Raw genomic sequence first — 55,023 nt, forward strand, 5'->3', positions numbered from 1 at the left:
GAGAAAACATCATTCGTACACCTTCCACATAACAATAGCGGAAAGTTTTATGTTCCGGCTTATTCACTTACAAAACAGGGAGATGTGCAATAATGAAATGGTTTAAGCACGATTCAGACGCAATGACAGATAGCAAAATCAGAAAGTTAATCTTGAAGCATGGGGCGGTAGGTTACGCCGTTTATTTTCACTGTTTGGAGCTGATAGCAAGTAGCGTAAGCGAAACAAACATCAATTTTGAATTGGAGCATGACGCGGAAATCATAGCTGATGATTTGAAAATCAACGGAAGTGGAACGGAAAGCGGAGCGCAGATTGTTGAGAACATCATGCGCACCATTATTGACCTTAAACTTTTCGAGGAATCAGACGGTCACATCTTTTGCTTGAAGCTCTTGAAAAGGCTTGATACTTCCATGACTTCAAATAAGTATTTCCGTACTTTGATTGCGGAAGCAAAAAGCGCAAGAACACCACAGGCACAAATTCCGGCTCTTGAAGCGACACAAACAGAAGAGCCGAAACAGGAAGAAATACCTTACGAAGTCCAGACACCGGGCGAAGAACAATTTTCTTATGCGCAGAAAGAATACGCAAAGAAAATCTTTGACTTATGGAACGGTGCAGGGCTTCCTTGTCCTAAATCCGGCTACATTACTTTTATGCTCTCTGATTTCAGAATGGCAGTCGCAGAGTTGCAGAAAGAAAAGCTACACAGCAGTTCAGTAATTGCCGCCGTTGAGAACTACATCAAGGTTATGGAGCTGAAAAAAGCAAATAAAACTTGGTGGAATGTTAAATACAGTTTTGATAATTTTGCGAAGTTCAAGAATATAAAAAGATTTTTGCCGGACTATTTCGACATCACGGAATATCAAGACATGAAGAAAAAGAACGGTTCAGCGGTCGCACAGTCGGGAGCAGATTCTAGCGGCGAGGGGGTAGATTTCTAATGAGTGAAGAAGAAAAGAAAAACAAAGACCCTATAAAAACCGTGCCGGAAGTTATGAAGAATGTTTTTGCGGGTATTACCGTTGCCTCTGATGAAGATATTGCGAAGCGTGAAGAAGAAATTCGCAAGTATGAAGAAGAGCAGCGAAAGGCAAACCGTGAGCGAAATTTCTTGAACAGCGGAATAGCAGAGAAATTCGAGAATGTAGAACTTTCTGACATTCTGGAGGCTGGAATTGCGGAAATGAAAGACAAAGACGGAAACATAATCACAGATATAAATGTCTTTGAAAAGTTCATTTCTGATATTGCGGAAGGAAAGCCTAGAGGCTTGTGGCTTTGTGGAAAATACGGAACAGGAAAAAGCGTTTTTGCAATCGCTCTTATGCACGAGCTTTGCCGCCGTGGTGTTTCCTGCTCATATTTCAAAACACATGAAGTTATGCAGCGGCTTGACGATGTGAAATGGCATTTAAGCCATGAAACAAGAGCGGGAATTGTGAAAGAGCTTTGCAGCTCTGATTTCCGTATCTTTGACGAAATCGGGCGTTATCCAGATTCAAAGTGGGAGCAGTTTATATTGTTTGATGTAACGAATAAATGTTACGAAAGCTATAAATCAATGCTCTTTATCTCAAATCTGACAAGAAACGAATTAGGCGAGTTTTTGGGCGGGGCTGCTACTGACAGATTCAAGGGTTTAGGAATGACTATTGAATTCAGCGGCAAATCGTTCAGAGGTTCGGAAAATGAATTGTATACAAAGTAGGAGAATGAATATATGACAGACTTAAATCATGTTGTTTTGATTGGACGGCTTACCCAAGATTTGGGAAACGATGAAAGAAGTTTCGGATATTTGCCTAACGGACAGGCAAGGGCAAATGTAAGTATTGCTGTAAATCGCAGCAAGAAACAGGGTGATGAATGGATTAACGAAGTTTTTTATTTTGAAGTTGCAATTTTCGGAAAGACCGCTGAAAACTTGAAGCCGTATCTTTTGAAGGGTAAACAAATCGGTGTAGACGGACACCTTAAACAAGACCGCTGGAAAGACCAGCAGGGCAATAACAGAAGCAAAATCAGCATTGTTGCGGAAAATGTTCAGCTTTTGGGCGGCAAGAGTGAAGATACAACACAGAACGCGGGCGGAAACTATCAGCAGCAGTTTTTCACGCCGAAAGCAAACACACAGTATCAGACACCACCTGCACCACCAAGCGATGATGAATTCCCGGAAGATATACCTTTTTAGGAGTGAGGGCTGAAATTATGGAGATTCAGACAGACAGAAAAACATACAAGACTTTCAAGACGCTTCCGTGCTGCTATAACTGTAAACACTCTTATTTCAGAATGGGAATTGCGCTTTATTGCAATAACCGCTCGGAGTGGATTAAAGAAGCGAGCGTAGAGCCGATAGGAACTTGTGACAGTTTCGAGGAAAAGAATGTTTGACAAGAAAATTAAAGAGCATTGCGGAAACTGTGTTTCTTTTCTGACTGATGAAGATGATAAAGGCAATGTCACGGAATTTCACCATGACAGGAATAAAGATTGTGGATTTTGCGCCATGCGTGATTTGTTCTACACGGTGCAAAATGATTCAAAACCTTGCGATAGCTGGGTGCATGACGGAGAAAAAGAGGAATGAACAAAAACGAATTCGTAAAAGAGATAAAGAAACTTGATAAATCCTGCTTTTATCTTGTGACTGTAGATGAAAGTTATGATTTTCAGACAATGGCAAATATCGCAGATATACTTGATAAACAGGGCGTAAAATCTGTTGTCATGCCTAAAAACATCAACTTCAAAGAATTGCCTGCAGAAAGCAAAGATGAACTTCTTGAATACATAAAGCGTGAAATCGGAATCAAAGACGGCAAGGCGGTTCAGCATGAATAGCGGATTTGGAAGAAGTTATTTCGCACTCCCTAAGAAAAATAAATACGGTAACAGAAAAACAACGATTGAAGGAATTACCTTTGATTCTGCCAAAGAAGCGAATCGTTACCGTGAGCTGAAAATGCTTGAAATTTCGGGGCTGATTTCTGACTTGAAGATTCAGCAGCGTTTTGAGATTGTACCGAAAGCGGGCGGGAATAAAAGAGCAAGGTTTTATGTCGCTGATTTCACATATCTGGAAGGTGGAAAGAAAATCATTGAAGATGTAAAAAGCCCTATTACCCGCAGTAATGCAGTTTATACGCTTAAAAAAGCGTTGGTGCTTTGGCAATATCCAGATTGGATTTTCCGGGAATCGTGATATGTGCAGAAGTTGTATTGATTGCAAAAGGCTTTATGTCTGCAAACCGTTTTATTCAAAAAGGCTAAAAAAAGAAGTTCAAAACTATGTTTGCAAGACAAAAAGAAGAATGATAAGCAAAAAGTTTTTTGAAATGTTTCCGTTGCGATACGGTTGTTTCGAGAAAAAATAGTCATATTTTAGGTGGGAAGTATGAAAAATTTGCAAACTTTAACATAATAGGTTATAAAATAAAAAAAAAGAAAAACCCAACGAAGAAAACATAACGGTGATTCTGACCTAGCCGTATGGGGTGGATTATGTCATATTCGTTGGATAAACTTGTAAAATCTCTTGAAAACCGCATACAGGAAATTGACAGCGGTTATATAAAACTCGGATTTGAGAGCGGAAAACTTGTAGCCGCTGCACAATATAACAATCCCACAGAAGAAGAAAGAAAATACCCTGTTGTCAAAGAGGGCTTTTCACTTGCGGAAGAACTGAAAGAAGCAAGCGTAAGCACTTTTTACGGCACTTTGGGCTTTGTCTTTTCTGGAAAGAAAATCACAAATTGCTATAAATCTCAATCATGGAAAGGCTCAACTTTGGAGCTTTTTATCGGGGGCTGATTATGCAGTTATGCCCAAAATGCAGAAAAGAAATCCGTTATATTCCTGTCAACTACGATGAAGTTATCGTGTGTGATAATGAATTAACAACAGTCTACACAGAGCGTGGGCGGCGTGTGGAAGGGTATCAACCGCATAAATGCAAGGAGCTGAACAATGCCAAGAGCGAAGAAAACAACAACGGCTGAAAAAGAACAGAAAGAAAAGAAGCCTCGCAAACCGACAAAGAAAACAATTCCGGCAGAAGGTGAGCCGACAAACTTAGACATTGATTTGAACTCTTTTGATTGGGGCGAAGATTGCAAGCTGAACGACAGACAGAAATATTTTGTTATCTGGTTTACATATCCGGGAAGAACATATCACAACGCTATGCAATCTGCAATAAAAGCAGGATATACCAAAAAGACGGCTAATGTTTTGTCGCCCGCCATACGAAGAAACCCGGAAATTTCCGCGCTCATTAAAAAGTTTGATGATATGTATGTCAGAGAATCGCTTGATGATTTCTACCACCGGGCAATAACTGACAAGATTGCAAGAGCGACTTTTGATGTAAACGATTTTCACGAAGTCAAGAAATACACGGACAAGGACGGCAACGAAAGGGAGTATTTGAGCATTAAAGACCCTTCGACACTTACGCCGGAGCAGAGAAAGTGTATTGACGGTGTAAAGTTCAACAATAACGGAACGCCAAGCTATGAATTTGCAAATAGAACTCACGAAATGGAAGTTTTGATGAAGCTGCATGAAATGGCAAGCGGCGAGAAGAAAAACACAGAGAACGAAATGGAATTGACCATAGAGCAGATAAAAGACAAAGTGACCGCAAAAGTGAAAGTCATTCAGAAAAAGGACGAAGAAGAAGCGCTTGCGGGTAAATACATTGATGAGCCGGACAATTTGATAGAGGAAATGTAAATGTTTACACCCGATGAAAGATTGCGGTTTTGCTACACCTTTATGAAGTTCAATGAGCGTGATATTGATTTGGACTTCTGGCAAAACCGCTATATCCGAAGTATGTCAAGATTCTCTATTCTGGTAAAATCACGCCGTACAGGTTTTTCTTTTGTGACTTCCATGAAGGGAGTTGTCAAAGCGATAGACCCGGACAGAGTAGCATATACAAAGCAGTTTGTTTCTTACAACGAATCGGACGCGGTAGAAAAAATAAACTACGCCGCGCAATTCTATGAATCTCTTCCGGGAAATGTACGGAAAGTATGCAAGACAAACAACAAGACAGAACTTGATTTTCTTGACAAAAACGGAAAGACAATAAGCCGTCTTATCTCTATTCCTTGTCGCCCTCCTCGCGGAAAGGGAGGCGATATTGCCCTTGATGAATATGCGATTTATTTACCGAAAATGTCAGACGCAGTTTATACGGCTGCATTACCTGTAATTTCTCGTGGTGGTTGTATTGAAATGGGAAGCTCACCACTCGGAAAAATCGGCAAGTTTTATGAAATCTATTCTGACAAAGAAACATATAAGAGTTACGAACGCTATAACATTCCGTGGTGGTTCTCTTCCGGCTTGTGTGTTGATGTTCCAATGGCAGTAAAGATTGCGCCGGAAATGACAACAGAAGAGCGTGTTTTCACTTTTGGTACTGACATCATCAAAGAGATTTACAACTCTATGGAGCTGGAAAAGTTTCAGCAGGAATATGAATGTCGGTTCATTGATGAAGCTGCAAGTTATATCCCGCTTGAATTGATTTATGAAAACACTCCCGGACGCGATAACGAAGAAAAACTTATTGAAATGAGTAAAGATGAATCAATCACCGATGAAGAGTATTGGGAATACAACAGGGGTGTTGATTTTCAAGCGTACACTTCGGAAGATGAAGCGATTCTGCAATACAACAAAGAAATGCACGGTTCACCTTTATTTCTGGGCTTCGATGTTGCAAAACATCGGGATGCTATGTCTATTTATTTAATCGGTATGAAGGGCGACAAGAAAAGGAGTTTTGCCCGGATTGAAAGAAAAGGCATGAGTTATGAGCAACAGGGAGATATTGCCGAAAAGCTCTTTAGAGAATTACCGATTTACCGTGGCGCAATCGACCGAACAGGTAGCGGCGATGGCGTTTATGAGCGGCTCTACAAGAAATTCGGGGATAAAATAGACGGTGTATATTTCACTCCACAAATGAAAGAACAGCTTGCAATCGAAGCAAAAAGGGGATTGGAACAACACGAATTCGCACTTGAAAACAACAAAGATTTTCACTCACAGATTCACAGTATTAAGCGCATGGACGCTGTAGGAAAGTATTTCAGATATGACGCAGAGCGAAACGAGAAAGGTCATGCAGATAGTTTCTGGGCATGGGCTTTAGCGAACTTTGCGAGCATGGACGCTAAAAAAATATCGTTCTACAAACAATATGCTAGTCAAAAAAGCAATACTGTGGTACAATCGGTAGTAGATTCTACGATAAATCGCACAGAAAACGAAGTAAAACCCATCGAAAAACGCGCCGAAACTCTGACCCATAGGCGCGGAAAATCGCTTGATAGCGTTATGCGGGGTTTTACAAATGCTTGGAATAAATAAACCTACTCCCATAAACATTAAGAAAGAAGTTGCAAGGCGAGCCGAATTTGACAAAATGGGGCTGGGGCAGGGCGAAGGTTCTTTCTTCAATGACAACGGCAGACTACACGGCGCAAGTTCTTCATTCTTTGACCCATTCACAGTATCAGACACTTCAATCGCAGGTTTACGATGTGTAAGCCGGGCAATGAACGGCTCTGTAAGTGCAAGCGTTTTACGCAGAATTGCAGATAAAGCATGGGTTATAAACATCTGTATCAACAACATTCAGAAAAAAGTTAAACCGTTTTTGAAACCTTCTACAGACCGCAATATTCGCGGTTTCGTTATCCTCAAAAAAGGCGAGGAACTCGGAAAAGCCGCCGGACAGAAAAGCGCAAAGCGAAAAGAAATCGAAGATTTCATAGTTCATACAGGAAACTACAAAGATACCGACCGTGACACTCTTACAGTGTTTTCAGAAAAGATTATCCGCGATTGGCTGACGATTGCACAGGCAAGTACAGAAGTGCAGTACAATGTGGCAGGACAGCCGATAGCATTTTTTGCCGTGGATTCTGGCACTATTGAGCGTGTATTGCCGAATTCGGAACACCCGGAATTCAAGTATGCGCAGGTAATACACGGTATGGCGCGGGTAGCATACACTGACAAGGAAATGATTGTCCAGATTGCAAATCCGCAGACTGATATTTACCGCTCATTCTATGGGCACTCACCAATCGAACAGGCAATAGACCTTATTGCAAGCGAAATCAACACAATCACATATAACGCCGGAGCATTTACAGAAAACAAATTGCCGCGAGGTATGCTTCTTGTTGACGGTGATTTGGACTATGAATCAACGGAAGAAATGGTTGATTATGTTTCCGAAATTATGAACGGAAGCCCGGCTAATCAGTGGCGAGTGCCTATCATTCCTTCTGGAGGCGGAAAAGAGGGCGGAAACAATTCTATCAAGTGGGTACAGCTTGGCGGAAATAACCGCGATATGGAATTCTCAAATTGGCTTGACTTCCTTGTTTCAAATGTCGTAGCCCTTTTTGGTTGCAGCATGGAAGAATTGGGGCTTCATTCGCAGAAGTCACAGGCAATGTTTGAGCGTGAAGGAAAGACACGAATTGAGCAGGCAAAATCTACAATTCTTGGCGATACTCTCTCATTCTTGCAAGATTACATCAACCGTATTCTTGATATTGCATACCCGGATTATGAGCTTGAATTCGTAGGGTACGAAAAAGACGACCCTAAAGCAATCGTTGACATTGATAAATCAGAAGTCGAAGCATACAAGACTTTGAACGAAAAGCGCGAAGAAAAGGGTATGAAAAAACTTGACGCTGAATGGGCTAACATTCCGCTTAATCCGCAAGCCGTGCAGCTTTTTCAGAGCGCACAGGCACAACAGCAGCAGGGCGGAGATATGGGCGGCTCTGATGATGATTCATGGGGCGATTATCAAGGCGCAATTATGGGTGACGATGCCGAAGCTGGCGACTTTGGAAGTGAAGGAAATACAGAAGAGCCTGCAGAAGAAAACGGCGGGGAAGAAATGCAGAAGTCCCTTCTTGAAAGAACAAGGGAACTTGTGAGAATCCGAATATGAACAAAACCGTAGTATTGGAATTCACAAACATTACACCTCAAAATTGCCGCTACAAGTTTGAAAAAGCGATTCACGCAGTTTCTAAACAACTCGGAATTCCTGTTTCTGTCGAAAAGCAGAATACAGAACATACAGGAGAGGCTTTTGCTTTTGCTTCGCAGGAGCAATTAACCTATAAGTGGTATGACTATTTCAATAACGCAATCAAAGAAGTTTATTATTTTGTCGCTGATTATTTTGATTTACCGATTCAGAATGTACTTCAAAAAGCCGGGGAACTTATTCACAGAGGGCAGATTCTTTACTCACCCGAAACAGGGAAGCCGATTAAAAAGGCTGATTGGGATAGGTTTGTAAAGGCTCTTGAAAAGATTCTCAATCAGAAATTCAACGGCAGCGGAGAAAAGATTGTACTTGAAAGCAAGGCGTTAGGAAAACTTCTTGACCGTATGCTTAAATACAATAAGTTGCCGGAAGTAAAAGACATCAGCCTTTCAGACATAAGATATTCAAACAAAACTTTTGACTACATTGCCGAAAGCACAAAGACCGCTGAAAAAGTTTTCGGGGCAATGGATAATACCCGGATAGAGCTTATTCAGCAGAGCGCGGCAGAAAGAATATCGGGAATGACTGACGAACTCAAAACCGAAGTAAAGCAGACCCTTATTGACGGCATAAAGTCACGCAAGGGAAAGCAGCAGATTTCACAAGACCTGTTTAATAGACTTTCCGGCACAAACAGAGATTTCCGAAAAATTGCCGACACAGAGATTCAGAACAACATAAACAATTCATTCATTGAAGAAGAAGTATCTAACGCCGGGGCGGGGGAAAAAGTCTACTTTCAGCGCATAGAGATTGTAGACGGCGCAACCTGTCCTTTCTGCAAGAAGATGAACGGAGTAATTGCCGTATGGAGCGAAATACCACTTTCAAACGACAAGGTAGACGGCGACCCATACGCAACAGTAGCACTTTGGGAAGGTAAGGATTGGAACGGACAAAAGAACTATGTCGCAAACGGAGCTTTTCACCCTTATTGCCGGGGAATCTGGACTAGGTGGAATTCACGCATTAACGCATATTCCGCAATGCTTAAAAAGCGAAGTGAGGATTACAACAAGGCAATAGACAAAGCCCGCGAAGAATGGAAAGCGAAGGGAATCGAAAACCCGAACGACAAAACACCGGGATATATCGACCGTATTAACGAATTGTATAACGGCACTGTTCAGAAATCACTTACATGGAGCGGTCACGAATTGCAGGACAGATACAATTTTGCGGGGCTGAAAATCTCGGTAGAGAACAAGAAGGGAAGCACCAGAAGCGGAACTGACAAAGACGGTCACGAGTGGCACACATTCATGCACTATGACTATGGCTATATACGAGGTACAGAAGGAACGGACGGCGACCATGTAGATTGCTATATAGGCGATAACGAGGACGCAAAGAATGTTTACATCATTCATCAGAACGACCCTGTAACAAACAAGTACGATGAAGATAAATGTATGCTCGGTTTTGATTCTCTTGAATCTGCAAAAGCTGCATACCTCAAACAGTATGACAGACCGGGATTTTTAGGAAGCATTACTACAATGAGCATTGACGAATTCAAAGATTATGTACTTGCAAAAGAAAATCACGGAGAGCGAATTCAACCTTGATTTTTTAGGTTGATTTAGGAAAAAACACCGAATTTGAGCAAATTTGCACAAACATTAAGGAGATATAAAATGCTGATAATCAACAAAGAAAAGTTTGCAGAGATTCTTAAATCTGCTCTTGGTTCACAGAAAGGCGACCACGATTACATCTACCGTGTACCGATTGCAGAGAAACATAGTGGAAAATCTGTCAGAAGGTATAAATATTTATACGCTTGGGAACAGATTAAAAAGCCTTTTGAAAAGCTGGCAGAGTTTTTCGGAATCAACGAAAAACAGGTTGATGAAATGTATGCGAAAGAAAACATACAGAAAGATTTTAATGCCGACAAAAAGACTTTTGCGCAGCACCTTGTTGAATACTTCTCACATCGCAAACAGTGGGACGACCGATTTGCACCGAAAGAGAATCAGCAGAAATTCAATAAGCCTGTAAAAATGGCGACATTCAAAGAAAACGCCGATGTACTCTCAAAGGACATGGAAACACCCGCACCAGAGAATGACGAGCCGTCATTATTCAGCGACAAGGAACTTAAAAAACTTGGGGCAAAAAATAAAGGCGAGTGGAAAGCAAACCCTTATTTAATGCGCCGTATCTGGGGAATGTTTACAGGAAAGACAGTTCAGCAGCAGGAAAAACAGGCACAGACCGCCGAAAAGAAGGTTGCTGACGAAGCTGCAAAGAAAGAAGAGCAGAAGAAACTCATTGCGGAATTTGCCGAAAAGCATAACCTAGACCCAAAGAAAGTTGAAGCCGGAATGAAACAGGCTTTCAAAGAAATTGACAACATCGGGAAGAAAACCGAAAAGAAGCCGACAAAAGCGCAGCTTCTTAAAGATGTTATCAAACCGCAGTTGTTTGATTTGGGAATTATCCCACATTCACAGATTGAAGCAACAAACACAGAACAGATTGACAATGTGCAGGCACTTCTTGAAACAATCGCAACAATGCCGAAGATGTACGAGGGCGACCATACGGCAAGGCTGCATTACTTTGTCGGCGGTATGGATTACTACATTACAGAGCTTGGCGACGATGGCGTAGGCTATGGTTATGTAGACAACAACGGCGACACAATGACAAGCGAATGGGGATATGTAGACCTTAAAGAACTTGCTTCTGCAGGCGACATGAATGGCTTGAATATTGACTATTTCTTCACTCCAAAACTTGTAGGCGACCTTATCAAAGAGAGCGGACACCGCGAACTTGCCGAAGAGTACGAAGATACTTACGGCGAAGAAGAAGCCGAAATGAAAGAAAAGGCAGAGGACAAAAAGCCTGCTGCACCTAAAAAAGTAGATTGGTTTCAAGCGTTTGCTGGCTCTTGGAACAAATTCTATCCTAACGGAACAGGCGGAAAACCTTATTCTAATATCTCAAAGATTGATTCAAAAGGCAGAAAAATTACAGAATCATGGAGAGCGAATTCAAAGACCGATTTGAGCGGTATTCTTGATAACGCTAATGATTTTGTTTTTGATTGTGAACACCTCGGAGAAAAATCAAGACAGAACTTTGTTGAAAGACTTGCTGAATTGGGATTCCATGCACAGAAAGAATATACGGACGAAAAAGGCGAAACAAAGTATATGCTGATGATTCGTGACGGCTCAAAAGCCGGGCTTGTTGAAATGATTCCGAATTCTGATTACAAGAAAAAAGAATACACCGTTATTACTCACGATGAAGCCGGAAACGAAACCGACAAACAGGTGTTCAGCGACATTGACAGTGCACAGGCTTTCATGGATAAGCAGAGAAAAGCACTTGAAGCCGGGGAAAGTGAAGCGGAGAAACACGAAAACCGAAGTAATGCAATGCTCGGAAATCAGAACGCAAAGAAATTCGGTATGCCGGAAGATGTTTACGAAATCATGCGAAACATGGTAAGTGAGCAGGTAAACGGACAGGGAATAAAAAATCGTCAAATACTGTTTGAAAAACTGTATAAAAAAGACGATTATTTTAGAAAGAAACTTGATATGTACGGTGGTACAAGCAATGAAGAAATCACAGGCTATAAACGGTCTGATATTTTCAATGCTTTGTATGATGATGTAACAGGAGGCGAACATGGAGAAGATAACTCTGGAATTGGACGAAATGGACTTTCCGCAGGTACTAGCGACTTACGGAGCGGAACAGGCGAAGGAAATGGCGATAGCAATGTGTCTGAAACAGAATCAGCCATTGACGGAAACGAATTTGTACAGCAACCTCGCGAATCTGGAATCGGACTTGGAGAGCGAAGCTCTGACAATGGACGAAACGGAGCAGGAAGCGGACGAGTAACAAAAGCGACAGCTAAACAAATCCGCGCAAAATGCCTTGAACTTCTCGCAACAAAGAAAGATTCTGAAATGACCGCAGAAGATAAGGCACTTCTTTCACAGTATGAAGGTGGCGGCGGATTGAACGAGGGCGGACAGTCTACAAAAGCCGTACTCACCGAATTCTACACTCCTAGAGATGTAATCTCTAAGGTATGGGAACTTGTAGACAAATACAATCCGAATCAGAAGAAAAAAGTCTTAGAGCCGTCAAGTGGTATCGGACGCTTTGCAGAAGGAAGAAACGAAGATTTCACACTTTGCGAACTTGACGAAACAAGCGCACGAATTGCCGGAATTCTTCACCCGGATTCAGAAGTAAAACAGGGAGCATTTCAAAAGCTCTTCATGCAGAATAACGCCGTAACAGGCTACAAAGGCGAACTGTACGATGTCGCAATCGGAAACCCGCCGTATGGAGCTTATAACGACCTTTACAAAGGCATGGGAGAAGGAAAACACCACACACGCTATGAAGAATACTTTATTGACCGCTCTCTTGATACTCTCAAAGACGGTGGTATTCTTGCTTTTGTCGTTCCTTCTTCATTCTTGCGGGGCAAAAACGGCAAGGGAAAAGAAGCGATTGCAAAGAAAGGAAAGCTACTTGAAGCGTGGCGACTTCCAAAAGGTACATTTAGCAGTACAGATGTTGGAACAGATATTATTGTCATTCAGAAGGGCAAGGGCGATATTGCCGACTATTGCGACAATAAATATTTTGCCGATAATGAATCTCATGTAATCGGACACGAAACCGAAGGAAAAGACCGTTTCGGAAAGCCGACAAAGATTGTAAATCTTCCAGAAGGAAAGACAGTTGCAGAAGCAATTTCCATGATTGATACAAAAGCCGTTGAAGTCAAAGAGATTGCAAAGAATGTCGAAGTAAAGACCGTACAGGCTGATTTGTCAAAACGATTTACAGTTATTGGCAAGTTGCAGGTAGGCGCGGAACTTACACGCCCGGACGGAGCAAAAGGAAAAATCACATACATTACTGACGGCGGAATGATTGGTTACGAATTCGACAGTAAGACCAATCCGGGCGGAAGAACAAGCCTTGAAGATTTTGCCGTATTGGACGACAAGGAAACCGCCGAAGAAATCAGCCGCAAGCGTAGCGAAGCCATGAAGGGCAACGACAACGCAAAAAAGGCTTTCCACAAGCAGATTGTAAAGAAAGCTACAAAAGGCGATGTATTCACACCTTCTATCGGTAAGAATATGACAGCGCAGGAATTCAACGCTAAATACTCAAAGGATATTCCAGAAGCCGACATGAAATTCTGGAAAGTAACCGATTGGGAAGGTAAGGTTGATGTAACAAAACTTACTGATGAAGAGCGCGAGGAACTTGGCAAAAACAAGAATTTTGTGACCGATGAAAACGGAAATATTGTAAATGTTGCAAACTATGCAAGCGGAAACATTGTTGAAAAACTCGCAAAACTTGAAGCCGAAAAAGACCGCATAAGCAAAGAATCTTACGAAGAAAAGAAAGCTATTCTTGAAGCCGTATTGCCTGCAAGAAAAAACATCATGCAGTTTACAATCTCGCCAAAAGAAAACTTTGCTTTGCAGTTCAAAGACGATGACGGTATTTCTCTTAAAGACAAATTCCTTGCATATTGCGGATTTAATGAAAACGGAAGAATCGGCTGGAATTCTCATTGTCCTATTCCAAAGTCAGAGCTTGCGGACGGAATGACAATGCAGGATATTTGGGATTATGTAAATCAGATTCCTGTAAGAACTGAAAGAACAAGAAACCCAGAGGACGCAGAAACCGCCAAAATGTTTGCGGAGCAGAAAAAGAACGCAAGACGCGAAACAACAGAAAGACTTTTCAATAAGTGGTTGCGCGAACTCCCGGAAAGACAGCAGAACGCCATTGAAGATGAATGGAACGCAAGATTTAACTCACGCGTAAACCCAGATTATAAAAAGATTCCGCTTTTCGTTGACGGCATGAACACCCACAAGGGAAAGAAGAAATTCGACATGACCGAACAGCAGATTAAAGGCGTTTCAATGCTCTGCAATAAGGGGAATGGTATTCTTGCTTATGATGTCGGTGTAGGAAAGACCGTAACAGGTATTGTTGCGACTGTAAATCAGATTCAGACAGGAAAAGCAAAACGCCCGATTATCTGTGTACCAAAATCTGTTTACAAGAAATGGATTAAGGAAATTAAGCAGCATTTCCCTAATCAGACAATAAACGAACTCGGAAATTTCAGCGAAAAGGACTTAGGCAGATTCAAAGATTCTGACGGTAAAGTAAACTTGCCGGAAGGTGCATTGAATGTCTGTACTTACGAAGCATTACAGAAAGTCACTTTCAAAGAGGAAACTCTTAACGGTGATTTGCGTGATGATATGCTTGATTCACAGTCGGTATATGACTATGACGAATACGGAAATCTTGTAGAAGATACCCGAAGTGAGCGCGAAAAGGCACAGGCAGAAGAAAAGTTGATGAAAATGCTCGGCATTGCAGCAGAAGCAAAGCCGGGAGCTGTTTATTGGGAAGATTTGGGAATTGACCATATCACAGTAGACGAGCTGCACAACTTCAAAAATGTTTTCTCAATTCCACGCACTTTTGGTAAATCTGTACGAAGTACGAACGAAAAGAAAACCGATTATTGGGGAAGAAAGATTAAGGCAGACGACGACCCCGGACAGCTCTCAAACGAATACAGCGGTATGCAGGGAGCGACATCTGGACGCGCTATGAAACTCTTTGCAATTTCACAGTTGATTCAGAGAGAAACAAACGGAAGGGGATTCTTCGGACTTTCAGCAACGCCTTTCAATAACTCGCCTGTAGAGATTTACAACATTCTTTCTATGGTGGCAAGAAACCGCCTTAAAGATTTGGAAATCTACAACTTGCAGGACTTTATGAAGCAGTTTGCAGAAATGAAGCCGGATTGGAAGGTACAGGCAAACGGTGATGTAGTATCTGCACAGGTTATGAAGAACTTCAAAAACCTTAACGCATTGCAGAATCTTATTACTGAATTCATCGACAAGGTAGACGGTGAAGAAGCCGGAGTAGTAAGACCATACAAGAGAGTACACAAGCCGGAGCTTGATTTGACACCATTGCAGAAAGCAATCATTAAGGCTGAAACTGACCGCATGGACGGCAAATTCTCAAAGCCGGGTGACGATAATAAAAACTCTGCTGACGCTCTTATTGCAATGAACAATATGCGAATGGCTACACTCTCACCAGCATTGATTGACCCGAAATTCTGGGCTGATTATGAGGATTACGAGGGCTGGCACAAACCGCAGATGAAGGACATTGTAAAAGAATCGCCTAAGCTGCAATTTGTTTGTGATACGGCAAGCACACAGTACAAGGAAAGACCGACAGAAGGACAGGTAATCTATATGCCTCGTGGTACAAATCAGTATCAGTATGTAAAAGATTATCTTGTTTCCAAAGGTGTTCCGGCTGACGCTATCGCCTTTATGGATTCAAGCACAAGCCTTGCAGACAAAGAGCGCATTAAGGACGACTTCAACGATGTGGACGGCAAGATTAAAATTATTATCGGTTCGGAAACAATCAAAGAAGGTGTTTCGCTCAATGGAAACTCTACAACGCTTTATAACACAATGCTTGGCTGGAATCCTACCGAAACAATACAGGTAGAAGGTCGTATCTGGCGACAGAATAACAAACAGGGAATTACTCATATCGTTTATCCGCTTATGAATGATTCCATTGACGCTATGATGTACCAGAAGTATGACGAAAAATCGAGCCGCCTTAACGCATTGTGGAGCTATAAGGGCGATTCTCTCAATGTTGAGGACATCAACCCGGAAGAGCTGAAATTCGAGCTTATTAAAGACCCGAAAAAGCGTGCAAGTATGAAAATCTTGCAGGAGCAGGCAGACTTGAAGAAGCAGCAGAAAATGACGGATGCGCTTTATGATACCATTGCCGAACAGATGAGCCAAAGAAAGAATCTGATAGGCAATACAGAGTATCAGACAAAGCAGATTCCAGAGTATGAAAAATCTGTTGCGAATTATACTAACCTCGTGGAAGAAACAGAAAAGAAACTGAAAGCCGCAAAGAAAGCGAAAGAAGATACTTGGAGAATCGAGCGGGATTTGGAGAACTACAAATATTCTGTAAATTCTTACAAGTCACAGCTTCGATTGGCAAACAAAGCCATTAAAGAAAACGGCGAATTGATTGCAGCCATTGAAAACTCTTGGAGAAAACAGGGAGTAGATAACCCGGAAAACATCGAGGAAAAACTTTCTGAAATCTCTGCAAGACGGCACGAAATTTCAAACAAGCTGGGAGAAATCGAAGGTAAGTTTGATTTCTATGTGGCAGAAGCAAAGAAGCAGATTGAGGACGCACAGAGAAAACAGAAGCATTATTCTGTAGCTGACCGTGTAGATTACTATGCAAAGGAAATCGGAAACGACTTGAAGCCTTTTGAGGAAATCAAAGACCAGATTAAGGCAGACATGGAAAAGAAGCGTAACGGTGGAATTGCAAAAGCGATTATCTATAACGGTCGCCTGCTGATTCAAAGAGCATAATTGCAAAAACGGCTGTTATGCCTTATAATGCAATTAAAATATTTATTCTTGGTAGTTATGCAGAAGCAAACGCCGATTATTCCTTGATTCAATTCTTGGGATAGTCGGCGTTTTTTTTGTTCCGGGGGATTATATGACAAAACTTGTTTTTAATGCTGAAACACTTGCAAAGTCGATTAACAGTGAGAACGGAAACGAGATTGTTTTCGAGGAATACTTTGACATTCAGAAGTCAGAAGGGGAGAATCAGAAAGACCCGAAATTCGAGTATTTCAAAAAAAAGATTCTTGACCATTTGGCAGAATTGGAGAAGAAAGAAAATCACTCCATTGCAAAGGCAATCGACATTGACGAGTGGATTCAGAAAGCAAATTTCCCGGTCGGAACTGTAAGAACTTGGAACGGTCAGAAGTTCAAGAAAATCACGCCTAAAAAGTGGGCGCGTGTTTATGAAACTGAAAGCAAGGGCGCAAAACTTGCCGTTGCTGCATTGAGAAGAAAAGCCGCCGCCTGCAGAAACTCGGAAGAACTTTTACAGCTCTGTTTGGAGAACATGGAGCGATTCAGAGATAACAACGGACACCCATTGCCATTCATGCAGGAGTTTTCAGAGTATGTTTCGGGGCTGAATGACGCTCACGAAGGAAAGAAGGGTAAAACCGTTACAGAAGCAAAAGCAAAAAGTGACAGTACCGCAAATATGCAGACAGGCGAAAAAACACAGGAAGCATTTTCAAAACTTGTGGAAGAAGCCACAAAGGAATGTGAAAAGCACGAATTAAACCGGGCTGAAATGCTCAAAAAGCCTATTTCTACAATCCAGAAACACGCCAATTCAAAAGTTGTAGATTTTGAGGGCGGTATTGATGATTTTATCGACTATATGAGAAAAGGACAGCCGAATATCTCAATGCAGGAAGTGGGAAAGGAATTTGCAAAACTCATAAATCACAATATCGCAAGAAAGATTTTTGAAGATTACGACAAAGGCTATTACACAGTCGGAGCAGACGGAATACTTAAAGAAGCAAGCAAGACAAAACCGAAGGAAGAGCCAAAAAAGACAGAGCCTAAACAGGATAACGAGCCGCCGAAAACCGACAATGAGCCAAATAAAAAAGGCATTGAATCTATCCGGGAGAAATATCAATCTTCTTTATCCGTTGAAGGTGACGAAGATGAAATCTATGTCGGTAAGGAAGCAATACAAGGAAAGTGGAAACTTGTAGAAGCTGACGCACCTAGCGCAAGCCATGATGAAATTACTTTCCACAAGACAGAGGGATTCCCGACCGCAAAAGACGGTAGCACGGTAAATGATAGAGATTATGAGCATGACACAGCAGCACAGGAAACTGTAATCGACATTGCTTCTGATTTTGACGGCAGGGCTTTAGGCTTTGATTCTCCAATCGTTGTTACACAGGACGGCGTTGTTACATCTGGAAATAACCGCACAATGTCTAGCAAGATTGCCGCAAGAAAAGGAACTGATACAAAGTACATTGAAGCATTGAAAAAACGCGCTAAGAAGTTCGGCTTCTCTGCTGATGATGTGGCAAAGTTCAAGCACCCTCGTGTAGTTTTTGAAACAGAGCATACAGGCGACTACACGACAAGCGAATTCGCAAAATACAACGAATCGGGTAAAAAGGCTATGAATCCTGTTGAAAAAGCCGTAAAAGTTTCAAAGATGATTCAGCCACAGACCATTGAAGATGTAGCAAGTATTATCGGCGAATTTGACACTATGGGCGATTTGTACGCTGATAAAAAAGCAAGTCAGAGTATTTTTAATACGCTCATTCAGTCAAACATCATTCAGAAAACAGACCTTCCGCAGTATTACAGTGACAACACGGTAACAGCATCCGGCAAGGAATTTTTGGAAACTGTATTGATTGGTAGCGTTATAAACGAAACAAACATCAGAAACTTAAACACAGAGGGCGGACGCTCAATCAGACAGAAACTTGTAAGGGCAATTACTCCATTGATTGAAAACAAGGGAATGAAAGGTTACTCAATCAATAAAGAGCTGAACGAAGCTGTAGGTATTGCTATTGAGGTGGCACACCATAAAGACCAATTCCCGAATGTGGAAGCATTTTCTAAGCAGCAGGATATGTTTAGAAAACTTGACCCGGTATCACTTGAACTTGCAAAGAAACTTGAAGGAACGCAGAAAGGTTTTGCGGAATTCATGCTTGATATGAACGGCGGATTAAGACCAGCCGCAAACGGTGAGGTTGATATTTTCTTGGGCGAATGTGAGAGCAAAGAAGATATTGTAACCCGTGTATTGAACATCAAAAAGACTGTAGAAAAGGCATTAAACCGATTCTTTAGGATTTTTGGAACAACAATGTAATTAAGGCAAGGAAGGAGATATAGCAATATGAATCTTGTTGTAAACATGGCGAAATTGAAACAGGCGGGATTTGGTGACATTATTGAAAAGGCACAGAAAAAGAACTTTTCCGTATGGCACACAAAGAACGGAGATATACCGATGAAAAAAGTCGGTGAAAAATGGGTGCCTGCTAATATCGGACAGGGCAATTCTGCAAGTGATACAGAAATCCAAAAGCGTAAGCGCGTAGCAGAGATTAAGGCAATGACAAAACGCGGTGACATGATTCGCTTTGAAAGAGAGAAGAAACTTATTGACGGTATGGTTGTCGCAAAAGGTGACGATGGTGTAACAGCAAAGAAAGAAGCGTTTGCTTATCAAGTGCCTTATGAAAATATCAAACAGAATTTGACAAAAGAGGGAACAATAAGCCCGGAAAACTTCAACGCTGCTGATTATCGCAACAAATATCAAGATTCAAAAATTGCCGAATTGGAAAAAGCAAGTAAGGGCGCAGGTGTAAAATACTTCCTTGACAAATACCTTCCGGGTGCAGAAGGAAAGGAAATGTCAAAGAAAGCTGATGAAACCGAATTAAGGGTAAAAAATCAGATTGCAACAGACGGACAGACAATCGACAATTTCAGAATTTCCGGCGAAGGTGTAGACGCTGTTTATTCAGACGAAAGAGCCGCTTTGCATGAGAAAATAATGGACTATTATTTCTCACCAGATAAGATTGCAAAAGCAAAACCGAAGCCCGGACAGAAGCCAATGCTCGTAATGCTCGGTGGAAGAGCGGGCGCGGGTAAATCGTGGTTCACAAATACAGAAGAAGGTGGCTTATACAATCCCGAAGAGTTTATTGTTTTGGACGCAGACGCAATCAAGAGCGGAGTATATGACAAGAACGGTAAAGAATTGTGTCCGCCGCTTCCAGAATACGAAGGTTGGAACGCTGGAACAGTTCACGAAGAATCATCTGACTTAAACAAAAAGCTCATTGATATGGCTATGAAAATGGGGCTGAATGTCATTATTGACGGTACTATGAACAGCCCTAAGAAATCCGTAAAACAGATACAGGATTTCAAGAAAGCCGGGTATTTCACAAGCTGTGATTATATGTTTACGCCAATGCAGGAATCAATGAAAAGAGCCTGCAGCAGATTCAAAACACGCAAAAACGATTATTCTGGGCGTTTTGTTCCGCTCGGTATTATGACCGATATGACACAAAACGAGGACGCTTTTGAAGCTGTAAAAGGCTTGGTAGACAGGTATTCTTTCCGGGATAACTTCAATCAGACAAACGGAATGGCAACATTGATTTGTCAGAAAGGAGATTATTAACACCAAAATTTACTACAAATTATTGCAATAATGCCGATAGTGTAGTATATTATAAGTGGAGGTAGAGGCTATGGAAAAGAAAAACGCAAAAGAATTCATGGAAAAGAACTTCCATAATCCCGAATGGTGGGCTTCTGGCGACTATGCTGACGACCCAAACAAAAAACCTTCTAAGCAGCATACAGACCAATTAGAGCGAATTAAAAACCGCGCTAAAGAAGCTGGGGTAAAACTTTCATAAATGAGATTTTTCGAGCCGTGCAGATAATGTACGGCTTTTATTATCTAGGGGGCTTTTATGAAGATTCATAACGCTATCATCTTTGCTTCAATCAAACATCAGAATCAGAAACGCAAGGGAACGAATCTACCGTACATTGTTCACCCTATGGAAGTAATGCAGATTCTTACGGAAAACGGCTGTAATGAGAATGTAATTGTTGCCGGAATTCTGCATGATACACTTGAAGATACTGATACTACACCACAGGAAATTGAAAAGGAATTCGGAAAAGATATTCTTGCAATAGTCCAGACTGAAAGTGAGGATAAATCAAAGACTTGGAAGGAACGAAAACAGCACACTATTGATTGTCTTAAAACAGATTCACTTGAAACAAAACTTGTTTGTTGTGCTGATAAACTCTCAAATATTCGCAGTATGTATGTTGACTTTCAGAATTGTGGGGCTGAACTCTGGAAGCGTTTTAATGCAAGTAAAGAGGATATAGGGTGGTATTATCATTCCATTGCAGACAATCTTTCGGGGCTTGAAGGTTATAAAATGTATGATGAATTGAAAAAATATGTAGCTATACTGTTTTAATACTATAAAAAGTATTCAATTCTTGACAGCGTATTATTTTGCTGATAAAATAAACATAATTCTTGAAGGGTGAAATCGGGCTTCATGCCCGGCGTAACGAAAGTTACCTAGCCCTTCAAAGAGTTATTAAAATTACAATATTGTGTCGCCTGTAGTGGGCGTGAATAAAAACGATATTCCTTAGAAAAGGCAGTCGGAACACTAAAAAGGTATTAGTGTTTTTGGCTGCTTTTTTTTATTTTGCCTTGCGGTCAGAAGCACTAGGAGCAGGGCAAAAGTGGACTTTTACACTGAAAATGACATTGAAAAATCTCTCTCCAATGTTTATGTTCCCATTATCATTAAGTCTTTCGGTGAAGAGGACGAGGACGGAAACTATATCTTTGAAACCGAAGCCTCTAATGAAAATCTTGACTTGCAGAATCAGATTATCCAGCAGAAAGCACTTACAGACAGTAAAGAATATTTCCTTTCAAACGGCGTAATTTCAGACGACCACCAGCACAAAAGATATGACGCAAGCGGCAATGTAATCAGCGATAAAACAAAGATTATCGGCGAGCCTATTTCAGTAAGAACGGAAGGAACAAGAACATTCGTAAAAGGCAAGCTCTATAGCTATGTAGAAGCTGCAAAGCCTTTTATCGACCTTCTTAAAGCTCATTCAAGCCGTGTAAAGGCAAGTGTGGGCGGTATTAAGCCTATTGTACGCAAAAACAAGGACGGCACAGAAACAGTAACGGCTTTTATGTGGAATGACTTAGCCCTTACTTGTTCGCCTGTAAATTACACGGTAGGTAGTGCCGCTTTTGCTAAATCAATGTCAAATGTCGATTTCTGTAAAGCTCTTTCAGCAGGTTACGGAACAGACGCAGCAACAATGACAGGCGGAAGATGTTTGCAGAAAGAAGATTTAGAAGGTGGAGTAGCAAACAATACGCCGGATAACATCTTGCCTAATGAGATTTCAAAAACAGAAGAAAACGACATTGACGCAATCAATGAGCTTATGGCGGCAATCGCTACAGGCGAAATCAAAACACCACAGAAAATGACTTCTTTCTTGACTGAAAGAGGATATTCAGAGGAAAAAGCGCGGGCTTCTGTCCGCGAAATAATATCACAAGGGGGTCATGTAATTATGGCTAAATCTGTTTTGGAACAGACAAAGAATCTCCTTAAATCGCTTGCGGGTGGCTCTCCTAGCAATGCAGACGATGGCGAGGAGAAGAACAAGAAGCCGGGTGAAAATGTATCACCAGAGAATAACGGTGGCGCAGGTTCAGACAATGGCGGTGAAGGTGGTAATGGTAACAGTGAGGGTGGTGCAGAGCCTAACAACATCACTAAATCATTGCCGGAAGGTTGTGTAGACGCAACAGGCGCGCTTGCTGCAATTCTTGCAGAAGTAAAAAAGAGCAATGACGCAGTTGCAGCACTCACAAAGCGCATGGATGGCTATGAAGCACAGCAGGAAGATGTTTCAAAGTCTATTCTCGAAGTTGCCGGAAGCGTTGCACAGATTGCAAACACTCCACTTCCTACAAAGACAGCTACTTCTATCCAGAAGTCAGATGTCGGAAATGGTGCTTCTGCAAACGGAAACGACAATCCTTTGCGTCCTACCGTAGAAGATTATCAGATTGTAAAAAGCGCACTCAATGCCGCTTTCAAGGACAGAGCAAACACAGGTTTGACACTTGAAAAGTCTGAACATCTTTCTTCTGCTTTCAACAAGGCGGTTCATGGCGGAAAAATCAGCCGTGAAGATTTCAACGAAATTTCGGGCTATGTACGCAAGTACAAAGCATAAACAGGGGGAATACGAATGATTTTTGACGAAGGTGTAAATGTCGAAGGGCTTTTCGATAACGCTAATCAAGCGACTCTTCAGAAAGCACTCGAAGCCGGATATGGTACAGACGCGTCACAGTTTACAGACGGACGCGCATTGCAGCCGGAAGATTTGGAATCAACACTTGTAAATGTGCTTGATGTTTTGCAGGACGATTGTAAGGTATTCAATTCAATCTACCGTCAGCCGTCAAAGTCTACTGTACATCAGTACAACAGACGCACAGGCGTTGGCGATGATGAATTCAACTTCATCGGCGAAGGTGAGGAAATCCGCGAAGGTGACCAAGACATCGAGCGTAAAATCCTCGAACAGAAGTACATCGGTACTATCGGACGCATTACAAAGCAGGCTGAACTCGTTGAAAGCATGGAAGATATGTACAACGCAGAAAAAGTCGCTTGTACAATGCGTGTCGTAAAATCTGCCGAGCGTGCTTTCTTCCATGGAAACAGTGCAGTTGTTCCTAAACAGTTTGACGGTTTCCAGAAAATTATCGAGGATTCGGCTTACGACACAACAAAAGAAGCCCGCCTCCGCTCTACAGTTGCAGACCTTCGCGGTTACGAAATCGGTGAAGAAGTTGCTTCTGGCGATGAAGCTATTCTCACAGGCGAAGATTTGTTTGATGAAGTAGCTGATACTGTTTATGAAAAGGGTGGTGACTTGAAAAAAGCATTGTTCCCTCCTGTTATCGCAAGACAGTTCCGCTCTCTCTTCAATGACAAGCTCCGCTACACACCAGAGGACGAACATACAGGTCTTAAACGCCTGCCGGATATTGTCGCTTCTTGTGGCTCTTCTATCCGCATACAGGGCAAAGACGCTGGTACAGATAAGATGTTCCATGTAAAGGGTAAAGTTGTTGCTAAGGGTGATTCAACAAAACGCCCTAACGCTCCTTCTACAGTAACACTTACTGTAAACGCTTCTCCTACTCGTGCAGAATCACAGTTCGGCACAAATGATGCAGGTGATTACATCTATGCAGTTCATGCCGTAAACTCATACGGTATTTCAGCCGCAAAAGCCGCAGCCGCAGCCGTTACAGTTGCAGCAGGTAAGAGTGTTACAATCACTATTACCCCGGATTCAAACGGCGCAAGAGCTACAGGATTCATCATCACTCGCTCTAAAGCTGACGGTTCTGAACTTATGGAAATGTGTTCAATCGGTGCAGCAGTTGAAGGAAACACAACATACGAAGATGTTAACTCAGAACTTCCGGGTACAGCTTCTATTATCCTTCTTTCTGAAATCACTCGTGACGCTAAGGCAAACATCGCCTTTACACAGCTCATGGGTCTTTCAACATTCCCGCTTCCTACAAACGATTCTCTCGCAAAACGCTTTGCAGTTGCACTCTTCGGTGCGCTTAAAGTTGGTGCGCCGGAATTCTGTGCTGAAATCAAGAATATTGGTTACAGAGGAGGCTTGTACTAATGGCTAAAGGTAGAACAGTTAAAACGCTGGCTAATGCTGCTTCTACCGCCGTTGATACAAAAAAAATCTTGTCTGATTTGTCAGCTATGGCAGATACAGACAAGGTTACTGTTGTATCAGAAAAACGCGCGGGGAAAACAATCATTGGTATTGGCGCAAATCCCGTAGTTTTTGACGCTGACGGAAAAGCAGAAGTAACAGCTCTTGAAGCAAAGTATTTCTTGACAATTCCGGGCTTCAACCTCGACGGTGCAGCAGAAGCAAACGCTGACGCTGAAAAGAGCGAAAGCAAAGACGGTTCTGATTCTTCATCAGAAACAACAACAGACACCGAGAAATCGGACGGCGGCAAGGCAGACGCAAACACAGCAGAAGCAAACGCTGACGCTGAAAAGAGCGAAAGCAAGAAAGCCGCAAAAGGCAATAAATAAATGATAACCGCAGAAGCGACAAGTACAAGAATTATCCTCACGCTGGCAAACAGCAACGCTGAATCTTTCAGACTTGAAAGGTCATTCTATAAGGAAAACGCTTGGTACACTTGGACTTCTGACGGTTGGATTTTAAATACTGAATCACCTGTTGTTCTTCCTATTTCAGCAGGTGATTTCATTGATTCTTCTAATCTTGAAGATGGTTTATACGAATATCGTTTTGTAGATTCATCTGTAGAAGTTCCTACAGGCGATATGTACGAATACTCAAAATGGGTGAAATTCGGCGAGAATGTAGATTGTATTGGTTACACATTCAACAATTACAATGCGCCGGAAGGTTCTTGGGGTGTTCCTGTAACTCCCGATGATATTAGATACACCTATCTTTGGGGAACTGATTTTAAGGCTACAAACGGACAGCAATTTAAGGACGAGCAGACACAGTATTTTATTGACGCTGCAATAACAGAATTGGAGCGTGAATTGAATATCTGTATCAGAAGAAAAGTTATCCGATGTAACCCGGATAAGAGAGGACTTGTAAGGACAACAAGAACAAGAAAAGGCGATTATGATTTGGAAGAGCCGCCTTATAAATTCAGACAGGAAGAAATTGTAAGCCGTGGACGAATTACAACACGGCAAAGACCTATTATTAAGGTTACAAAATGCGAATTACTCAACGCCGCTGAAAATCCTATGGATTTGTTGCCTACTTCATATCTTGAAAAAGACAAGGGCGTTATTAACTTTATGCAAAGACCGTGGCGCAGAAGCGACACTTTCAATAATGTTTCAAAAGTGCTTTATCCATACGGCGAGCAGACTTTAAGAAATTACTATTTCTATGCCGTTGACTATGAAGCCGGATTTGAAACAAGTGACGATATTCCAGACGATTTAAGACAGATTATCGGCAAGGCTTGTGCTATTTCACTTCTTAATATCATCGGTGACGGCTTGATGTCGGGATTCTCTTCAAGTTCATTGAGCATGGACGGTATTTCAGAATCGTTCAGCTCTACACAGTCGGCTACAAGTGCCTATTTCGGTGCGCGTATTGCTGTGTACCAGAAAGAAGTGCAGGAATATATCAAGAATAATAAATACAAGTTCAGACACTTTCCTATCAGAAGTATTTAATAAATTGGGGGTATCAGCATGAAGCCGTGGGAACTCTACAATTACCAGAAGGATATAGACTACAAGACAAATACTTTTGATTACGATTGGCGCGTAAAAGTTGAGCATGAGGATAAGGCAATCTATGTCTTTTCGCAGTTCTCAACTTCAATCATTGATTGGATTGTAAACTTCCTTTTCTTCTTCATTCCGCAGGTTAGACAGTGGTATATGTATTTTGCCTGTTTAGGCTGGCAGACTACTTTCAATTCTTGCAAGGGCTTGATGATGAATGAGGTTTTAATGGCAATGAACACCTTCCCGGATTATAAGGTGGTTTGTTGCGGTCATTCATACGGCGGTGCAGGCTCTGTATTGGTAGGAATAGAAATCTTCTTTCAGTCGGGAAGAAAGCCGGATTTAATTACTTGGGGTGCGCCTAAGCCGTTGGTTTTCTTCTTTACAAAGCTGATTTGCAGATTGTTTTTCGGTACTGTTTGGCAGTTCGCGCATTGGTGCGACATTGTGACTTATATGCCGCCATTGCTCGGATATTGGAACATTAAGGTTATCAGAATCGGCGATTTCAGCTTTAAGAAACTGTTTAATCCTCGTGAATACCATACTTGCTATGGTGACGAATCTTTATATAAGGATATTAAAGGTTATGATTTTTGAGCAGGTGCAGAACATTCTTAACGGTGGTGTTCAGACATTACAGAAATCAGATTTCTCAAACTATGCACTTTCGGAGCAGGTGAAATGTGTGCTTAATAAGTCATACATTCCACAGGAAAATACCGTTGAAAAATCGTTACTATCTGCTGAAAGCATACAGAAAGCAAAGCCTGCAGGCAGAAATTGGGGGCAGTTGATACCTGTAAGAAAAATGAACGCAGCCGGGCGAATGGTTACATATTGGGAAAGCCCGGAAGATAGAAACGAAGGGAAAATGAAGGGTGCGCAGAATCTTTTTGACATTGACGAATTGGACGCGCCTGCTTCTGACAATGATTATTACGGTCAGTGGGATAAAGACGCGGAAGAATATCAGATTAAGCCATTGATTATGAAATTCTCTGAATACAATCCGGCTCTTGCAAAGCGTATGGAAGAGAAATACAAGGGGTATCAGTGGGATAGAGAAACAAGAGATTTGGATATAAAACTCGACTATGAAACTCTGGACTACATGAGAAGGGCAAAGAACGAGCCGGACTATGCTAAAGAGTGGCAGGAAGAGTACAACGAAAAGACAGACAGAACTTGCAAAATGCTGAATAACCGTAAATTGGCAATGGCAAGATTGAAGGTCGGTAGCAAGGTTTCTTATAACGGAAAGCCGGGAAAGATTACAGGATTTTCAAAGCGCGGCTATCCGAATGTAGACTTCAACGGAGTTGTAAGGACTTGTTTTGTTGAAGAAATTGCGGATATTGAAGCGTTGGAGAAGAAACTTAACGCAAAGGCTGCATAAATAAGCGTATACAGAAATATTTCTGAATACATAAATCAATTTAGGGGGTGTTTTTATGGCACTTGGTAAATTAAAGAAAGGTTGTCCTTATGGTAAGGAGATTGCAAAAGAGATTGAAGCAGGCGGAAACGAGCAGCTTAACGCAAGAGTTACAGAGCTTGAAGAAACTGTAGAATCTCTTACAACAGCCCTTGCCGCCGTTCTTGCAGCAGACAAGACAACAGACAACGGAAAGACTTTGCAGATTGATTCTAACGGCGTTGTTGCGCTTGTTACTGTGTAAGTTTTCTTTTTACCCGGTCTTACTTTGCGTAATTCCGGGGCATTTATTTTGAGGTTTTAGTATGGGTCAAGGACTTGGAGAAAATAGCCCTGTAGTTTTAAGTTTAGGGCGTGCAAACTATGAAGCTCTCATTAAGCGTCACGGTCAGTGGGTACGGTGGCGGACGGCTGCAATGTGTCCTTGTGTCGAAAAGAATACGCAACAGCCCGACCCACATTGCGAGAAGTGCGGCGGACGCGGTTATATTTACGGCAATCAGAAAGAGCAGGTTTTACAGACAACGGCAACGGTAGACCTTAACGGAATTCTTACCGTTTCAGAAGATTATACAAATGATTCTCTTGTAAAGGTTTACGACCAGAGCGGAAAGGTTTACAGCAACGCCAGAAAATACGGACAGTTTATTGATTTGAACACTGATAGATTTGTAAGGGGTTCATACTACAATGTAGTTCTGAATCGTGAGCTTGCAAAGACTATTGAAAATACAATTCTTGAAGATTGCGGCGGAAACTATTATAAAGTTCCGGGAATTGAATCTAAACGGCTGAATATTGAGGGCATTTATTACACCGCGCCAGCAGATATTTTGAGCATTGAAAGTGTTACTGATGAAGAAGGTGAGGAATTCGAGGTTGAGCAATACCGATTAAACCTTGCATATATTCCGCCAAAGATTGTTGAAGATGAAGAAACCGGGGAAGAAACGGAAGTTTACCCGACAGGAAATTTGACGGCAAAAAATATCAAGTATATTGAGCCGTTCACTTTTGCCGTGCTGAATCAGAATCTTAATAAGGTTGACATTGCACAAATGGAAGCTGCTCACGGTGACGCAGTTGTGACATTCCCTTATTCCTGTGATGTTTCGGAAAATGATGTTTTGACGGTTTTAGCAGGAACAATCACACAGAAATCTATGATTGTGCGAACAAAAAAAGACTATGACACAATCCCGGCTTTTTTCATTGAAAGTATTGTGAAGATAATCGGAAAGGAAAGTGAATTTGAAAACGGCGTTGATTATGTTCTTGTCGGTACGAATTCTATTAAGTGGATTTCTGACAATAAGCCGGATAGTGGCGAAGGATATTCAATCATCTATAAGGTTTATCCAACTTATACGGTTGTAAAGAATATCCCACAATTAAGAAGCTCTGAAAATCAGCGATTCCCGAAGAAAGCAATCGTACAGCTTATGAGCAGTTATAGCGAAACAAGGGGAGTGAACAGGCAATGACCGAAGGTATTAAAATACAGATAAACGGAGAAGCTGGACTTCAAAAGTTGTTTCATCTTGCTGCCACAGGTGATAGCGAGGCATTAAAGGGATTGCCATTTACTCAATCTGAATTAGCTGATTGTGCCTTGACGATACAAAATACATGGAAGAATTGGGCTATGGGTAATTCTATATCAACCTATGCAACAATGCTAATCCCACCATGTCCTAAGCCAGACCCGAAACTTGCCGATAGCATAAAACAGCAGAAAACAGGAGTTTTTGAATATACGATTTTCAGCGACCATCCTTTAATGGCGCAGTACCAGAATGGTGAAGATTATACTATAGATATGAAAGCTCCCAATAGTCCGTGGTTAAACGGAAAGAAAAGCCGACTGAATAAAAAAGACGGTTCGCCTTATTTGATTGTTCCGTTCTCTTGGGGAACAGGTACAGGACATTTTAGAAATGTCGTTCCGGCTGGAATACTAAAAGCATTAAGAAGCCGGGCTTTATCTTCACGCTTGCCGACAATGCACACAGAGCCAAACGCAAGGGGCGAGGACATCTTGCGACATGAATATAATTGGGGCGGCAGAGTTTCGGAAGATGAAGCGCAGCACACCGACAAGAACGGCAATTTGACAGGATATGACGCTGGAATGGTGCGCATGGAAGATAGCGCATACAAAAACGGCAATCACGGTACATATTTTACTTTCCGTGTCATAAGCGCAAAAGCTGACGCTGACAAATGGATTCAGCATAGGCATAGAGAGGGTATAGATTTTAAGGGAGAGTTGAAAAAGCAATACGAATATATCTTCAATCAGAGAATAGCAGAAGCTATGAGGGCTGATTGGGAGCGATTTCAAGGCAGTTGATTAAATTGACAACAGGGGCTTTTTGCTTTAATATAGAATAAATTACAGTGCCATAATTGGTATGTTACATCTGTATTCCTTATGAAAGGCAGCAGGGGTAGAAACACGGAATTCCGCGTTTTTATCTGTGCTGCCTTTTTTGTTGCACGAAAAAAAAGGAATAGCGGACATGGCACGATACTATCTTAATCGCGGTATCATTCTTGAACAAGTTATAGTTTCCCTTATACATGACTATCTGGAAGCCATAGACGCAGATAATCTTTATCAGAATTTCCACATCGAAGCAACAAACAGACACCCTTTTGCAAGTCTTTATCTGCATAACACAAAGACTGTAGCAGACAGTTTCCCTTCAATAACAGTTACAACGGCAACGGACGACAAAACACCCGCTCTGGAAGAATTGAAAGCATGGGTAACGCCTGTTGCTTTTACTGATGAAGATATTGACGATTGGGCAAGCAACACATACGACAGCGATTTCAAAGATTCAAACGGACATATCGTAAAAGCAGGTAAGAAGATTCCGGGATTATGTGCAGTCACATCAAAAGATGTTATCAAGGAATTAAAGAAGGTCACAAAGAAGCAGGGCGAAGTTTACGGAAATAAGATTGAGATACGAAGGACAGACAGAATTTCCGTTGAAATCTGGGCTGACAATGAGCAGGTAAAAAATGAGGTTTACGAAGTCTTACGGCTTTTTATTGCCGGGGATTTAAGGCAGATTCTTTCCGAAAGATATAACTTTTTCGACCCGCTTATTGACGATGGAAGCGTACACGGTCAGCGAAGCAATAACTACAACATGGATTTTGACATTGCACTTTCCGGGGCAATGATTACTTTTGATGTGAATTATCTTATCGCGCAAGTCGTACTCGACACCGACAAGGCAAAGATAAGTCAAGATATAGAAGCGGAGGCACATAACTATGTCAAACACAACTAAGGCAGATAACGCCACCAGCACGACAATAACTCTGAAAAAAGAGAAAAAAATGGGTGTTGTGCGTTTTCTGCAAAAGAATCCGCAGAAAAGCGGAATTGAGGCAATACTGAAATGCGAATACGCGTCAGTATCGAAAACAGAAACAGAGTGGAAAGCGATTGTTGACCAGCTCTTGAGTACAAAAGTAAGGTAGGAGGCAAAAAATGGGTGTAAGTCCAGCAGTATTTGAATCGGCGGGCAAAAAGACAGAACATCTTATTCCAGGCGTTTATACTCGTAGAAATACGGTTGCTGCAACTACCGGGCTTGGTGATGACAAGCTCGTAGTAATGGGTGTTTCAAGTGCGGGTAAACCGCGAACACTTCTTAAATTCGCTACTCCGGCAGATGCAAAAAATGCTCTTCTCGGTGGTGAATTGCTCAACGGTGTTCTTCACGCGTTCAACGGCTCGAATGACTTTGTTCCGCAGTATGTTTACGGTTATATCGTAAACAGCAACACACAGGCAACACTTGTAATGAAAAACGGCGATAATCCAATTATCAATGTTAAGTCAAGTATTTACGGTGTTCCTGCTAATCAGCTTAAACTCTGGCTGAAAAGCGGCACAACAGGAAAGAAGCTGATGTATTCTTTCAAAGGAAACGAAGGAAGCATTGATAACATCGAACGCCCTTCTTTCTCAATCATCTATAACGGTGACGGTACATCTCCGAAGTGTACAATCACATCTACAGGAATCAAACTTGAAGCATTGGAAGAGGGCGAGGCTGTTGATGTTTTTGAATTCGCTTGGACTGATATTGAAACCGTTTCTGAACTCGTTTCAAGAATCAACGACACAGACATTTACACTGCAACTCTTCTTGATTTGACAGAAGGTGCTGCAACAAAAGAGCTTGATGTTTGCTCTGCAACAGCTCTTTCTACAACCGCAACAAAGTTCTACAGCAATGTACAGGCTTTGATTGAGGCTCTGGAAAAAGTTCAGTACATCGGAAGCGGAAACGCTGAACTTGCAGAAAATGCAAGCCGTATCTTGCCGGACAATAATGACGGCTATGTATATTTCAGCGGTGCAGCAGCAGGCACTTCTACTGTAGGCGATTGGTCAGACGCTCTTGACGCTCTTGCAAAAGAGAAGATTCAGTCTATTACCACACCGTCAACAGACAAGAAAATCCATGTTCTTATTTCTAATCACTGTGCTTCTTGCAATACAGTTGCGCAGAAGAAAGAAAGAATGTTCCTTGTTGGTATGGCTTATGGCTCAACTCTGGAACAGGGAATTGCGGAAGCTGCTGAATTGAATTCAGAATACGGCTCACTTGTCATTAACGGCATGAAAGCAAGTAACCCGCTGACAGGTGAAAGCGAATACATGAGCGGTGCATTGCTCGCTTGTAAAGCCGCAGGTATGGAAAACTCAATGGGTAGCGGTAATCCGCTGACAAATAAGGTAATCAAAGTAACCGAATTCACAGGTTCAGACGATTACGAAACAATGATTGCAAACGGTATTATGCCGTTCGGCAAGAATGATGATGATAACCTTGTTTGTATTCGTGCCATGACTACATATCAGAGTGACAACCTTGCTCTGAACGAGCGTTCTTGTGTTCGTGAAGCTCTGTTCATGGATAGAGATTTCCGCGCTGCATATTCACGCAAAATCGGTACAAATGACGCGCCGGACGAGAGCGACATTAAGGGAATCCTTATTGCTCGCGCCGAAGAGTGGTACAAGTCGGGTCTGATTACAAAGAACGACAAACAGGAAGATGTTTTCAACATCAGAGTTCGCTTTGACGCTGATAAAACTTATGTTGAGTATGACAGATTCTTGCGTACTCCGAATAACTTCATCTTCGGAACAAGCAACAATCTGCTCTACAAGAGCGAGGAGTAACAAATGGCAAATATTACGCAGAACGGAAACCTTATCACAAAAGGTACAGACTGTTATGTATATGTTGACTTTCAAGACGATTCCGGGGCTGGGGCAGAGAAAATCGGTCTTTCTTCTGAATACAGCGCAACAAAGGACATGGAAGTTCAGAAAGCCAATGTATTGGGTGAAATCGTTCCTGTATCGGTTGATATTGTCGGTATCAATGCCACAATTCACCTTTCTGGACTTATCCCGGCAAAGAATGTTTCAAGCGAATATTACACAGACGGAAAGAGCGTCAAAAACTTCAACCCGGATGCGAAGAAAATCATTTCCGGCGAAAACGGCGCAAAGATTCCTTATATCTGCTTGAAAGACAAGAAGAGCGGCTCAATTATCGGTTACGGTACATGGGGTGTTCCTTCTCGTTATTCAGAAAATACACAGGGTAAAAACTATGTGCAGGTTTCTGTAGACATTCAGCTTGTGGACTACAAGAACGGTGCGGACTACGAGCAGGTATTGTAACGAATAAAAGGCAGGGCGTTGAAATATATGCCCTGTCTTAAAACCTTTTTTTTGGGAGTAACTAAATGGCTAAAGCAGACGAAAAAGAATTTGAAATCTCTGACGAAATCGTAGAGAAAGAAGAAGAGAGTACAGAACAGCAGAAAGATGATATTTTCTATGCTATCATCTTGGGAAAACAGATAACAAAGACTATCCACACTTCACGCGGCGACTTTGTTGTGAAATTCCCGAAAGAAAAAGACAGAACGGCTATTGATTTGTTGGAAGCAAGCAGAAGGGGCGGTGTACCTGTAGAAAGTTTCACTCCGGCTGCAAACAGCAGATTGAATGAGATTGCGACACTTGATATTGTCGTGATTGACGGTGCAGATTGGTATAAGGCTGCAAAACAGAGAAACAAAAACTTTTCATGGGGGGATATGCCAGATACGGAATTCGTTGATTCGCTTTTCGTTGAGGCATGGACATTTTTTCAGAAAGTGCAGTCAATGTTTTCAGACAATAAAGAATCAGAAAATACAGAAAAGGCTCACAAAAAAGACATTTCTGAAACTGTGGGCGGCGGTTTATTTTCGGGTTCTGCCACAACAGGTAAACGCGATTGACGAGGATTATCTGGAACTTGTATATAACTTTGCGAATACCTACACAGAAGAGGGAATTCGTGAATGGTACAGGGATATAAACAAGGAAGATTCAAACACAGAGGATTCAACGGATAATCTGCTTGATTTGGGTTATACTTGGAAAGAAATTCTTGAAATGCAGGGTACGGATAATCAAGAAAACGAATAAATCAAACGGTCGGTTTTGCGCTGACCGTTTTTTTATCTTCTATTATAATAGGCAAGTTCGCAAAGCGATTCTATTTTTTTGTAGGCTTCTTTATATTTATCGCCTGTAAAATACTTCTCTGTATCGTGAGCCATAAAGTAATCAGCAAGTTCTTCCATCTGGGCTGAATTGATTGCTTTCCATTCTTCAAAATCAGATGAAGAAAGAATTTCGTCACACCATAATTTTACATCAGCCTGCAGGCAGTTATAACCTGTAATTTCCTTACATTTTTTACAGTCCATATCCATAGAGCAACTATAACCGTTTGCTTTGAATATTTTTGCGAGGTCAATTTTTGTCATTTTGTTTTTCTCCTGCAATCAGTTCTAGCTTTTTTATCTGGTGTTTGTAGTACATTATTCTAAGAGGTCTTAGAAACATATCCCAAGCAAAACCGCGATTCCTTAAAAAACGGATTATCATATTTAGTAATTTAATTTCATCTTTCGCTTCTTCTGGTGTAAAATCTCTCATAGTTTATTCTCCTTTTTTATACATCATAATCATTTTACCTTTGTAAAAGATTTTACACTCTGTATGCTTATCCTTAAAACAGTCCAAAGCATAATGGAACATTTCTTTCTTGTTATTAAAACAAACTTCAAGCATTTCTAACGCTCCACTTTTACATTTTAACGCAATATCATAATGTCTCATATTTCCCTCCTTTATTCTCATTGCGCTTATTCTCCAATAATTCCCTAAAGGCGGCTGCCATACACCTTGCTTTTTCAAGCCCCTCTCTCGGTTTATGACCGTCATAAGTCATAGTTTTATAAATCTCACAGACCTCTTTTATTTCTTCTTCTTTTTCTTTACTCATGATTCAAACTCCCACTTCTCGAGTTTTATCTTATCTTTACATTCGTTTTCACGAAGTCTACAACAAAGGTCAGCTCCACCCGCCCAATAGTGATGTTTGCAATTCTCGCAACACTTCATTTTCTCTATCTGTGCTTCAAGTTCGGCAATACGCTTTTCTCTTGGCTCGGCACTGTCTATATAAACTTGTGATATCAATTCAGCGATATTTTTATTTGTGTTATAGAATTTTCTGAAATGTTCTTTGCCTTTTGTTTCAGCGTATTCTTCTGCTTCTTGTTTTAATATCTCTTTTGTCATTTATTTTACCTTTTCCAAAATCAATTTGATAATATCACTTTCGCTTATTTCACCTACGACAGGGAAGTGTTCAGAATCTTTAATTACTTCTTTTCTGTTGTAGTGGGCTAAACGAATGTGAAAACTTCCGCCGATATTTTCTACTTCAATACATTTTGAATGAAGATAAAAGAAGTATCTTTCATAGGACGGAACATAGCCGTTACGGTATATTTTCATATTCTCTACCCTAAATATGCATCTTCGCAATCTTCCATGCAATCAACTAAGTCACTTAAAAACGGATATTCTTTTATCCTGTTTTCTTTTGCCATTTGTATGAAAGCCGGAAGCTCAATAAACAGGGCGTTTTTTAATCCGACACAGCGGATATAAAAGTGAAGTGATTTAAAAAAGCGTCTTAACATAGTTCGTTTTCTCCATTTGCGAATTTCTATTCTTGCGCTTAATGGCGTTCCAAGTGTTGAAGCTTCAAATTCGGCTCTTTGCAATATTGGAATAGCTGCATTAAGCAACTTGTCTAATCTTGTGTTATCTGGAAGGTTTAACAAACGACATAGTTTATTGTATTTATCACTCGTCATGTTTACTCACCTCGCTTTTTAATTCTTCTTCATCAAGTTCAATGAACATCTTCCAAGTTTTTACTATTCCTCTTACTCCACCAACAACAAAACTTATCGGCATAGTAATAAAATAAACAGGAAAGGCAATACATTTAGCAAGAATGATTTTTGTTTTTGTTGTCATTTTATACCTCGCTTAGAAAGCTCTTCTGAAAATGGAATCATCAGCGGGCTTCCATTCTTTGTAATTTACCCATTTTCTTTGTATTATCGGGAATCTATCGGCTACTATAATTTCAACATCTATAAAACAATATAAACGATTATGAATAAGATTCTTGATTTTTCCGCTATGGTGCATAAAGTCACGAGCAAACCTGTTCCAAATATCTAAATCTTCTTTATCTTTGATTGATAATGATACGCCATCGACATAGTTCAGAGTTCCGTTTGCAAGAAAAATATAATCCACAAACTCTTTGACATTACCATAAACAATTACATTTTCTATATTCGGATAATGTTCTTTATAATACTTTGCCAGAGCATCCACATTGCAGAATTCAAAAGGTTCTCCACCTGTAAGGAACAGTGTTTCACAGTTCTTTAATTCATCTTCCGTAACAAGTGGAATATCATCTAAAGAATAACATTTATTGCAGCAATTAGGGCAATGTCTTGAACAGAGATTTGTTACCATAAGGTGTATTTTCTTTGATGTTTCTTCTGTCTTTTCGTTTAAGATACTCATTATTCCTCTCTTTTTCAGTTGTTAAGTAATCCTTTACAACTGACTTTTATTTGAATTAAGAAAATCCACGGTATTCTTTAGAATATCTTTCACTTCGTCAGAATAGCCGAATCTGCTTTGATTGATTTCGATTGACCTGTAGATATTGCCGTCTGCATGGCGTTCTGAACTTGCTTTCCAATCACAGAGCATTTCCAGAAGGTCAAGCAATGTCATGTCTTTTATGCCGTTTGCGAAATGTTCCGGGTGGTGTCTGTTATTCTTGTAGTGAATATCAAGAGCAGGTTTTAGCCCGGCAAGAAAACTTTTGTATTCCTCGCTTCCATAGGTACAATGCTTCAATTTTGGTGTGTATTCATCAAACATCGCTTTTTCGGTTTTGTCATGGATTTTGTCAAAATCATGCAGCTTTGCTTTTCTTGCAAGTTCTTTCTTGCAGATAGCAAGATAATAGGCAACGCGCTTAATATGTTTTCTTGTGTCGTTTTTGCTGTCGTATTTTTTCATTATTTTTGTTCCTTATCAAAGAGTTTTACAAAACACTCCGTACAGATATGTTTATGAATATGGCTACTGTTTCCTCTCAATCTGTCTGGAATGTTTTCTACAATGTGAGAAAGGTGTTTACTTGTGACGGTAAACTCGCTTTCTTCTTTTCCGCATAAATCACATTGTTTCATTTCTTATCACCTTTCCCTTCGGCTCTCGCAAGGTTCTTCTGAAAGCACTTTTGCAGGGCTTCTTCAATGTCGATAGTTGGCTCGTTTGCGCAGATAATCAGAATACAGGCGATAACATCAGCAAGTTCTGATTCAAAGTGTTCCTGTAATTCGATTATGTTTCTTTCATACTCGCGGTTATCATTGATTGCTGAATCAAGTGTATTGTAGGCTTCTGTTGCTTCTACAACTTCACTAGCACAATGTTTGAGCATTGCCATTGTATCAGTATCAACATTTGCACCATTCGTTTTCCGAACATAAGCGACATTCCGCATTTTGTAGGCTAAATCGTTCAAATCAATCATCTTCCATTTTCTCCTTTTTTACATTCAGAATAAAAAGCACGACAAGCAGAATAATAACAATTCCCAAAGGAATTAAACTTGGCAAGAATACTACAAGCCAACTCCACTTTATGACCTTGCAAAGTTTCAGCACAATAAAAATAAGCTGCAATACTTCCAAAAAGGTTAGACCACCTTTTGCCTTATTATTTTCCATACTTACAACACTCCTTGCTTTTCGCAAAATTCTGTTATCTGGTCACTTGTGCATTTTAGAAGCGGCTTCCATGCAATGACTTTCTTCTGTGTGTTTGAGTTTCTGAAATCTTCTTTTTGCAGATACATTGAATGGTCAAAAAAGAAGAATCCGTTTTGATACTGTCCTCTGTGATAGTTGTAGCCGCCGCATATATTGTCATTCCAGAGAATACCCATTACATCATAGAAAAGACCGTCAGACGGCGGTAAAGCGTCTTTTACGCTTCTATAGCCTTGTGTTTTTTTTGCACAGTCAGCACCCAGATAAAAAGCCTCATCGCAAGCCTTGTTATATCCGTCATTTGCGCCTTGCCAATAAGCACCTTCAACTTCCCTTAGCACAAAGTCTGCAATCTGGCTGTTTTCGAATTTTGGATAAGTCCGAGTTATTGAATATTGCTTTGATTCCTTTTCAAACATTTTCACGCTCCTTTTACAATGTGCTTTATATATATTTCAATAGGAATACGGATTGGTGTTGAGCAAAAATCTATTGCAACAGCAAGAATACAGGTCTTAAAGAAGCCCAACTTCGGCACAAAATCAAATACCAACGGCAATAAAAGATTGAATCCTATGTAAATAAATATGCCCGAAAACAGCCATACCAGAAATTCAGTAACAGCAAGCTCTAAAATCATCAGTCCAATCTTTTTCATTTCTTAATCCTCTCAAAGTAAAATTTCTTATCCCACTTATTTACGGTTATCATTCCGTAACGCTCGGCGATACGGAAAAGAAACTGTTTCTGCAGGCGGCTTATGACACCTGCAAGAAGCCAATTTTTGAAGTCGTACAGAAGAAGCGTACTCTTGTATTTGTTGCACATTCTGCAGGCAGGGTTTGCGTTTTCGATTGAATCAGCTCCGCCACGCTTTAATGCTACAATGTGGTCAATCTGCATTTCTTCGATTCTGATTTTGCAGCCACAATAGGCACAATGTCCTTTGTACTTCTGGTATATCCGTTTACGCTCTTCTTTAGTCCACTTTCTACGCTTCATCTATAACCTCTTTTACATCTGTAAGGTGTATGGCATACACGGGCTTGTTAATATGCAAGTCGGTGTCCTTGCCGTCAACTACCTCAATTTTCTTAATGATTGCATTTAACCTAGTTTTTGGATTATATCCAAGTTGTAGCTTGCAAATCATTGGAAATGGAAAAACATCTTTTGTCGCTTCATAATCGTATGAGATAATGTCGAATGTTAGACTTCCTCCTTCGTGCCAAAATCTCTTAGTCCAGTACGGCTTTACTTCCCGATATTCAATCGTCTTTTCGCCGGACTTGATTTTTTCATACCATTGGTTTTTAAGTGGAAATATCAGCATAAATACCTCACTCAACATCAAACAAGGTCGGCTGCTTTGAGGCTTCGCGGTTCTTTCTTTCTTCAAGCAGTCTGTCTACTCTGGATTCAAGAATCTTTGACTTTTCGAGAGCTTCTTTTGAGCGTGTTTTGAAATACTCTTTTTGTGCGGCTCTCATGTCGTGTACCAAATCGGCGAATTCGCCTGTAGTCATTTCTGCTCCTAAAAAAAAGAAGCCCGCGCAGTCCTCGACAACTACACGGGCAGTAAACGCCTTAAAAAAGCGTTCAATCATGTCGAGGGGAGATTCAACGCTCTTTTCTTGTTTATAAATCGAATTTACACCGATAATTATTATTTGTCAATACTAAAAACAGTAAAAGATACTATAAATTGACAGAATAACGGAATGAATGTATTATAGAAAATAAGATTGTGGTGAGGTGGAAAAGTGCTGAACGGCTTGATAAACGGCAAAAAAGAAAGTTACTCGCGTTATATTGCACAAGCCCCACAGCCGATTGTAGAAATTGTAGAATTTAATCCTTCACTTGGAAATGAAATCCCTGTTATAGATTTTTCGGCAATAAGAAAATCACCTATTGGAAAAGCTATATTAGCTGACAATGATGAGCAGAATGTTTTACAAGGGTATTCTTTCAAGTTTTCTACAAGTGATACAGAAGGAAGTTTCACACTAACCTTGCATCCGGGCAATGCCGATAAGCCGTATTTTGACAAAATAAAACCGTTGCAGATTGTAAAAATCTACGAAAGAGATAATACAGGCAGAACACCCGACTTTGTAGGTGTAATCAACAGAAAGAAATTTGTTGCCCAGCCGGGAAGCGGTTTAAGAATCAGCATAACAGGAAAATCCGTAGCAAGTTTTATCAGCAGATTCAAGATTAGTCTTGACCTTAATGCTATGGCGATTACAGAACAGCTTGAATCTCAACAGGCATTATCTACAGCACTTACGGCAAGTCTTGCAGAAGGGAAAATATTAAAAGTTTCAGAGGTTCTAAAGAAAATCTGGGAATACTCTAAAGACTGTGCTTCTAAATGCATTAAACTCTCAAATCCAGCAATAGAAAAATATGTAGAGAAATATCTAGGAAGCAATTTCTTTTCTTTTGATGAAGAAATGGAGCTTTCCTATCCGCTTTCAAGTGTTTTTAACGGTCAGAATACAATTATGTTCTGGGATATTGTAAGCGGTATTATTCCGTTTCCTGTTTATGAACGCTTTGCTTTTGTCGACGAAAAAGGAAAGACAAAAATAAAAATCCGCGAAGTGCCTTTTGATTGTTCTGGTGACGGTTTGGGATTCTCTTCATGGGATAAACTCGAAAAGAACAAGACAGAATTAGACCCCGCAATCGTTAAAGGCTTTGATTTTGATGTTTCTGATGATGAAGTTTATACGGCTTTTTTCTCTTATGTTATTGGCTCTCCAATAGAGCAGGATAAGGCTTTAAGGCTTGCTGCACAAACAGGCGGATTCGGTAATGAAAAAGTAGAGATTTACAATAAAAAAGCTGCTATCTACGGTTATAGCCCTTTAACCGTCAATTTTAATGGGTATGGCACAAAGGAAAAAACAGCATCAGACCCGGAAAAAAGTTCTGCATACGACAAACTTAATAAACGCCTTATGAATTGGTACGGACATCTTGAAGAGATGTTAAAAGGCACTATCACAATCGCAACTATTGTAAACAAAGAAGAGAGCAAAGATGAAAAAACACCTATGTGTGGTGAGATTGTTTCTTTTCTTGGCGGTGAATTCTATGTAAATGAAGTTGAACATACTTGGAATTTCGGCGGAAACCCAGAAACAAAATTGACGGTATCACGCGGCGGAAACTATGAAAAGAAAAAGTTTGCTCCATTAGAGGGTATTACAAAACGCTATGTACTCTTTAAGCAGCTTCTTGATACGGCAAAGGCTAAGGGAATCAATATTCTGTAGGTGATTTATGGCGAAAGAAATAAGCATTGTATTAAATCGTAATTCCTCACCTATGAACAATCCGACAATTCCCGCTCCAATGCCGCCTATAAAAAACATGATTGGATTCTGGGGAACGGTAACGGAAGTACACCCGGAAAACTGTACTTGCCGTGTAAGAATGGCAAGCGGTTATGTAATTGCAAATGTTCGCGTTATGGTTCAGTCATGGGTAACTGTTGATGATGAAAAAGGGTATTTGAGCGGTGAGCGATATTTGCCGCCTGTTGATACTTTCGTTCTTTGTGTATGCCCGGAAGGAAACTTAGCGGACACCGTGATTATTGGTAGCGGTTTTGCTCTTTCTGCTGCTGTTCATGCGGATTTTAAGACAGATTCAGACGACAAGAAAGAACTTGATAACGCTGCAAACACAAGAAAGATTGTGAAGAATTCGGGCTGGACTTTTGAAACTGACTACCGAAACGGCTCTAAAAAAATCCGTAATGCGCCGGAAGAAGGTGACGCGACAATCAGCATAGAAGTGAATCAAGGTGAGGACGGAGAAAAAGCGGACGGCAGCGTAACAACGATTAAGGTATACGGTACGACACTCACACTGACTGAAAAAGACGACCCGGAAATAAAGGTTGAAACAATCGGAAATACAATCTTTGACATAACAGAAGATACGATTGAGTTTTCGACTGACGCTGAAATTAAGCGAACTATAAAAAAGGCTCTTACGATTGAAACACAGGACGCTTTGACTTTGACGGCTCAAAAAGATGTCGGCTTGAAGTCCAGCGGAAGCGGAAAACTTGAACTTGGAAATACTGTAGCGACTTTGGGAGCGATGATAAATGACTTGCTCGGTTATCTTGCAAGCCTAAAAACAGTAGGAAGCCCGGCAAGTCATACGGCAAGCCCGGATTTTATAGCACAGATACAGGCACTTAAAGCAAAGTGGGGGCAGGTGTTTAAATGAGTTTAGTACAGTCAAAACTTAAAAATGATTTACTCGCGGCTTTTAATTCCATGACAGACGGTGATGATACAGTTTTTGCAAAGAAGGTTTCTAAAGCTGTTGCGGATTATGCGCATACAGGAGTTGTTTCTACAACTGACGCAGGTGCAATTTCGGCGGGTGCTTTTACAGGAAAAGGCACAGGAAGCATAAGCGTACAATCTTCTATTTGTGAAAACATTCTGATTGCGGCTTGTCGTGCTATGGCGAATATGACAAGCGGCGGTGATACTTACCTTGCGGCACAAATGGCAAGCGGAATTCATGCGATGATTTCAGCCGGACAGGTAACAACCTCTGTTGTAGGTACGGTTATTCCGCCTAGTGGTGGCTCTTCTCCAATGGCAGGAAGCGCAAGGGGAAAAATGGTAGGTGTTTCTGCAACAATTCAAGCCGGACTTATCGCAGCATTTCAAGCAATGGGAGCAATGACAGAGGGCGGAGATAAGTATTTTGCTGAACAGGCTGCAAATGTCGTTACTTCATACTTAAAGGCGGCAGTTATCACCACAAACGGTACAGGAAGCATTTCTGGAAGTATTGGAAGCGGAAACATGATGTAGAGGTAATAGAAAATGGCAAGAATAATGAATCTGGGAGTATGGCACAAGGCTTATATGCTCGAAATTATGGGGCTACAAAAAGAAGAAGGTTTTAGCCTTAGTTCTGCTTTGAATTTCAGTGGTTCAGAAGTGTTTACTTTTGCCTTGCCTCCAGAAGCGGAAGATTTTGACTATTCTCAAAGAGTGACCGAAACAAAGACTTTCGGCGGTGCTGTATTCGATGATTACGGCAACGATACTTTCAAAATTGTCATTTCCGGCTCTACCGTAAACAATGAAAAGAAACTTATCTACAGAGGAACAAAAGCAATTCCCGAATATCTGACAGGCGAAAAAGAAATATTCAAATTGCGTGATTTACTCTACAGAAGCGGAAAACTTGAAAACCTTGAAGGAAAGAAAGTTTATCTGTACGACCTTTCTAAGATGTCGGCTTTACAGATTGCAGCCGGAAGTCCCTCTAAAAATAGCTGGTGGCGAGTACAGATTAAGTCGCTCAAAATCAAAAGGTCAAAAGACAAGCCTTTTACATACAATTACACACTCGAAATGATTGGATATTACGAGGACAAGAAATCAATCCCAAGCCTTTTCGGTGGCGGTGTAGCTGATTTTATTTCCGGGGCGCAAAATGTTCTTGAAACTATCAACACAGCCTTTGCAACGGTTGAAATGGCAACCGGGGTTTGTGCTGATATTAAAGCAAAAATAGACGAAACTAGCAAACTTATAGAAAACATTGACAATCCACAAGAAGCAATTCAAGTTATAGGTGGCTTTGAAAGGGCTTTAATTGGTACATCTACTGTAAATGCCGCTTATAATTCAGCAAAATCATGTGCCGCCTTATGTGGAAAATTAACAGAATTCAATGACGCAATGGGGCTTTCTGATGATACATCGAAGAGCGGAAGCATAAGCGAAGATGAAAAGTTTACCGTAACATTTGACGCAAACGGCGGACATTTTATTGTCAAAGAAGAAGAGGTAGACAAGATAACAGAATCGGTTTCTTATTCTCAATCTGCAACAAAGCCGGAAGCTGACCCGACAAGAACAAATTACGAATTCGCTTATTGGTATCAGCTTTCAAGCCCGGACACAGAATTCAATTTCAAAGACACACCGATTAAGGCTGATATTATTCTTTTTGCAAAATGGGTACAGAAAAAAGCCGTTGTCACTTTCAATTCTCGTGGTGGTTCTGCTGTTGATTCGCAGACCGTTGATATTGGCGGAAAAGCCGTAAAGCCGGAAACTGACCCGACAAGAGCAGGATATAACTTTACTCAATGGTGTTCAAATTATGCGGCAACTATCGCCTTTAATTTTGATACCGTAATAAATGAAGATACGACTATCTATGCTGCATGGGCAAGAATAACGGCGGTTACTGTCACATTCGACAGTAAGGGCGGCTCTGATGTTCCTTCGCAGAGTGTAGAGCCGGGAAATAAAGTTATTTGCCCGGACATTCCGACTAAAGAATATTATGCGTTCGGCGGTTGGTTTACAGATGAAGAATGTACGACAGAATTTGATTTCAGCCAGAGTATTTCATCGTCACTCACTCTTTACGCAAAATGGACGAGAGCATACAACGATGTTGTTTTTGATTCTAAGGGCGGAAGTAGCGTAACAAAACAGACCGTCATTATTGGCGGAACTGCAACAATCCCGGAACAGCCGACAAGAGAAGGTTATACTTTTGCTTTCTGGTGTACAGATTCGGGGGCAACAAACGAATTCGACTTTACAACACCGATTACGGCAGATACCACACTTTACGCAAGGTGGGTTTTGAATCAGTACACAGTAGCCTTTAACAGTAACGGCGGAAGCAGCGTACAAAGTCAGAGCGTGGAGCATGGAAAACTTGTTGTATTCCCGATTATGCCGACAAAAACAAATTACTCATTCTTTATGTGGTGCAAGGATAAATACCTTGAAGAAGAATACAGCTTCTCAACGCCTGTTACATCTGATTTGACCTTATATGCTCGCTGGTTCGGAAGCTCTTATAGCTTTGCTTTTGATTCTAACGGCGGAAACACAATCCCGACACAGACAATAGAGAACGGCAAGAAAGCAACAAGAGTTGTACCTGCAAAGATAGGAAACACTTTTGAAGGCTGGTTCTCTGATGAAGAACTAACAAAAGAATTCAGCTTTGACACGGCGATTGTGCATGACATGACTGTTTGGGCGAAATGGCAGCCGGACACATTCACGGTTACTTTTGAATCTAACGGCGGTTCGGAAGTAGACCCACAGACCATTGAATACGGAAACACAGTTACACAGCCGGACAATCCAACTAAGAGCGGAAGCGAATTTGCAGGCTGGTATTCTGATGAAGAGCTGACACAGAGCTACGATTTTAGTAGTTCTGTTACATCTGATATAACGCTTTACGCAAAATGGAGCTGATTATGATGTTAGAAACTGATGATGATAAGAAAGATTCTCTGATTGACGCGGAAGCAGAGTTGAATTCTTGCGTATGTAAAATTGTTGCAGCGGTAAAACAGAAACAGACGATGTACGAGCCTGTTGTTTATGTTGATACAGAAGGAAATGACGCTATTGCTTATGTGTACGATTCCCGGAAAATCCGCATGAGTTCAACAATGACGCTTGATAAACTCGCCGAAAAGTTTTTCGGAAACGCTGATTATGCAAGCCTTATCGCTTATTACAACAATATCCAGAATGAGCATGAAATAGAAGCAGGAACTATTATTAAGATTCCTATTCTTTCGCCGGACGAATCAAACGCAAACAACCGTATTTATGCCATTCCGGGCGATACTGACAATTACGGTCGTGACATTGCGCTTGATGATGAGGGCGATTTTGCTGTACAGAACGGCGATTTTGCCACAACAAGCAGCGTTGAAAACCTTAATCAAGCTATCGCAATGCGCCTTACAACAGCTTCGGAAAAACGCATAAGGTACAACGCTTACGGTATCAAGGCACAAATCGGAGAAGAAGCCGTAAAGAATTACCTTTTGAGTACGGTTGAGCAGACTGTTTTAGCTGACCCTCGCGTAATGGAAATCAACGAGATTTCGGCAAGCAGCGACAATGACAAGATTTATATTGCCGTGGATTACACGGATATAAACGGAAATAAACAAAAAATGAATGAAGAGGTGTAAATATGGCAGACATCAAAAGATACGATGAACTTATGGAAGAAGCCTGCGCGAATATGATTGCAAGGCAGAACAAGATAACCGACTTTAACGAAGGTTCTATCATTCACACGATTTTAGACACTTTTTGCCGCATTGTGGAAAGAGTGTATATTGCCATTCGTTCCGGGTTCAATCAAGGCTTGATTATGCTAATTTATTCCGTATTTAAGTTTGAGAAGAAAAGCGGAACTTATGCAAGCGGAAAAGTAACATTCAGCCGAGCTAGTGCATTGGACGCAAGAACGGTTATTCCTTCGGGCGTGAAGGTTTCGGGGAATGGTTTTAATTTTGTAACAACGGAAGCCGGAGCGATTGAAGCTGGCGCGGTTGATTCTGACGAAATCACGATAAAGGCAGAAGAAGCCGGAAGTGACTATAACTTGGAAGCTGGGGCAATTACAAGTATTGATTCATCTGTACCTAGCGATATTTCAGCCGTAACAAACAAAAACGCAATCACAGGCGGAACAAACGAGGAAACAGACGCAGAAGTAGAAGAGCGGTTCACAAAGAAACTCGCCGGACTTTCCGGCACAAATCTTTACGGCATTGAGGACGCAGCTTTAAGCGTTGATTCTGTACGCTCTGTATCGGTAAAGAATCACAAGCCGCCGTTGAAGAATGTTTATCATGTTTCGGTTTATGTTGACGATGGCTCTGGAACGGCAAGCGATGAACTTTTGCAGGAAGTAAAAAAAGCCGTTGAAGGAACTGAAACACAGAACGGACACCTTGCGCCGGGAGTAAACGCCCGCTATCTTGCCCCAACCGCCGTACCTGTTGATTTTGAAATTGAAGTTTCTACAGGTGAAGTTGATACGGCAGAAACACAGGCAGAGATTAAGAAGATTGTTCAGTCTTATGTGAATTCGCTCCGTATCGGCGGTACGGTTATTCTTTCAACGATTGTTGCAAAAATCCGGGCATTGTCTTATGTGTCTGATGTAACGATTAAATCACCGACAGAAAACTTTACCGTAAACAGTGAACAGATTGCACGGTTTGGAAACGCAGAAATTACAGTTGTGGAGAGTTAAAAATGAAACTTGGCGATTTTATAAAAAGTCCTTTTTCTACTCTCATAAACAGAAAAGGAAGCATATTCAAAGCTCTTCTTGCGGACAATGGAAACGGCACAATGGAAAAGCTGATTTCTGGTGTTGAAACTTGTCGCTCTGAATGGTGCAACGACACGGATTTTTACAACATGAGCGGTGAACGCTTTGAAAAATGTGCCGCTTTGTTCAGCGTTCTTAAAAGAATGTATGAAGAAAGTGACGAATCTTTCAAGAACAGAATCGGCTTGCTTTTGCACAGAAACGGTGATGATATTTGGGGCGACAAGTGGAATATCCTTCATATCTTGCAGACCTACTTTGATACAAAATCGGTATGGATTCGCAACAGCACGGATAATCCCAGCCTTAATATTCTTGCTGACCCGGATTTTGAAAAGATGTCTGCATGGACGCTTGAAGGTGGGGCTGCATATTCACAGCAGGCGAATTTCAGCGGTGCTTTGGGTATGGCTTTTTCTTCTGTTGGTTCATGTTCGCAGATTGTTTCTGTTTCACAGGACACTACATATTTCCTTCACTTCTTTGTGCAGGGAAAGATAAATGTATCTGTAAGGGATAATAACGGTCGCTATTACTGTACGAAAGCGGGTGATTTCGGAGCATGGCAACAGAATAAATGTGTCGCAACATTTTCTTGTGATGAATGGGATGCTAAAAGCCTGTTCTTTATTACTGATTCTGATGTCAGTGCGGTGACAATCACTTTTGAATATGTAGACATTGAAACATACCTTGATTATACAAGGCTTTTTGCAATGGACGGAAGCATTACATTCTCTGTAATCGTTCAGTTTAAAGGCGTTCACAGTGATTCAACGCTTGTTCTTGCGCCGGGCGAAGCTGACCCGATTAAAGCTCCTGTTTTGGACTTTGCGGGATTCTTCGCAGAAGGTACGCAAGATGTAAGAGAAATAGACAGTGCAGACCAGAGTTTCTATGACTTTGATTCTGCTGCTGCAATAGCTGATGTTTCGCCACTTTTAACAGGTGGGGAAGAGGACTTTATACCGACTGCAAACCTCGACGGCAGGGCGTATATAGAGCTTGATACATGGTGCATGGCGGGCAATACGGACGGCGATGTAATCACGATTGATTACGATTCAATGTCTTATTACGACAACGCATTTGTGTATGGAGCTACAGGCACTAAATCGCAGGCAGTTTACGAAGAATTGCTTGAGATTATGGCTGCTGGGGGAACAACGCCATTCATTGAGCTAGTCACTCGTGAAAGTGCGGAAGAATAAAATATCGAGGAGGCATTTTATATGTCTAATTTGGCAGGAGCGGTAACGCTTGAAAACGAAATCGTGAAAGCGACAGACTTTCAGTATGCTCACGACCAGCAGTATAAGAACATTGCGCTTGTACTGAAAACTATTGTATCTGGGAGCGGGCATAACTTCATTCTTGGCGGTTCTGTAGCACCATATACAAACGGCGGAATGAATGTACAGGTTGACGGCTTGCTTGCGTATTGTGACGCAAACGAGGAAGTAGGAATTGAAACAGAAATGACTAAGCCTGTTTCTGTTGAAGCTGCTGACGACACACTTGACCGCAAGGACATTGTGCAGGTTGCTATTTCAGAAGTCGGCTTTGACGAGCAGAGCCGTGCATTTATCGACCCGGACACAAAAGTTAAGACTTTTGAACACATCAACACAAAGAAAAAAGTTGTGCTGACTATTTCTGTAAAGAAAGGTTCAAATGGTTCTGAAATTGCGCCTGCAGTTGATGAAGGTTGCGTAAAAATTGCTGAAATTTCTGTTCCGGCTGGCACTCTTAACATTACATCTGACTTGATTGAGAATGTTTCTTCAAGAGTTGCGGGCGGTGAGAATGTGAATTGGACGGCGGATAAAGATTCTACTTTTGCGCCGATTTACCTTGCTTCACTCATTCAGAGCTATCTCACACGGCACAATGAGGATGGCACACACAAGGATAATTCCATTGTTGCGGCAATGCTGAAATTCGGCACTGAATCCGGCTCAATCAATGCAAGCCTTTTGCCTGTTGGCGAGAGCATGACATTGAACAAGGTTTCTCACGAATCTGTAGAAAGCACAAAAGAGCTTATTAAGGCTATCGTGACTTTCTGCAATGGTGTCTATGCTTACACAAACAATATTTTCTCACGCTATGAATATCTTGAAGATGTTCCGGCGGCAGTTTCAACAGAAAATGTTGATGTAACCGAAGGTGGGGAAACAACTATTGACGGCGTTTCCGTTACAGCAGGTCAGATTGTTTTCTTGAAAGACCAGACGGACAAAAAAGAAAACGGTCTGTGGGAAGTTCAGACAGGAAGCTGGAACAGAGCGGACGACTACGAAGAATCTACTACAGCATTTGACTACAAACTTGTTTTTGCAGCAGCAGGAACAGTGAATAAGGGGAAGGTTTTCTTTTTGCCGGGCAACACTTACACAATCGGCACTGATGAACTTGATTTTACAGAAGCAAACTTCACTTCTGACAAACAGGCTCACAAATTCGTTATGCGTGACGAGAACGGACGCGCAAAAATGGCAGAGCCGGAAGAAGATGATGATATTGCCGTAAAGGCTACCGTTAAGGCAGAAGAAGCTGCAAGAAAGGCTTATGAAAAGCAGCTTACAGCACATTATGACAGTTGCGAAGGAAGAAACCTTTTAACCGTTCTTGGTGTAGAAACTGTAGCCGAGGCTATGGAGATTCTTCACGAAAGATGTAACGGAACAGGAAAGCCGGACTTTTCGGGGCTTCTGATTGGTGACTATCTTGATTTGCCGTCATTTACTGTAGACGGAACAAGCTATAGCGGTCAGCGTATCGTTATTTCTGGATTCAATCAGTATATCGGTGTTGGTGATACAGAAAACACTAAGAATCATATTCTTTGGACTTTCCGCGATGTAGTTCTCAAAAGACAGATGAATACATCAGATACCAACACAGGCGGCTATCCTGCTTCTGCAATGAAAACCTTCCTTGAAGGTGTATTTGCGGCAGGTCTTGCTTCTGCTCTTGGCGGAACTTACATCTATTCTGTAAGACGCGCGACTTCTATTAAAGGTTCTACAGCATGGAACAGCTTTACAGTATTCTTGCCAACTACTGTTGAAGTATTCGGAGTTGATACTTACGGTGACGACCAGATTGCTTGGAATACGAATGTTCAGTTTCCTATCTTTAGGAATTCTTCTTACTATCGTATCAAGCGTAATGGTGGAAGTAGAGCATGGTGGTGGCTTGGTACGCCTCATGCGTCGGACTCCACCTACTTCTGCATTGTCACCAGCTCTGGTTATAGCAACTACCGTGCCTGTGATACTGATGGCGGCGTTGCGCCCGCTTTCTGTACCTGCTAAGGTGCAGAACCTCTAATCTTCAAATCTGGGCGGCGTAATGCCGCCTTTATTTAGCAATAGAGAAATACTAAGAATAAATATTTTAGGAGAATAAAATAATATGTCGGTTGTTAAGAATAAGAGAAGTTTATCAAGACTTGAATTTTACAACACAGCAAGAAAATTAAGAATCGACCTTACAAATTGGCTTTTGCGTGATTTCGGAATCCGCGACAAAGTTTATAAATTTAAAAATGATGATGAACTAGAGAAAACTCTTTATGCAGAATATCCGAAATGGTTTATTGAAAGCACAAGAAACACAATGCTGACAATATTAACAAATCTAATGATGAATATTACGGCAGCAAATTCTATCTACCCGATAAACATGACGGAAGTAGATTTAAGGCGTGGAATACAGGATAAGGCAATCGCAAATTGCGAGCAGCTTTTACAGGAGCTTATTTATTGCGCTGATGTAATGCCTTTACAGACTTCAAAACTAGAGCCTTATGCAGAAATGATAGACAAAGAAATTGCATTGCTTAAAGGCTGGCGAAAAACAACTAACGATATTGGTAAAAGGATAATGACAAAGAATCAAAAAAGTGATACTATATTTCGTACTTAATACTAAAAATAAAAAGTGAAGAAAAATGGGAAACAATCTGATACGCCTCATGCGTCGAACTCCACCAACTTCTGCAATGTCAACAACAATGGTAATAGCAACAACAATGCAAGTAATACTGATGGCGGCGTTGCGCCCGATTTCTTACGGTGGTCATAAGTGTAGGCTTTTTAGCCGAGCCACCTTCTTAGAAAGGAGATTGTTTCCTTCCGTGAAAGAACGGTAAACGAGTATCTGACGAGTTCGGGCGGACGCTTCTTGCATGGCATGGGTTGTGTAGTAATCCCTTGTTTCATGCCCGGTAACTCTAAGCGGCTTGGTGCTAAAACTACACACCGTTTACAGAAGAGTAGGCGGAAGCCGTGCAGATACATTTTTCTTTTTTTATTTGAAGGCAACTATGACGAGCAAAGAAAGAAAAGAAGGGCGCAGATTAAGAAGAATCGAAAATCGACAGTGCAAAAAGGCTGATTTTCTTAAACAATACAACGATTTTAATTTAGTTACTAATACAGATAATCTTTATCATGCTTTCAAGATGTCTAGGCGCGGTGTAAGCTGGAAAGAAAGCGTACAGCGTTACGAAAACAATGTCTTGCAGAATATAAACGATACAAAACAAAAACTTTTAAATGGCGAAAGCGTACAAAAGGGCTTTGTTGAATTCCAGATACACGAGCGGGGTAAAGTTCGCCATATCCGAAGTGTACATATTTCTGAAAGAATCGTACAAAAGTGTTTGTGTGACGAAATTCTTGTACCGATTATTACACGCTCTTTGATTTACGATAACGGTGCAAGTATAAAAAATAAGGGTATCAGCTTTGCAATGAATCGGTTACGGTGTCATTTGACAAAGTTTTACCGGGAAAATCATTCAAACAAAGGTTATGCGCTTGTAGCGGATTTTCAATCTTTATAAGAGCTTTATTACTGTCTTTGGTGACGGTATTTCTTTGGGGCTTGGAAGTCAAGTTTCGCAGATTTCGGCTATCTCATATCCGAACAAATTAGACCATTATTGCAAGGAAGTATTGAGAATTAAATATTATGGGCGTTATATGGACGATACATATTTGATTCACAGTGATAAAAAGTATCTTGAATACTGTCTTTCAGAGATAAAGAGAATCTGTGATGAATTGGGAATTAAGCTTAATCCGAAGAAAACGCGAATTGTGTCGCTTGATGAAGGTTTCTGGTTCTTGAAGGGAAAGTATATCTTGCTTGAATCTGGGAAAATCATTTGCAAGCCTGCTCGTGACGGTGCTTTGCGAATGAGAAGAAAATTAAGAAAGTTCCTCAAAATGGTTGAAGAAGGTACGATGTCACTTTCTGATGTTTACACTTCTTACCAATCATTCAGAAGCCATTTAATGCAGTTTGATAGTTACCACATCGTTCATAACATGGATAAATACTATGCTAAACTGTTCGTACATAACTACAGCCTGCTTTATGATGAGCCGAGAATAACACATAAGAACAGAATATTAAGCGAGCGCAACAGGTGCATTATGCCTATTAGCCGTGTTACGGTAAAGAAAATGTCACTTTTAGCCGGGGTATGAGTTTAAGAAACTGATTGATTTTTAGTCCTATATATCGTATAATTTACTATAAAAGGTATTTTGTAGCAACAAAAGCCGCTGAAATGACACTCCATTGTCTTTCGGCGGCTTTTTTATTTCTACAGGAAAAGGACTTAGGGCAATGTTGGAATTCATATCTAAAAGTACACCGCTTAATCTCATTATTACAGGAATCTTTGTATTGTGTGCGATTTTAATAATCGTAAAGACAATTAAAGAGTTATCCGTGAAGGTCGGCGACAAGAGCGTTTCATTTTCGAGCAAGAAAACGCAGTCGGAAATTGTAAAAGTCGTAACTGATTACGCAGATTTTAAGTACAAGATTAAGGAAGAGCAGGCAGAAGGTGTAAACGACCTGCATTTACAGGCAAAAAGAGTGGTGCAGGTGCAGATTGACCAATATGTAAAGAGAATAACGGTTGATTACATGGGAGCATTAAACAAGAGCGGCGCAGAAAATGCCGGGCTTACTATAAATATCTTCTCGCTTCTCATGCGGATTCTTTATAACGAGATGTACAAATTCTGCATGGAGATTTACGAAAGGAATCATCTTAAAGACAAGTCGGATTCCGAATTAAAAGAACTTGCAGAAACAAACTATCAGCGGCTTGCTGACATTTTCCGGGAATTCATGCAGACGAATTGGCTTGATGTAATGGGGGATTACGAAGTCCTTCATAATATCTGTGTGGCAGAGATAAACTTTGTGCGGAATCTTATGTATCAGATTCTTGCTTCTTTCCGGGATTTGAGCCGTCAAAAATACGAGCTTATCAATACTATCAATGACATAGATTGCAAGGTTAGGGAGAAAGTGCAGAATAACGGCGTTCTTCCCACCAATGCAATCTCAATTCTTTCAGACCTTTACATTCCCGGAACAGGGCTTAACAAAAACAGCGTAGAAAAGTGGCTATCCACAACAAAATAAAACAGGGGGCTAAAAATGGACGAAGTTAAAGCAGAAGAAACAAAGGCGGAAAGCGAAGATAAAAAACTCACGGCAAAAGCAATCAGCAAGATTTTCAAGCTCATTGCGCCTTTGGGTATGATTACCTGTGCAATTTTGAAGTGGGCGGGAATTCTGCCTAATGCTTCAATGGGTGAAATTTGTATGCTCTGGGCTACAGTTTACGGACTTGGGGCTGGAACTATCGACCTTAATATCATGTTTGACAAATTTGTAGGTGGAAGAAATGACAGCCGCGATTAAACTTCTTCTGATTGTTTGCGCCGTTTTTCTTTTTGCAGCTTTGATTTTCTTTTTTTTGTGGCGGCTCTCTGTTGGCAAGAGAAAGTCGCAGAAGGAAACGATTGACAAGCTCGTGCAGCAGATAAACGAAGCGAAGCAGACGAATTCCGAATTGGAATACACGATTAGTGTTCTGAAAAAGAACAGGGAGAAAGCAAATGAAAAAATCAATGATTTGCATAATGGCGATGTTCTTGGCAATGCTCTTGATAGGTTGCACAAGCACAAAGGTTGAGTACATCAAAAAGCCTTATTTGCCGGAATTAAACTTTCCATTTTTTCCCGAATTGTACGGCGATGTAAGAAACCCGGACGACACAGTAACAGTGCCGGGGGATTGGATTATACAGATTAGTGACTTCCAGATTTACTATGAGGAATTGGAAGATAACTACAACGACTTGAAAAAGAAGTATGAGGGAGAGCGCGAAGAATGAGCATGACATTAACACAGTTCATAAACACATACAAGGGTACGAAAGTTGATTACAAAGACGAAAACTTCAAGGGCGACGGCTCTTTTCAGTGCGTAGATTTGGCTCGACAGTATTACAAAGATGTTCTGAATGTTCCACAGTTTCCGGCTCTCGGTGCTGACGGCGGGGCAAAGGATATTATCAAGAATCCGGGCAAGTTGAAAGTCATAAAAGAAGATTTGCTTGCTGATTATTCTGCAGGCGATGTCCTTGTCTGGGGAGCGAGCAAAACAAACAAATACGGTCATGTCGCTATTCTTGTGGCAATCTATAACACAAAGTATTTCATTGTTCTTGAACAGGACGGCTTCAAGCAGGACGGCGTAAAACTTGCTTTCAGAAGCCGTGAGAATCTTTTGGGCGGATTGTACAAGGCTTAAAGGGGAAAAATGGGCGGTATGCTCATAAATATAAAATGCCTTTTAAGGCAGGGGGTAAGGTATGAAAAAGAATATTTTTCTTATCATTGGTTTGCTGATGGTTGTTGCAGGGGTCGCTATTGCGTACTTTGCAAAGTTTGAGCTTGCCGACATGACAGGTTTTGCACTTACAATGTTTGGCGCAGGAATTGCTACTTCACAGCTTTGGCAGAAACGCGACAAGACACAGAAAACATGGCTTGCCATTCTTGCGGTTAGCTTGGTCGGTATCGGCGCATATCTGCTTGGATTCGGCGGATTCAGCAAGGAAACAATGACAACTGTAATTACTATGGTTTTTGGACTTGTGGGAATTATTGCCGGACTTATTATTGCTGCCATTCAGTCAAAGAACGCAAAGCAGATTGAATGATTTT

At 41.1% G+C, this 55,023-nt stretch carries 67 protein-coding genes (1 of these 67 cut by a window edge); 50 read left to right on the plus strand and 17 right to left on the minus strand.

The genetic code is table 11. The features are described 5' to 3' along the window. The 33 genes from Q0Q74_RS05105 to Q0Q74_RS05265 all read left to right on the plus strand — a co-directional run. A protein-coding gene (locus Q0Q74_RS05105) for an adenine-specific methyltransferase EcoRI family protein (protein ID WP_294429147.1) crosses the window boundary here: on the plus strand, window positions 1-93 show its 3' portion. 525 nt of this gene lie to the left of the window's left edge; only the last 93 of its 618 coding nucleotides appear in the window; its start codon lies off the left edge, out of view; its stop codon occupies window positions 91-93. Further along, a complete protein-coding gene (locus Q0Q74_RS05110) occupies window positions 93-953 on the plus strand; it encodes a Lin1244/Lin1753 domain-containing protein (protein WP_294429148.1) in 861 nt (286 codons plus the stop codon). The genes Q0Q74_RS05105 and Q0Q74_RS05110 overlap by 1 nt, the downstream gene beginning before the upstream one ends. Next, on the plus strand, window positions 953-1,720 hold the full coding sequence (locus tag Q0Q74_RS05115) for an ATP-binding protein (protein ID WP_294429149.1): 768 nt from the start codon (window positions 953-955) through the stop codon (window positions 1,718-1,720). Before Q0Q74_RS05110 ends, Q0Q74_RS05115 begins: the two co-directional genes overlap by 1 nt. 12 nt (window positions 1,721-1,732) lie before the next feature. Then, window positions 1,733-2,206 carry a single-stranded DNA-binding protein gene (locus Q0Q74_RS05120; protein ID WP_294429150.1) on the plus strand — a complete coding sequence of 158 codons (474 nt, stop codon included), beginning with the start codon at window positions 1,733-1,735 and terminating at the stop codon, window positions 2,204-2,206. 17 nt (window positions 2,207-2,223) lie between these two features. Then, window positions 2,224-2,409 carry a hypothetical protein gene (locus tag Q0Q74_RS05125; protein ID WP_294429151.1) on the plus strand — a complete coding sequence of 62 codons (186 nt, stop codon included), beginning with the start codon at window positions 2,224-2,226 and terminating at the stop codon, window positions 2,407-2,409. Next, entirely contained in the window at window positions 2,402-2,605 is a 204-nt protein-coding gene (locus tag Q0Q74_RS05130; RefSeq protein WP_294429152.1) for a hypothetical protein, read from the plus strand. Before Q0Q74_RS05125 ends, Q0Q74_RS05130 begins: the two co-directional genes overlap by 8 nt. After that, a complete protein-coding gene (locus tag Q0Q74_RS05135; RefSeq protein WP_294429153.1) occupies window positions 2,602-2,859 on the plus strand; it encodes a hypothetical protein in 258 nt (85 codons plus the stop codon). Before Q0Q74_RS05130 ends, Q0Q74_RS05135 begins: the two co-directional genes overlap by 4 nt. Beyond that, complete coding sequence (locus tag Q0Q74_RS05140) at window positions 2,852-3,220, plus strand: DUF1064 domain-containing protein (RefSeq protein ID WP_294429154.1); 369 nt, start codon at window positions 2,852-2,854, stop codon at window positions 3,218-3,220. Before Q0Q74_RS05135 ends, Q0Q74_RS05140 begins: the two co-directional genes overlap by 8 nt. A gap of 299 nt (window positions 3,221-3,519) precedes the next feature. Then, window positions 3,520-3,831 (plus strand): hypothetical protein, encoded by a 312-nt coding sequence (locus tag Q0Q74_RS05145; RefSeq protein ID WP_294429156.1) that lies wholly within the window; start codon window positions 3,520-3,522, stop codon window positions 3,829-3,831. Window positions 3,832-3,833: 2 nt separating this feature from the next. Next, on the plus strand, window positions 3,834-4,019 hold the full coding sequence (locus Q0Q74_RS05150) for a hypothetical protein (RefSeq protein ID WP_294429158.1): 186 nt from the start codon (window positions 3,834-3,836) through the stop codon (window positions 4,017-4,019). Continuing rightward, window positions 3,988-4,755, plus strand: coding sequence for a terminase small subunit (locus tag Q0Q74_RS05155; RefSeq protein ID WP_294429159.1), 768 nt, complete (start codon window positions 3,988-3,990; stop codon window positions 4,753-4,755). The genes Q0Q74_RS05150 and Q0Q74_RS05155 overlap by 32 nt, the downstream gene beginning before the upstream one ends. Beyond that, entirely contained in the window at window positions 4,756-6,408 is a 1,653-nt protein-coding gene (locus Q0Q74_RS05160) for a hypothetical protein (RefSeq protein WP_294429161.1), read from the plus strand. Beyond that, on the plus strand, window positions 6,392-8,017 hold the full coding sequence (locus Q0Q74_RS05165; protein ID WP_294429163.1) for a phage portal protein: 1,626 nt from the start codon (window positions 6,392-6,394) through the stop codon (window positions 8,015-8,017). The genes Q0Q74_RS05160 and Q0Q74_RS05165 overlap by 17 nt, the downstream gene beginning before the upstream one ends. Continuing rightward, entirely contained in the window at window positions 8,014-9,693 is a 1,680-nt protein-coding gene (locus Q0Q74_RS05170; RefSeq protein ID WP_294429165.1) for a hypothetical protein, read from the plus strand. Before Q0Q74_RS05165 ends, Q0Q74_RS05170 begins: the two co-directional genes overlap by 4 nt. A gap of 69 nt (window positions 9,694-9,762) precedes the next feature. Next, window positions 9,763-16,617, plus strand: coding sequence for an SNF2-related protein (locus tag Q0Q74_RS05175; RefSeq protein WP_294429166.1), 6,855 nt, complete (start codon window positions 9,763-9,765; stop codon window positions 16,615-16,617). A gap of 133 nt (window positions 16,618-16,750) precedes the next feature. Further along, a complete protein-coding gene (locus tag Q0Q74_RS05180) occupies window positions 16,751-18,988 on the plus strand; it encodes a hypothetical protein (RefSeq protein ID WP_294429167.1) in 2,238 nt (745 codons plus the stop codon). Between the two features lie 27 nt (window positions 18,989-19,015). After that, on the plus strand, window positions 19,016-20,323 hold the full coding sequence (locus Q0Q74_RS05185; RefSeq protein ID WP_294429169.1) for a zeta toxin family protein: 1,308 nt from the start codon (window positions 19,016-19,018) through the stop codon (window positions 20,321-20,323). Window positions 20,324-20,393: 70 nt separating this feature from the next. Next, window positions 20,394-20,564 (plus strand): hypothetical protein, encoded by a 171-nt coding sequence (locus Q0Q74_RS05190; RefSeq protein WP_294429170.1) that lies wholly within the window; start codon window positions 20,394-20,396, stop codon window positions 20,562-20,564. Window positions 20,565-20,621: 57 nt separating this feature from the next. Further along, the gene (locus Q0Q74_RS05195) at window positions 20,622-21,149 is read left to right on the plus strand and encodes an HD domain-containing protein (protein WP_294429171.1); all 528 of its coding nucleotides are present in this window, start codon (window positions 20,622-20,624) and stop codon (window positions 21,147-21,149) included. 277 nt (window positions 21,150-21,426) lie between these two features. Beyond that, window positions 21,427-22,962, plus strand: coding sequence for a hypothetical protein (locus Q0Q74_RS05200; RefSeq protein WP_294429172.1), 1,536 nt, complete (start codon window positions 21,427-21,429; stop codon window positions 22,960-22,962). A gap of 15 nt (window positions 22,963-22,977) precedes the next feature. After that, complete coding sequence (locus Q0Q74_RS05205; protein WP_294429174.1) at window positions 22,978-24,447, plus strand: hypothetical protein; 1,470 nt, start codon at window positions 22,978-22,980, stop codon at window positions 24,445-24,447. Continuing rightward, window positions 24,447-24,878, plus strand: coding sequence for a hypothetical protein (locus Q0Q74_RS05210; protein ID WP_294429176.1), 432 nt, complete (start codon window positions 24,447-24,449; stop codon window positions 24,876-24,878). The genes Q0Q74_RS05205 and Q0Q74_RS05210 overlap by 1 nt, the downstream gene beginning before the upstream one ends. After that, on the plus strand, window positions 24,879-26,027 hold the full coding sequence (locus Q0Q74_RS05215; RefSeq protein ID WP_294429178.1) for a hypothetical protein: 1,149 nt from the start codon (window positions 24,879-24,881) through the stop codon (window positions 26,025-26,027). Between the two features lie 18 nt (window positions 26,028-26,045). Then, window positions 26,046-26,684, plus strand: a complete 639-nt coding sequence (locus Q0Q74_RS05220; RefSeq protein ID WP_294429179.1) for a hypothetical protein — start codon at window positions 26,046-26,048, stop codon at window positions 26,682-26,684. Further along, entirely contained in the window at window positions 26,674-27,483 is an 810-nt protein-coding gene (locus Q0Q74_RS05225) for a hypothetical protein (protein WP_294429181.1), read from the plus strand. Before Q0Q74_RS05220 ends, Q0Q74_RS05225 begins: the two co-directional genes overlap by 11 nt. A 55-nt stretch (window positions 27,484-27,538) precedes the next feature. Further along, window positions 27,539-27,766: a hypothetical protein gene (locus tag Q0Q74_RS05230; RefSeq protein ID WP_294429183.1), complete on the plus strand. Its 228-nt coding sequence runs from the start codon at window positions 27,539-27,541 to the stop codon at window positions 27,764-27,766. Window positions 27,767-27,827: 61 nt separating this feature from the next. After that, window positions 27,828-29,006, plus strand: a complete 1,179-nt coding sequence (locus Q0Q74_RS05235; RefSeq protein WP_294429184.1) for a hypothetical protein — start codon at window positions 27,828-27,830, stop codon at window positions 29,004-29,006. Then, on the plus strand, window positions 29,003-29,875 hold the full coding sequence (locus tag Q0Q74_RS05240) for a hypothetical protein (RefSeq protein ID WP_294429185.1): 873 nt from the start codon (window positions 29,003-29,005) through the stop codon (window positions 29,873-29,875). The genes Q0Q74_RS05235 and Q0Q74_RS05240 overlap by 4 nt, the downstream gene beginning before the upstream one ends. 169 nt (window positions 29,876-30,044) lie before the next feature. Continuing rightward, complete coding sequence (locus Q0Q74_RS05245; protein WP_294429186.1) at window positions 30,045-30,830, plus strand: hypothetical protein; 786 nt, start codon at window positions 30,045-30,047, stop codon at window positions 30,828-30,830. Beyond that, the gene (locus Q0Q74_RS05250; RefSeq protein ID WP_294429187.1) at window positions 30,814-31,023 is read left to right on the plus strand and encodes a hypothetical protein; all 210 of its coding nucleotides are present in this window, start codon (window positions 30,814-30,816) and stop codon (window positions 31,021-31,023) included. Before Q0Q74_RS05245 ends, Q0Q74_RS05250 begins: the two co-directional genes overlap by 17 nt. Window positions 31,024-31,033: 10 nt before the next feature. Continuing rightward, a complete protein-coding gene (locus tag Q0Q74_RS05255) occupies window positions 31,034-32,740 on the plus strand; it encodes a hypothetical protein (RefSeq protein ID WP_294429188.1) in 1,707 nt (568 codons plus the stop codon). A gap of 3 nt (window positions 32,741-32,743) precedes the next feature. Next, entirely contained in the window at window positions 32,744-33,250 is a 507-nt protein-coding gene (locus tag Q0Q74_RS05260) for a hypothetical protein (RefSeq protein WP_294429189.1), read from the plus strand. A gap of 65 nt (window positions 33,251-33,315) precedes the next feature. Next, a complete protein-coding gene (locus tag Q0Q74_RS05265; RefSeq protein WP_294429190.1) occupies window positions 33,316-33,858 on the plus strand; it encodes a hypothetical protein in 543 nt (180 codons plus the stop codon). A gap of 222 nt (window positions 33,859-34,080) precedes the next feature. On the opposite strand, the gene Q0Q74_RS05270 is transcribed toward Q0Q74_RS05265, so the two are convergent. The 17 genes from Q0Q74_RS05270 to Q0Q74_RS05350 form a co-directional block, all read right to left on the minus strand. Continuing rightward, entirely contained in the window at window positions 34,081-34,392 is a 312-nt protein-coding gene (locus Q0Q74_RS05270; protein ID WP_294429191.1) for a hypothetical protein, read from the minus strand. Next, window positions 34,379-34,564, minus strand: coding sequence for a hypothetical protein (locus Q0Q74_RS05275; protein ID WP_294429192.1), 186 nt, complete (start codon window positions 34,562-34,564; stop codon window positions 34,379-34,381). The genes Q0Q74_RS05270 and Q0Q74_RS05275 overlap by 14 nt, the downstream gene beginning before the upstream one ends. Window positions 34,565-34,567: 3 nt before the next feature. Continuing rightward, entirely contained in the window at window positions 34,568-34,747 is a 180-nt protein-coding gene (locus tag Q0Q74_RS05280) for a hypothetical protein (RefSeq protein WP_294429193.1), read from the minus strand. Further along, complete coding sequence (locus tag Q0Q74_RS05285; RefSeq protein ID WP_294429194.1) at window positions 34,734-34,913, minus strand: hypothetical protein; 180 nt, start codon at window positions 34,911-34,913, stop codon at window positions 34,734-34,736. Before Q0Q74_RS05285 ends, Q0Q74_RS05280 begins: the two co-directional genes overlap by 14 nt. Further along, window positions 34,910-35,212: a hypothetical protein gene (locus Q0Q74_RS05290; RefSeq protein ID WP_294429195.1), complete on the minus strand. Its 303-nt coding sequence runs from the start codon at window positions 35,210-35,212 to the stop codon at window positions 34,910-34,912. The genes Q0Q74_RS05285 and Q0Q74_RS05290 overlap by 4 nt, the downstream gene beginning before the upstream one ends. Continuing rightward, a complete protein-coding gene (locus Q0Q74_RS05295) occupies window positions 35,213-35,431 on the minus strand; it encodes a hypothetical protein (RefSeq protein ID WP_294429196.1) in 219 nt (72 codons plus the stop codon). It lies immediately after the preceding gene. A 5-nt stretch (window positions 35,432-35,436) separates the two neighbouring features. Continuing rightward, window positions 35,437-35,796 (minus strand): hypothetical protein, encoded by a 360-nt coding sequence (locus Q0Q74_RS05300; RefSeq protein WP_294429197.1) that lies wholly within the window; start codon window positions 35,794-35,796, stop codon window positions 35,437-35,439. After that, window positions 35,786-35,962: a hypothetical protein gene (locus Q0Q74_RS05305; protein WP_294429198.1), complete on the minus strand. Its 177-nt coding sequence runs from the start codon at window positions 35,960-35,962 to the stop codon at window positions 35,786-35,788. The genes Q0Q74_RS05300 and Q0Q74_RS05305 overlap by 11 nt, the downstream gene beginning before the upstream one ends. A gap of 12 nt (window positions 35,963-35,974) precedes the next feature. Further along, window positions 35,975-36,529: a hypothetical protein gene (locus Q0Q74_RS05310; RefSeq protein ID WP_294429199.1), complete on the minus strand. Its 555-nt coding sequence runs from the start codon at window positions 36,527-36,529 to the stop codon at window positions 35,975-35,977. A 33-nt stretch (window positions 36,530-36,562) separates the two neighbouring features. Continuing rightward, entirely contained in the window at window positions 36,563-37,036 is a 474-nt protein-coding gene (locus Q0Q74_RS05315) for a DUF5662 family protein (RefSeq protein ID WP_294429200.1), read from the minus strand. A 169-nt stretch (window positions 37,037-37,205) separates the two neighbouring features. Next, window positions 37,206-37,556, minus strand: a complete 351-nt coding sequence (locus Q0Q74_RS05320) for a MazG nucleotide pyrophosphohydrolase domain-containing protein (protein ID WP_294429201.1) — start codon at window positions 37,554-37,556, stop codon at window positions 37,206-37,208. Continuing rightward, window positions 37,549-37,752 (minus strand): hypothetical protein, encoded by a 204-nt coding sequence (locus Q0Q74_RS05325; protein ID WP_294429202.1) that lies wholly within the window; start codon window positions 37,750-37,752, stop codon window positions 37,549-37,551. Before Q0Q74_RS05325 ends, Q0Q74_RS05320 begins: the two co-directional genes overlap by 8 nt. Window positions 37,753-37,754: 2 nt before the next feature. Beyond that, the gene (locus Q0Q74_RS05330; protein WP_294429203.1) at window positions 37,755-38,213 is read right to left on the minus strand and encodes a hypothetical protein; all 459 of its coding nucleotides are present in this window, start codon (window positions 38,211-38,213) and stop codon (window positions 37,755-37,757) included. A gap of 2 nt (window positions 38,214-38,215) precedes the next feature. Beyond that, window positions 38,216-38,452 (minus strand): hypothetical protein, encoded by a 237-nt coding sequence (locus Q0Q74_RS05335; RefSeq protein WP_294429205.1) that lies wholly within the window; start codon window positions 38,450-38,452, stop codon window positions 38,216-38,218. Further along, on the minus strand, window positions 38,449-38,796 hold the full coding sequence (locus Q0Q74_RS05340) for an HNH endonuclease signature motif containing protein (RefSeq protein ID WP_294429206.1): 348 nt from the start codon (window positions 38,794-38,796) through the stop codon (window positions 38,449-38,451). The genes Q0Q74_RS05335 and Q0Q74_RS05340 overlap by 4 nt, the downstream gene beginning before the upstream one ends. Next, window positions 38,786-39,127: a hypothetical protein gene (locus Q0Q74_RS05345; protein WP_294429208.1), complete on the minus strand. Its 342-nt coding sequence runs from the start codon at window positions 39,125-39,127 to the stop codon at window positions 38,786-38,788. Before Q0Q74_RS05345 ends, Q0Q74_RS05340 begins: the two co-directional genes overlap by 11 nt. Before the next feature lie 7 nt (window positions 39,128-39,134). Next, entirely contained in the window at window positions 39,135-39,401 is a 267-nt protein-coding gene (locus Q0Q74_RS05350) for a hypothetical protein (RefSeq protein ID WP_294429210.1), read from the minus strand. A gap of 156 nt (window positions 39,402-39,557) precedes the next feature. Between Q0Q74_RS05350 and Q0Q74_RS05355 the strand changes: the two genes are divergently transcribed. The 17 genes from Q0Q74_RS05355 to Q0Q74_RS05435 all read left to right on the plus strand — a co-directional run bounded on the left by Q0Q74_RS05355 (window position 39,558) and on the right by Q0Q74_RS05435 (window position 55,019). Then, window positions 39,558-41,081: a hypothetical protein gene (locus tag Q0Q74_RS05355; protein ID WP_294429212.1), complete on the plus strand. Its 1,524-nt coding sequence runs from the start codon at window positions 39,558-39,560 to the stop codon at window positions 41,079-41,081. A 52-nt stretch (window positions 41,082-41,133) separates the two neighbouring features. Continuing rightward, window positions 41,134-42,048 carry a hypothetical protein gene (locus Q0Q74_RS05360; RefSeq protein WP_294429214.1) on the plus strand — a complete coding sequence of 305 codons (915 nt, stop codon included), beginning with the start codon at window positions 41,134-41,136 and terminating at the stop codon, window positions 42,046-42,048. After that, window positions 42,045-42,650, plus strand: coding sequence for a hypothetical protein (locus Q0Q74_RS05365; protein WP_294429215.1), 606 nt, complete (start codon window positions 42,045-42,047; stop codon window positions 42,648-42,650). The genes Q0Q74_RS05360 and Q0Q74_RS05365 overlap by 4 nt, the downstream gene beginning before the upstream one ends. A 12-nt stretch (window positions 42,651-42,662) precedes the next feature. Continuing rightward, window positions 42,663-45,080 carry an InlB B-repeat-containing protein gene (locus tag Q0Q74_RS05370; protein ID WP_294429216.1) on the plus strand — a complete coding sequence of 806 codons (2,418 nt, stop codon included), beginning with the start codon at window positions 42,663-42,665 and terminating at the stop codon, window positions 45,078-45,080. A 2-nt stretch (window positions 45,081-45,082) separates the two neighbouring features. Next, window positions 45,083-45,814, plus strand: coding sequence for a hypothetical protein (locus tag Q0Q74_RS05375; RefSeq protein WP_294429217.1), 732 nt, complete (start codon window positions 45,083-45,085; stop codon window positions 45,812-45,814). 2 nt (window positions 45,815-45,816) lie between these two features. After that, entirely contained in the window at window positions 45,817-46,890 is a 1,074-nt protein-coding gene (locus Q0Q74_RS05380; RefSeq protein WP_294429218.1) for a baseplate J/gp47 family protein, read from the plus strand. Between the two features lie 2 nt (window positions 46,891-46,892). After that, window positions 46,893-48,182, plus strand: coding sequence for a hypothetical protein (locus Q0Q74_RS05385; protein WP_294429219.1), 1,290 nt, complete (start codon window positions 46,893-46,895; stop codon window positions 48,180-48,182). A gap of 21 nt (window positions 48,183-48,203) precedes the next feature. After that, on the plus strand, window positions 48,204-50,291 hold the full coding sequence (locus Q0Q74_RS05390) for a DUF6273 domain-containing protein (RefSeq protein ID WP_294429221.1): 2,088 nt from the start codon (window positions 48,204-48,206) through the stop codon (window positions 50,289-50,291). A 100-nt stretch (window positions 50,292-50,391) separates the two neighbouring features. After that, window positions 50,392-50,904, plus strand: a complete 513-nt coding sequence (locus Q0Q74_RS05395; RefSeq protein ID WP_294429222.1) for a hypothetical protein — start codon at window positions 50,392-50,394, stop codon at window positions 50,902-50,904. Between the two features lie 400 nt (window positions 50,905-51,304). Then, window positions 51,305-51,826, plus strand: a complete 522-nt coding sequence (locus Q0Q74_RS05400; RefSeq protein ID WP_294429223.1) for a hypothetical protein — start codon at window positions 51,305-51,307, stop codon at window positions 51,824-51,826. Between the two features lie 112 nt (window positions 51,827-51,938). Further along, on the plus strand, window positions 51,939-52,475 hold the full coding sequence (locus Q0Q74_RS05405) for a reverse transcriptase domain-containing protein (protein ID WP_367268327.1): 537 nt from the start codon (window positions 51,939-51,941) through the stop codon (window positions 52,473-52,475). Window positions 52,476-52,617: 142 nt separating this feature from the next. Beyond that, window positions 52,618-53,430, plus strand: a complete 813-nt coding sequence (locus Q0Q74_RS05410) for a hypothetical protein (protein ID WP_294429226.1) — start codon at window positions 52,618-52,620, stop codon at window positions 53,428-53,430. Window positions 53,431-53,445: 15 nt separating this feature from the next. Then, complete coding sequence (locus Q0Q74_RS05415) at window positions 53,446-53,712, plus strand: hypothetical protein (RefSeq protein ID WP_294429227.1); 267 nt, start codon at window positions 53,446-53,448, stop codon at window positions 53,710-53,712. Continuing rightward, entirely contained in the window at window positions 53,696-53,986 is a 291-nt protein-coding gene (locus Q0Q74_RS05420) for a hypothetical protein (protein WP_294429229.1), read from the plus strand. Before Q0Q74_RS05415 ends, Q0Q74_RS05420 begins: the two co-directional genes overlap by 17 nt. Before the next feature lie 19 nt (window positions 53,987-54,005). After that, on the plus strand, window positions 54,006-54,188 hold the full coding sequence (locus Q0Q74_RS05425; protein WP_294429231.1) for a hypothetical protein: 183 nt from the start codon (window positions 54,006-54,008) through the stop codon (window positions 54,186-54,188). Continuing rightward, window positions 54,185-54,607 (plus strand): CHAP domain-containing protein, encoded by a 423-nt coding sequence (locus Q0Q74_RS05430; protein WP_294429232.1) that lies wholly within the window; start codon window positions 54,185-54,187, stop codon window positions 54,605-54,607. The genes Q0Q74_RS05425 and Q0Q74_RS05430 overlap by 4 nt, the downstream gene beginning before the upstream one ends. 61 nt (window positions 54,608-54,668) lie before the next feature. Further along, complete coding sequence (locus Q0Q74_RS05435) at window positions 54,669-55,019, plus strand: hypothetical protein (protein ID WP_294429233.1); 351 nt, start codon at window positions 54,669-54,671, stop codon at window positions 55,017-55,019. Window positions 55,020-55,023 lie beyond the last annotated feature (4 nt).

The sequence above is a fragment of the uncultured Treponema sp. genome, from assembly GCF_946187725.1.
Taxonomy (GTDB): Bacteria; Spirochaetota; Spirochaetia; order Treponematales; family Treponemataceae; genus Treponema_D.

Excerpts from the sequence above, each read along its gene's own strand:
- Q0Q74_RS05340 (WP_294429206.1), bottom strand. The coding sequence starts at position 38,796 with ATGAAGCGTAGAAAGTGGACTAAAGAAGAGCGTAAACGGATATACCAG.
- Q0Q74_RS05315 (WP_294429200.1), bottom strand. The coding sequence starts at position 37,036 with ATGAAAAAATACGACAGCAAAAACGACACAAGAAAACATATTAAGCGC.
- Q0Q74_RS05190 (WP_294429170.1), top strand. The coding sequence starts at position 20,394 with ATGGAAAAGAAAAACGCAAAAGAATTCATGGAAAAGAACTTCCATAAT.
- Q0Q74_RS05345 (WP_294429208.1), bottom strand. The coding sequence starts at position 39,127 with ATGCTGATATTTCCACTTAAAAACCAATGGTATGAAAAAATCAAGTCC.
- Q0Q74_RS05415 (WP_294429227.1), top strand. The coding sequence starts at position 53,446 with ATGGACGAAGTTAAAGCAGAAGAAACAAAGGCGGAAAGCGAAGATAAA.
- Q0Q74_RS05240 (WP_294429185.1), top strand. The coding sequence starts at position 29,003 with ATGACCGAAGGTATTAAAATACAGATAAACGGAGAAGCTGGACTTCAA.
- Q0Q74_RS05295 (WP_294429196.1), bottom strand. The coding sequence starts at position 35,431 with ATGAAAATATACCGTAACGGCTATGTTCCGTCCTATGAAAGATACTTC.
- Q0Q74_RS05120 (WP_294429150.1), top strand. The coding sequence starts at position 1,733 with ATGACAGACTTAAATCATGTTGTTTTGATTGGACGGCTTACCCAAGAT.
- Q0Q74_RS05250 (WP_294429187.1), top strand. The coding sequence starts at position 30,814 with ATGTCAAACACAACTAAGGCAGATAACGCCACCAGCACGACAATAACT.
- Q0Q74_RS05185 (WP_294429169.1), top strand. The coding sequence starts at position 19,016 with ATGAATCTTGTTGTAAACATGGCGAAATTGAAACAGGCGGGATTTGGT.
- Q0Q74_RS05215 (WP_294429178.1), top strand. The coding sequence starts at position 24,879 with ATGATAACCGCAGAAGCGACAAGTACAAGAATTATCCTCACGCTGGCA.
- Q0Q74_RS05395 (WP_294429222.1), top strand. The coding sequence starts at position 50,392 with ATGTCGGTTGTTAAGAATAAGAGAAGTTTATCAAGACTTGAATTTTAC.
- Q0Q74_RS05320 (WP_294429201.1), bottom strand. The coding sequence starts at position 37,556 with ATGATTGATTTGAACGATTTAGCCTACAAAATGCGGAATGTCGCTTAT.
- Q0Q74_RS05170 (WP_294429165.1), top strand. The coding sequence starts at position 8,014 with ATGAACAAAACCGTAGTATTGGAATTCACAAACATTACACCTCAAAAT.
- Q0Q74_RS05390 (WP_294429221.1), top strand. The coding sequence starts at position 48,204 with ATGTCTAATTTGGCAGGAGCGGTAACGCTTGAAAACGAAATCGTGAAA.
- Q0Q74_RS05115 (WP_294429149.1), top strand. The coding sequence starts at position 953 with ATGAGTGAAGAAGAAAAGAAAAACAAAGACCCTATAAAAACCGTGCCG.
- Q0Q74_RS05410 (WP_294429226.1), top strand. The coding sequence starts at position 52,618 with ATGTTGGAATTCATATCTAAAAGTACACCGCTTAATCTCATTATTACA.
- Q0Q74_RS05205 (WP_294429174.1), top strand. The coding sequence starts at position 22,978 with ATGATTTTTGACGAAGGTGTAAATGTCGAAGGGCTTTTCGATAACGCT.
- Q0Q74_RS05350 (WP_294429210.1), bottom strand. The coding sequence starts at position 39,401 with ATGATTGAACGCTTTTTTAAGGCGTTTACTGCCCGTGTAGTTGTCGAG.
- Q0Q74_RS05145 (WP_294429156.1), top strand. The coding sequence starts at position 3,520 with ATGTCATATTCGTTGGATAAACTTGTAAAATCTCTTGAAAACCGCATA.
- Q0Q74_RS05290 (WP_294429195.1), bottom strand. The coding sequence starts at position 35,212 with ATGACAAAAGAGATATTAAAACAAGAAGCAGAAGAATACGCTGAAACA.
- Q0Q74_RS05385 (WP_294429219.1), top strand. The coding sequence starts at position 46,893 with ATGAAACTTGGCGATTTTATAAAAAGTCCTTTTTCTACTCTCATAAAC.
- Q0Q74_RS05420 (WP_294429229.1), top strand. The coding sequence starts at position 53,696 with ATGACAGCCGCGATTAAACTTCTTCTGATTGTTTGCGCCGTTTTTCTT.
- Q0Q74_RS05210 (WP_294429176.1), top strand. The coding sequence starts at position 24,447 with ATGGCTAAAGGTAGAACAGTTAAAACGCTGGCTAATGCTGCTTCTACC.
- Q0Q74_RS05330 (WP_294429203.1), bottom strand. The coding sequence starts at position 38,213 with ATGTTTGAAAAGGAATCAAAGCAATATTCAATAACTCGGACTTATCCA.
- Q0Q74_RS05400 (WP_294429223.1), top strand. The coding sequence starts at position 51,305 with ATGACGAGCAAAGAAAGAAAAGAAGGGCGCAGATTAAGAAGAATCGAA.
- Q0Q74_RS05375 (WP_294429217.1), top strand. The coding sequence starts at position 45,083 with ATGATGTTAGAAACTGATGATGATAAGAAAGATTCTCTGATTGACGCG.
- Q0Q74_RS05230 (WP_294429183.1), top strand. The coding sequence starts at position 27,539 with ATGGCACTTGGTAAATTAAAGAAAGGTTGTCCTTATGGTAAGGAGATT.
- Q0Q74_RS05275 (WP_294429192.1), bottom strand. The coding sequence starts at position 34,564 with ATGAGAGATTTTACACCAGAAGAAGCGAAAGATGAAATTAAATTACTA.
- Q0Q74_RS05130 (WP_294429152.1), top strand. The coding sequence starts at position 2,402 with ATGTTTGACAAGAAAATTAAAGAGCATTGCGGAAACTGTGTTTCTTTT.
- Q0Q74_RS05135 (WP_294429153.1), top strand. The coding sequence starts at position 2,602 with ATGAACAAAAACGAATTCGTAAAAGAGATAAAGAAACTTGATAAATCC.
- Q0Q74_RS05155 (WP_294429159.1), top strand. The coding sequence starts at position 3,988 with ATGCCAAGAGCGAAGAAAACAACAACGGCTGAAAAAGAACAGAAAGAA.
- Q0Q74_RS05160 (WP_294429161.1), top strand. The coding sequence starts at position 4,756 with ATGTTTACACCCGATGAAAGATTGCGGTTTTGCTACACCTTTATGAAG.
- Q0Q74_RS05430 (WP_294429232.1), top strand. The coding sequence starts at position 54,185 with ATGAGCATGACATTAACACAGTTCATAAACACATACAAGGGTACGAAA.
- Q0Q74_RS05435 (WP_294429233.1), top strand. The coding sequence starts at position 54,669 with ATGAAAAAGAATATTTTTCTTATCATTGGTTTGCTGATGGTTGTTGCA.
- Q0Q74_RS05365 (WP_294429215.1), top strand. The coding sequence starts at position 42,045 with ATGAGTTTAGTACAGTCAAAACTTAAAAATGATTTACTCGCGGCTTTT.
- Q0Q74_RS05110 (WP_294429148.1), top strand. The coding sequence starts at position 93 with ATGAAATGGTTTAAGCACGATTCAGACGCAATGACAGATAGCAAAATC.
- Q0Q74_RS05260 (WP_294429189.1), top strand. The coding sequence starts at position 32,744 with ATGGCAAATATTACGCAGAACGGAAACCTTATCACAAAAGGTACAGAC.
- Q0Q74_RS05360 (WP_294429214.1), top strand. The coding sequence starts at position 41,134 with ATGAACAATCCGACAATTCCCGCTCCAATGCCGCCTATAAAAAACATG.
- Q0Q74_RS05370 (WP_294429216.1), top strand. The coding sequence starts at position 42,663 with ATGGCAAGAATAATGAATCTGGGAGTATGGCACAAGGCTTATATGCTC.
- Q0Q74_RS05270 (WP_294429191.1), bottom strand. The coding sequence starts at position 34,392 with ATGACAAAAATTGACCTCGCAAAAATATTCAAAGCAAACGGTTATAGT.
- Q0Q74_RS05140 (WP_294429154.1), top strand. The coding sequence starts at position 2,852 with ATGAATAGCGGATTTGGAAGAAGTTATTTCGCACTCCCTAAGAAAAAT.
- Q0Q74_RS05280 (WP_294429193.1), bottom strand. The coding sequence starts at position 34,747 with ATGAGACATTATGATATTGCGTTAAAATGTAAAAGTGGAGCGTTAGAA.
- Q0Q74_RS05180 (WP_294429167.1), top strand. The coding sequence starts at position 16,751 with ATGACAAAACTTGTTTTTAATGCTGAAACACTTGCAAAGTCGATTAAC.
- Q0Q74_RS05305 (WP_294429198.1), bottom strand. The coding sequence starts at position 35,962 with ATGACAACAAAAACAAAAATCATTCTTGCTAAATGTATTGCCTTTCCT.
- Q0Q74_RS05335 (WP_294429205.1), bottom strand. The coding sequence starts at position 38,452 with ATGAAAAAGATTGGACTGATGATTTTAGAGCTTGCTGTTACTGAATTT.
- Q0Q74_RS05310 (WP_294429199.1), bottom strand. The coding sequence starts at position 36,529 with ATGAGTATCTTAAACGAAAAGACAGAAGAAACATCAAAGAAAATACAC.
- Q0Q74_RS05325 (WP_294429202.1), bottom strand. The coding sequence starts at position 37,752 with ATGGAAAATAATAAGGCAAAAGGTGGTCTAACCTTTTTGGAAGTATTG.
- Q0Q74_RS05255 (WP_294429188.1), top strand. The coding sequence starts at position 31,034 with ATGGGTGTAAGTCCAGCAGTATTTGAATCGGCGGGCAAAAAGACAGAA.
- Q0Q74_RS05235 (WP_294429184.1), top strand. The coding sequence starts at position 27,828 with ATGGGTCAAGGACTTGGAGAAAATAGCCCTGTAGTTTTAAGTTTAGGG.
- Q0Q74_RS05380 (WP_294429218.1), top strand. The coding sequence starts at position 45,817 with ATGGCAGACATCAAAAGATACGATGAACTTATGGAAGAAGCCTGCGCG.
- Q0Q74_RS05245 (WP_294429186.1), top strand. The coding sequence starts at position 30,045 with ATGGCACGATACTATCTTAATCGCGGTATCATTCTTGAACAAGTTATA.
- Q0Q74_RS05175 (WP_294429166.1), top strand. The coding sequence starts at position 9,763 with ATGCTGATAATCAACAAAGAAAAGTTTGCAGAGATTCTTAAATCTGCT.
- Q0Q74_RS05195 (WP_294429171.1), top strand. The coding sequence starts at position 20,622 with ATGAAGATTCATAACGCTATCATCTTTGCTTCAATCAAACATCAGAAT.
- Q0Q74_RS05285 (WP_294429194.1), bottom strand. The coding sequence starts at position 34,913 with ATGAGTAAAGAAAAAGAAGAAGAAATAAAAGAGGTCTGTGAGATTTAT.
- Q0Q74_RS05150 (WP_294429158.1), top strand. The coding sequence starts at position 3,834 with ATGCAGTTATGCCCAAAATGCAGAAAAGAAATCCGTTATATTCCTGTC.
- Q0Q74_RS05125 (WP_294429151.1), top strand. The coding sequence starts at position 2,224 with ATGGAGATTCAGACAGACAGAAAAACATACAAGACTTTCAAGACGCTT.
- Q0Q74_RS05300 (WP_294429197.1), bottom strand. The coding sequence starts at position 35,796 with ATGACGAGTGATAAATACAATAAACTATGTCGTTTGTTAAACCTTCCA.
- Q0Q74_RS05265 (WP_294429190.1), top strand. The coding sequence starts at position 33,316 with ATGGCTAAAGCAGACGAAAAAGAATTTGAAATCTCTGACGAAATCGTA.
- Q0Q74_RS05220 (WP_294429179.1), top strand. The coding sequence starts at position 26,046 with ATGAAGCCGTGGGAACTCTACAATTACCAGAAGGATATAGACTACAAG.
- Q0Q74_RS05165 (WP_294429163.1), top strand. The coding sequence starts at position 6,392 with ATGCTTGGAATAAATAAACCTACTCCCATAAACATTAAGAAAGAAGTT.
- Q0Q74_RS05225 (WP_294429181.1), top strand. The coding sequence starts at position 26,674 with ATGATTTTTGAGCAGGTGCAGAACATTCTTAACGGTGGTGTTCAGACA.